Origin of the sequence: Luteibacter sp. RCC_6_2 (assembly GCF_041360655.1) — a bacterium.
Classification (GTDB): domain Bacteria; phylum Pseudomonadota; class Gammaproteobacteria; order Xanthomonadales; family Rhodanobacteraceae; genus Luteibacter.
The window spans coordinates 1-57,671 of sequence record NZ_JBFUPQ010000019.1; the positions used below are offsets into that span (position 1 = coordinate 1).

The following is a 57,671-nucleotide window of genomic DNA, read 5'->3' on the forward strand; positions in this document are numbered from 1 at the left end:
TCCATCGGCTTGCCGCACTCCGCTCTCACCTCCAAGCCTAGCCCTTCGGAAAGACACAAGCCGACCTTGTCGGCGATGGGTGCTTGCCTCAGTCTGGCCCGCTGCCGCGGGATCGCCGACAAGGTCGGCTCCCACAAAGGTCGGCTCCGACTAGGGGGGCGGCTCCCACCCGACATGGGCTCCCGGTTAACCTTGGTGTTTCCCTACCCCACCCTGACGGAGATCCGCCCCATGGGCCGTACCCTGATCCTCGACACCTCCCGCCCGCACGAAAGCATGGACGCCTACCTGGCCGAACCCTCGGGCACGCCCAAGGGCGGCATCGTGGTGATCCAGGAGATCTTCGGCGTGAACGCGCACATCCGTAGCGTTGCCGACCGCTTCGCGGCGGAGGGTTACGTCGCCATCGCGCCCGCCCTGTTCGACCCGGTGCAGAAAGGCGTGGAACTGGGCTACGACCAGGAAGGCATGCAGAAAGGCAGCAAGCTGATCGCCGAACTGGGCCTGCTCCGGCCGATGCAGGACACCGACATCGCCGCCCGTCTCATCGCCGACCAATACAAGGTGAAGGTGGGTACGGTCGGCTATTGCTGGGGCGGCACGGTGGCCGTGCTGGCCGCCCTGCGCCTCGGCCTGCCCTCGTCGAGCTATTACGGTTCGAGGAACGTCCCCTTCTTGCCCGAACCGGCCAAGGCCAACGTGATCTTCCATTTCGGTGAGCGCGACCATTCGATTCCGCCGGAGATGGTGGAAAAGCACCGCGAACTGAAGCCGGAAATGGATACCTGGGTCTATCCGGCCGACCACGGCTTCAATTGCGATGCCCGCGCCAGCTACGACGAACCGAGCGCGAAGCTCGCCTGGGAGCGGACCCTGGCCTTCTTCGCCCGCGAACTCAAGTGAGCCGGGATTTCGCACTGGACCCGCGCCTCGCGGGCGACACCCTGCCCGTGGGCGACCTGCCCCTGTGCAGGTTGCTGCTGATGCGCGACAGCCGCTACGCCTGGCTGGTACTGGTGCCGCGCCGGAGCGGGATGGTGGAGGTGGCCGATCTTCCGCCGGATGAACGCGCGGCGTTGTGGCGCGAAGTGGACGCCGCCGGCGACGCCCTGCGCACGGTGGCGCCTTGCGACAAGCTCAACATCGGCGCGCTGGGCAACATCGTCCGCCAGCTTCACGTCCACGTGGTGGCCCGGGTGGAAGGCGATGCGGCATGGCCGGGACCCGTCTGGGGGCATGGCGCGTCCGAAGCCTATGCCGACGGCGAGGCCGAGCGGCGGGTGGAAGCGCTCAGGGCGCGACTGGGGCTTTCGTAGCCAGAGCCGGCGACGGCTACCTGTCCCACAGACAGCAGAAAGGCCCCGTCACTCCCACCGAAGCGGGAGTGACGGGGCCTTTCGATGCCACGCAGGAGCGGCTTACTGCTGCGTCTGCGGGTCGTAAGCGCCGCTGGAGGCTTCCTTACCCTGCATGCGATCCGGCAAGGCGGCCTTGTGCGGGGTATCTTCCAGCTGACGGGCCTTTTCCTCGACGGCGTTCAGGCGAACCAGCTCGCCCTTCTTGTCGTAGTACACCGCGAAACCGTAATCCAGCTGCATGCGGGCCAGGAATCCGAGGTGGTTGTCGCGGATCTTGGAGTCGTCGCTGGGCAGCACGAGCACCGTCTTCGGCAGCTTGCCCTGGTCCTTCAGGTAGGCGAAGTGGCTACCGGTGTCGGCGGCGGAAAGTACCGCGCCGTCGACGATGAACTGGCCGCTCTTGTACGCCTTGATGGTGTAGTCGAACTGACCCTGCTCGGTCGAGACGTGGTCGGCCTTCGAGGCGCCGCGATGGCAGCCGGCCAGCACCAGCATGCTGGCAAGGAGGAGCGCCGCGGTGGCGCGGGCCATCAGGGTGGGAACTCGGATCATGCGGTGTCTCCGTGGATCGGTATGGCGTGGAATGGGCGAGTCTACCGCGCGCCGATGTCGCGCGCGGATGCGACGTGAAGGCCGCGTTCAGGTGCTTGGCAGGGTGACGCCGCGCTGGCCCTGGTACTTGCCGCCGCGGTCGGCGTAGGACACTTCGCACTCCTCGTCGGATTCGAGGAAGAGCATCTGCGCCACGCCCTCGTTGGCGTAGATTTTTGCGGGCAGCGGCGTGGTGTTCGAGAACTCCAGGGTCACGTGGCCCTCCCACTCGGGTTCGAGCGGGGTCACGTTCACGATGATGCCGCAGCGCGCGTAGGTGCTTTTACCGAGGCAGATGGTGAGGACCTGGCGCGGGATGCGGAAATACTCGACGGTGCGCGCCAACGCGAACGAGTTCGGCGGAATGATGCAGACATCGGACTTCACGTCGACGAAGCTGCGCTCGTCGAAGGCTTTCGGATCGACGATCGTGGAGTTGATGTTGGTGAACACCTTGAACTCGTCGGCGCAACGCACGTCGTAGCCGTAGCTGGACGTGCCGTAGGACACCAGCCGGTGGCCGTCGCGCTCCTTGACCTGGCCAGGGGCGAACGGCTCGATCATGCCGTGCTGCTCGGCCATGCGGCGGATCCACTTGTCGGACTTGATGCTCACGTACTGTCTCCCTCGCTGGAGCCGGAAAGGTATAGGAACGTCGCCGTGCACGCCACTTGGCGTGCGGCGTCAGGTGTTCTGGATGACGATCTTCGGGAACGAAATGGCCTTGTTGCGCGCCTGCAACGACAGCTTCGCCGCCGTGGTACGGGCGATGGCGCGATAGCGCGCGGCAAGGTCGGAATCGGGGATGGCCGCCACGGTGGGCTTGCCGTCGTCCGCCTGCTGACGGATACGGATGTCCAGCGGCAGTTCGCCGAGGAAGGCGATGCCGGCTTCCTGCGCCATGCGCGCGCCGCCGCCGTGGCCGAAGATATGTTCCTCGTGCCCGCAGTTCGAGCAGATATGGGTGGCCATGTTTTCCACCACGCCGAGGACGGGCACCTCCACCTTGCGGAACATGCCCAGCGCCTTGCGTGCATCGAGCAGGGCGATGTCCTGCGGCGTGGTGACGATCACCGCGCCGGACACCGGCACTTTCTGCGAAAGCGTGAGCTGGATGTCGCCGGTACCCGGCGGCAGGTCGATGATGAGGTAGTCGAGTTCTTCCCAGCGCGTGTCGGTCAGCAGCTGCATGAGCGCCTGGGTGACCATCGGGCCACGCCAGATCATCGGCGTGTCTTCTTCGATCAGCACGCCGATCGACATTGCCTGGAGGCCATGGGCGCGCATCGGCACGATGCTCTTGCCGTCGGGCGACGACGGCTTGCCGCTGAGGCCGAGCATGCGCGGCTGGCTCGGCCCGTAGATGTCGGCATCGAGGATGCCGACCGTGGCGCCTTCGGTGGCGAGGGCCAGGGCGAGGTTCACCGATACCGTGGACTTGCCCACGCCGCCCTTGCCGGAGGCGACGGCGATGATGTTCTTCACCCCTGGCAACGGCGCCAGCTGGCCCTGAACCTTGTGCGGGTGCACGCGCCAGCTGACCGACACGGCCGCCGAGGCGATGGCCGGGTCGGCCTGCAGGGCGTCCCTGGCGTCATGCGCCGCCTGCTCCAGGTAGCCGGTGGCCGGATAGCCCAGTTGGATATCCACCGACACTCGGTCGCCGTCCACGCCGACGGCGCGCAGGGACGCGCCCAGGGGTTGACCGGAATGGGGATCGATGACGCGGTCGAGGATGCCGCGGACGAGGGTTTCGCTGGGCTGGGTCATGGGGACACGTGAGGAAAATCGAAGATCAGCCATTATGCCAGCGTGGGCGCCGCCTCGGTCTGGCGCGATGCAGCTTGACGGGCGTCCCGGCGGTCGTCAGGCTCCGGCCGTACCTGACCGTATGGGGAGCCCCCGAGCCTATGAAGCCTCTGATCCGCACCGCCTTCGCCCTCGCCTTTGCCGCGAGCGCCCTCCCCGCCCTGGCCGCCAACGACTCGCCCGTGGGCAAGTGGAAGACGATCGACGACAAGACCAAGGAAGTGAAATCCATCGTCGAGATCACCGAGAACGGCGGCTTGCTCGAGGGCAAGGTGCTCCAGGTGCTCAAGTCCGAGCATGGCCCTCACCCGCTCTGCACCGAGTGCGATGGCGAACGCAAGAACAAGCCCATCGAAGGCATGACCATCATGTGGGGCCTGAAGAAGGACGGCGACGAGTGGTCCGGCGGCCAGATTCTCGACCCGGCCAAGGGCAAGATCTACAAGGTCACGCTCAAGCTCGAAGACGGAGGGAAGACCCTCGACGTGCACGGGTACGTGGGGTTCTCGCTGATCGGGCGCAGCCAGGAGTGGGTGCGGGCCGAATAAGCCTCGGCGGATCACCAACGGCAGGAGCGCGCCATGCGCTCCTGCCGCCCGCGTCGGTTTACGACGTGACGCGTGACCAGAAGTCCTTGACGCCGTCGATGAAGGTGTTCGAACGCGGCGTATGCTTTGCCGCTTCGTCACCCACGAACGTGGCTTCCAGCTGGGTGAGCAGGTCGCGCTGCTCCTTCGTGAGGCGGACCGGCGTCTCCACCACCACGGTGCAGATGAGGTCGCCGGTACGCCCACCGCGAACCGACTTGACGCCGCGTCCGCGCAGGCGGAATTGCTGGCCCGTCTGTGTTTCAGGCGGCACGTTCACCGGAACTTCGCCTTCGAGTGTCGGCACGGCCAGCTCGGTGCCGAGCGCGGCCTGCGCGAAACGGATGGGCACTTCGCAGTAGAGGTCGGAACCGTCGCGCTGGAAGATCTTGTGCTCGCGCACGCGCACTTCCACGTAGAGGTCGCCCGCCGGCGACCCAGCGGGACCGGCCTCACCCTGCCCCGTCAGGCGGATGCGATCGCCATTGTCCACGCCCGCGGGAATGCGCACCGATAGCGTGCGTTCTTCCTCGAGGCGGCCTTCGCCGTGGCACTTCTTGCAGGGCTTGTCGATCTTCTGGCCGGAACCATGGCAGGTCGGACAGGCTTGCTGGATGGAGAAGATGCCGTTCTGCATGCGCACGCGGCCATGGCCGGCGCAGGTGGAACAGGTGGAGACCTTGCCGTCTTCCGAGCCGGTGCCATTGCAGTGATGGCAGTTGACCTGGGTGGGTACCTCGATCTTCTTCTCGACGCCGAACACGGCTTCCTCGAGATCGAGATCCATCATGTAGCGAAGGTCGGCGCCACGGCGTGTGCGCTGGCGTCCGCCGCCACCGCCGAAAATGTCACCGAAGATGTCGCCGAAGATGTCGCCCACGTCGCCGAAACCGGCGCCGTTGCCACGACCGAAGCCACCGCCCTCGAAGGCGGCATGGCCGTACTGATCGTACGCCGCGCGCTTCTGCGCATCGGACAGCACGTCGTAGGCTTCCTTGGCTTCCTTGAATTTCTCGAGCGCTTCCGGTTCCGGATTGCGGTCGGGGTGATACTTCATCGCGACGCGACGAAAGGTCTTCTTGAGGTCGCCCTCGCTCACGGTGCGTTCCACACCGAGGATTTCGTAGTAGTCGCGCTTGCTGCTCATTGCACGCTTGCTTTCCCTGGACGAACGAACGCGCCGGCGGGAAACCCTTCGGCGCGATCGATCCGGTTGACCCTTGCCCTGCCGCGGACGCTGGAGCCGCGGCAGGGCATCGCTTTACTCAGGACGACTTACTTCTTGTCGTCCTTGACCTCGGTGAACTCGGCGTCGACCACGTCGTCCGGCTGGGCCGAACCGCCGCCCGGCGCGGACTGCTGCGCGGTGTCCTGCGTGCCGCCGGACTGGGCCGCCGCCGCGAGCGCCTGCGCCACCTGTTCGAGGTTGGCGATCTTCGCCTCGATCGCGGCCTTGTCGTCGCTGTCCTTGAGCTTCTCCAGCTCGGACACCGCGGTGTCGATACCGGCGAGCTGCTCGGCCGGGATCTTGCCACCGTGTTCCTTCAGCTGGCTGCGCGTGGCGTGCACGAGCTGATCGGCCTTGTTGCGCACCTGCACGAGCTCGTGGAACTTCTTGTCATCCTCGCGGTTGGCTTCCGCGTCGGCGACCATGCGCTGGATCTCTTCGTCCGAGAGGCCCGAGCCGGCCTTGATCTCGATTTTCTGTTCCTTGCCGGTGTCCTTGTCCTTCGCCGACACGTGCAGGATGCCGTTGGCGTCGATGTCGAAGGTGACCTCGATCTGCGGCGTGCCACGCGGTGCCGGGCGAATGCCCTGCAGGTCGAACTTGCCCAGCGACTTGTTCGCGTTCGCGCGCTCGCGCTCGCCCTGGAGGACGTGCACGGTGACGGCGGTCTGGTTGTCGTCGGCGGTCGAGAAGGTCTGCGATGCCTTGGTCGGCACCGTGGTGTTCTTCTCGATGAGCTTGGTCATCACGCCGCCCATCGTCTCGATGCCGAGCGACAGCGGGGTGACGTCGAGCAGGAGCACGTCCTTCACCGAGCCGCCCAGCACGCCGCCCTGGATCGCGGCACCGACGGCCACGGCTTCATCCGGATTGACGTCCTTGCGCGGCTCCTTGCCGAAGAAGTCCTTCACCGCTTCCTGCACCTTCGGCATGCGGGTCTGGCCACCGACGAGGATCACCTCGTGGATGTCGGACACACGCAGGCCGGCGTCGTTGAGCGCGGTGCGGCAGGGATCGATCGTGCCCTTGACCAGGTCTTCCACCAGCGACTCCAGCTTGGCGCGGGTCAGCTTGATGTTGAGGTGCTTCGGGCCCGAGGCGTCGGCGGTAACGTACGGCAGGTTGACGTCGGTCTGGTGGGCCGAGGAAAGCTCGATCTTCGCGCGCTCGGCGGCGTCCTTCAGGCGCTGCAGCGCGAGCTGGTCCTGGCGCAGGTCGATGCCCTGCTCCTTCTTGAACTCGTCGACGAGGTAGTCGATGACGCGGTTGTCGAAGTCTTCGCCACCCAGGAAGGTGTTGCCGTTGGTCGCCAGCACTTCGAACTGCTTCTCGCCGTCGACGTTCGCGATCTCGATGATCGAGACGTCGAACGTACCGCCGCCGAGGTCGTACACGGCGATCTTGCGATCGCGCGCGTCGGTCTTGTCGAGGCCATAGGCCAGGGCGGCCGCGGTCGGCTCGTTGATGATGCGCTTGACGTCGAGGCCGGCGATGCGGCCGGCGTCCTTCGTGGCCTGGCGCTGGCTGTCGTTGAAGTACGCCGGCACGGTGATGACCGCTTCGGTGACCGACTCACCGAGGAAATCCTCGGCGGTCTTCTTCATCTTCATCAGCACCTTCGAGGAAATCTCCTGCGGCGCCATCTTCTTGCCGTCGGCGGTCTGCACCCAGGCGTCGCCGTTATCGTGCGCGACGATACCGTACGGCACGATCTTGATGTCCTTCTGCACTTCGGCGTCGGTGAACTTGCGGCCGATGAGGCGCTTCACCGCGTAGAAGGTGTTCTTGGGATTGGTGACGCTCTGGCGCTTGGCCGGCGCGCCGACCAGGACCTCGTTGTCCTTGGTGAACGCGACGATGGACGGCGTGGTGCGATCGCCCTCCGCGTTCTCGATGACGCGCGCGGTCGAACCCTCCATCACTGCGACGCAGGAGTTGGTCGTACCGAGGTCGATGCCGATGATCTTGGCCATTGAAGTTGCTCCGAAATGCTAAGCGGCCCCCGCGGCCGCGACTGTGTTGGAAAATGGGGCCCAGCCCCATCGATTCAATACTTTGGGTTCAGTTGTCGCGCACCACGGCGACCAGCGCCGGACGCAGCAGACGGTCGTTGAGGATGAAACCCTTCTGGACCACCGCGACCACGGTTCCCGGCGGATGCTCGTTCGAATCGACCGAACTGATCGCCTGGTGGTGTTCCGGGTTGAACGGCTTGTGCAACGGATCGACCACCGTGAGGCCATTGCCCTGGGTGACCTTTTCCAACTGCTTCAGCGTGAGCTCGAGGCCTTCGCGCAAGGTCTTCGCGTCGGCCGATTCGTTGGCCAGGCCGAGCACCAGGCCGTCGTACACCGGCAGCAGGTCGCCGAGCAACTTCTCGTTGGCGAAGCGGCGGGCCTGGTCCAGGTCGCGCTGCAGGCGACGGCGCTGGTTCTCGATCTCCGCCCGCTCGCGCAGCACCGTCTCGCGTGCCTGGCCCAACTCGGCTTCGAGCGAGGCCAGTTTCGCGGTCAACGCGTCGAAATCGGCGTTGACGCCCTCGTTGTCGGCCGCGCCGCCGTCCTGTACGGGATCCGGCACGTGGGGATCGTTGTTCTGCATGGTTACTCCAAACGTCAGCTTACCGACCCGCTCCATGGAGGGGCCGAACATTTGCGGGAAATAGTAAACCCGCCTCCCGTGGCGGTTTATGAGGTCGCCGCGGCGCGATTCAAGGCGTCGCTGAGCAGTCCGGCGGTGGCCTGGACCACCGGGATGACCCGCTCATATGCCATACGCGTCGGTCCAATAACTCCGATCGCGCCAAGCATGCGGCCGCTCGTGCCGTAGGTGGCGGTGACGATGCTGCATCCGTCGAGGGCCGAGAATCCGGACTCCTCGCCGATGAACAAGCGCACGCCCGGGGCCTTGACGCACATTTCCATGAGCTGAAGCAGGTCGCGCTTCTGCTGGAAGGCGTCGAAGAGATCGCGGAGCCGGTCGATGTCGGCCAGTTCCGAATAACCCATCAGGTTGGTCTGGCCGCTGACGAGGACATCGTCGGCGTCCTCGTCGGTGGCGAACGAGGCGGTGGCCAGTTCCACCACGCTGGACAGCAGGCGGTTGATCTCGCCGCCCGCCTCGCGCAGTTCCGTCGCCAGGTGCGCACGGATATCGGCCAGGCGGAACCCGGCGAACTGCGCATTCAGGTAGTTCGCCGCGTGCTCCAGGTCGGAGGCTTCCAGCGGGCGGGCCAGCTGGACGACGCGGTTCTGCACCTGGTTGTCCGAGAACACCAGGATCACCAGCACGCGGGCGTCCGGCAGGTTGACGAAATCGATATGGCGTAGCGGGAAATCGCCCTGGCGCGGCACGGTGACCACCCCGGCGAAATGGGTCATCGCCGAGAGCAGGTTCGAGACATTGCCGAGCAGGTCGCGGGTGGTCGTCTGGTGTGGCGGCAGGCCGCCTTGCAGCCGGGCCATCTCGTCGCGCGGCAGCGGCTTGAGTTCGAGCAGGCTGTCGACGAACAGGCGCAACCCGCGCGGCGTGGGGATACGCCCCGCCGAGGTGTGCGGCGAGGCCACCAGGCCGGCTTCCTCGAGGTCGGCCATGATGTTGCGGATCGTCGCCGGGCTGACTTCCAGGCCGGAGGACCGCGCCAGCGTGCGTGAGCCGACCGGCTCGCCATCGGACAGGTATTGGGAAATCAGGGTCCGCAGCAGCCGGCGCGCGCGAGCATCGATGTCGTGACCGGAAAACGGATTCATGCGCCTGACTGGGTTGGAAAGGGGTCGGATCGTCGGGCTATCAATAAGGTCTAGCCGCTCCGCTTGCAAGTCTCGGCTTCTGCGACGCGGCTGCCGCTACAATCGGCGCGATTCCCTTCGCCACTCCGGTGCCCATGCTCACCTCGCTCTACGTCCGCCAGTTCGCCGTCGTCGAAGAAGCCGAGGTCGCCTTCGGCCCGGGCCTCACCGTGGTCAGCGGCGAGACCGGTGCCGGCAAGTCCCTGCTGGTGGACGCGCTGATGCTCCTGGCCGGCGCCCGCGCCGACAGCGGCATGGTCCGTGCCGGCAGCGACCGTGCCGAACTGGCCGCGGAATTCGATCTCGCCGGCCTGCCCGAGGCCCTGGACTGGTTGCGCCAGGAAGAACTCGACGACGGGCAGACCTGCCAGCTCCGCCGGGTGATCCGTACCGAGGGCAGCTCGCGTGGCTGGATCAACGGCCGTCCGGCCAGCCTCGCCCAGATGTCGGCGCTGGCCGCGCTGATCGTGGAGATCCACGGCCAGCACGAGCACCAGGCCCTGCTCTCGCGCCAGCACCAGATGGCCCTGCTCGACGCGTATGCCGGCAACGAGGCGCTCCTGGCCCAGGTCCGCGAGACGGCCAAGGCGTGGCGCGAGGCCGTGGCGCGTATCCGCACGCTCTCCGGTGGCGACGACCGCGAACACCAGATCGGACTGCTGAGCCACGAACTGGAGGAACTCGACCGCTGGGCGCTCGCTCCGGCCGCACTCGAAGACCTCGAAGCCCAGCACCGCCGGCTCGCCAACGCGGGCCGTCTCGCCGAAGGCGCCAACGGCGTCGTCGAGATGCTGGACGGGGAAAGCGAATTCGCGATCGGCCGCGCCCTGCTCCGCGCGCACGCGGAACTCTCGCGCCTGGCCGAACTCGACGCCACGCTCGCACCGACGCTGGACCTGCTGGACAGCGCGCAGATCCAGGTGGGCGAAGCTGTCGATGGCCTCAGCCGCTACGCACAAGATGTCGAGCTAGACCCCGAGCGGTTGGCCGAGGTAGACACCCACCTCACCCATCTGCACGACCTCTCACGCCGCTACCGCCTGCCGATCGCCGAACTCACGGCCAAGGCCGACGATGTCCGCGAGCGCCTGGCCGAACTCGAAGGCGCCGGCGATGCGCTCGATCGCCTCGGCCGCGAGCGCGACCGCCTGCACCAGACCTACGACACCGCCGCCGCCGCCCTGTCGAAGGCACGCGCCGAGGCCGCGGGAAGGCTCGGCGGCACCGTCGCCGGCTTGATGGGCGAACTGGGCATGGCCGGTGGACGACTGGAAGTCTCGCTGGAGCCCGCCGAGGGCGACGAGCCCGATCCGCAAGGGCGTGAACGTTGCGAACTGCTGGTCAGCGCCAACCCGGGGCAACCGCCGCGACCGCTACGCAAGGTCGCTTCCGGTGGTGAACTCGCCCGCATCAGCCTCGCCATCGAGGTCGCCACGCTGGGCAACGACAATATCGGCTGCATGATCTTCGACGAGGTGGACACCGGCATCGGCGGCGCGGTGGCTGAGGTGGTCGGGCAGAAGCTGCGTGCACTCGGTGAACGCGTGCAGGTGCTGTGTGTAACGCACCTGCCGCAGGTGGCCGCCCAAGGTCACTCGCATTTGCAGGTGGCGAAGGAGAGCGATGGCGAGGCGACGCGTACGCGCATCCATGCGCTGGATGCCGCCGGGCGGCGTGACGAGCTCAGCCGCATGCTCGGGGGGGTGGAGATCACCAAGGAGACGCGGGCGCATGCGAAGAAGATGTTGGATCGTGCGCAGGGGTGAGGGGGTGGGTCAGGGTTGGGGAATCGCCACTTAAGTGGCTTCCTACCGGGTTATGGCTTCCTACCGGGCTGTGGCTTCCTACCTCGCTGTGGCTTCTACGCGGTCATGGTTTCCCACCGGAGGGCTCCGGTGGGATTGACGGGGGTCAGGTGCGGATCAGCCCGCGCTCTTGGGCCATGCGGTAGAGGTCCAGTTCCGAGCCGGCGTTGAGCTTGTTCATCACCGCGGCGCGGTGGATGTAGATCGTCTTCTGCCCGATGCCGAGTTCCGCGGCCACTTGCTTGGGCGCGCGGCCAGCCGCCAATAGCAGGAAGACCTCCCGCTCGCGGGCGGTCAGGCGATTGAACGGGTCCAGGTCGGTGGTCGGCCGGCCCGAGCGGCGCTCGCGCAGGTCCGAACTCAGGTACTGGTCGCCGCCGAGCACCGAGCGCACCGCGGCCACCAGTTCCTCGGGCGCCACGCCCTTGGTCACATAACCGCGGGCACCACGACGCAGTGCCTCGGATACGTAGGGTTCGCCGTCGTGCATGCTCAGCACCACGATCTTCATCCCGGGCGCGATGCTGCCCAGGTGCTCGATCAGCGGCAGCCCGCTGCCATCCGGCAGGGACAGGTCCACCGCCACCAGGTCCGGCCGATGTTGGGTGACCGCGTCCACCGCCTCATCGGCGTTGCGGGCTTCGGCGACGACATCGAGGTCGGGTTCCAGCTCGATGAGGCGCTTGAAACCCTCACGGACGATGGCATGGTCATCTACAAGGACGATTCTGGGCATGGGCAGAATGTAGCAGGCTCTCCCGACGCGTGCGTATGGCTCGATCCGCGGCGTCGGCTCCGCGCATCGGCCGTGTAACATTCCGCCAATGCGACTACTCGGTCTTTCACGCTTCGCCGGCCCCCTGTTCGCGCTCGCGTACGCCGCGGCGTGGGTGATGCTGTGGCCGACCGAGCAGCCCTACTGGGTGCTGCCCTTCGGCCTCCGCTTCGGCGCGCTGCTGTTGATGCGCACGCGTCACTGGTTCTGGATACTCGGGGCCGAGATCGCCGCCAGCGCCTTTTGCGAATGGCGCAGCGGCCTGCCGATCGGCGGCGCGGGCTTCGTCCTGGGCGATGCTCCCGAACCGCTGATGGTGGCCGCCTGCCTGTGGCTGCTGCGCCGCGCGCACCTGCATGCCAGCCTCAACACGCCCGAGGACGTCGCCCGCCTGCTGCTCTCGGCCATGGTCACGGCCACGGTGGCCACCGCCGGCAACGCCGCGATGATGGCTTCCATGCATCCCGCCGCCCCGGTGGAGATGCTGGGTACCACCTTCGGCAGCGACCTGCTCGGCAACTACCTGGGCGTGCTGCTGGTGGTGCCGGTCATGATCCTGGCGTTCCGCGAGCGGCCCACGCAAGCGGCCATGGGCGAACTGTTGCTCGACGGCCTGCTGGTGATGCTTCCCTCGCTGGCCATCCTGATCACGCTCGCGGAATACTCGCCACAACCGCAGTTCGCCCGGGTCCTCTCCCTGGCGCCGGTGCTGTTCTTCGCATTCCGCCACGGTTGGCGCGGCGCCGGCCTGGCCATGCTGATCACCAGCGTGGGGCTGAATGTCACCGAGGACATGATCGGCCGCGGAGCGCCCACGGCGGCCGCTCACCTGTTCCTGGCCGTGGCGGGCACGGGCACGTTGATGCTCGGTGCGGCGACCGATGCGCTGCGCCGCAGCAGCGAGCGCGTGGCCCAGCAGAACACCCATCTGGCCGCCGCCAACCAGCGCCTGGACCAGCTTGCGCGGCAGCTGCGCGACGCCGCGCGCGGCAATCTCCAGGCGGAGGAAAACCTGCGCCGTCACATGGCCGCGGAACTGCACGACGAGCTCGGCCAGAACCTCACCGCGATCCAAACCCACCTGAAGCTGGCCCAGGCCCGCCTCGGCAGTGCCGGTCTCGAAGACATCGGCATGTCGATCAACGGCATCCTCGGCCATATGCGCCGGGCCCTGCACAAGATGCTCGACAGCCTGCGCCCCTCGGTCCTGGACGAGTTCGGCCTGTTGCGCGCCTTGGACGAAGGCCCGGTGCGCGACATGCTTACCGCCGCGGGCATCCACTACATGACCGACCTGCGGGGCGACCCCCGCCTGCTCGACGACGACACCCTGACGGCCATCTACCGTGTCGTCCAGGAGAGCGCGACCAACGTGGTCCGGCACTCCGGCGCTCGTGAGATGAAGCTGCGCCTGCGTATCGGCCTGCGCGACAGCGGCCCCGTGGCGATCCTCGACATCCGTGACGACGGGGCCGGCCTGCCCTCCACCCCACGCCCCGTCCGCACCGATGGCGGGGGTCGCGGATTGCAGGGAATGAGCGACCGGATCACCGCCCTCGGCGGCCTCTTCCGCATCCGTCCGGAACCTGTAGGACTTCACCTTCGCGTGCTGCTTCGCAGCACAAGTATCGGAAGCAACATAGGAAATTTTCCGATACCGGGTGGGTGAACGCTTCGTTACGATCCCATTATCGATGTGGGGGAGCCGCCGTCGAGAGACGGTGAGCCCAGGTCGGTCGTGGGGACGATCGACCTGATGAGGCGACAGGATGTCGGCCTCGCCGGTGCGACATGGAGAACGGGATCCAGCGAGCAACTCGCGATCCACGAACCTTGAAGACACCGGATCAAGCCGTCGGTGGACAGGAGTCCACCGGCGGCGTTTTTTTGGGCCCGCCCCTGGTGGAAGCCACCCTGCTGGAAGCCACCCTGGTGGGAGCCGACTTGTCGGCGATCCCGCGGCAGCGGGCCAGTTCGAGGCGAGCACCCATTCGACAAGGTCGGCTCCCACCAGGGCATTCCCTGGCGACCCGCTCCCAGACCTACGCCAAGAACCAAAAAAGGCCCCGCAGGGCCTTCTTCCGTTCGGGCAGCTGGAATCAGCGCTTCTTCTTGGGCCGGACGTAGAGCACCAGGCTGTGGTCCTCGATGACGTAACCGTGGCGCTCGGCGATCTCGTGCTGGAGGCGCTCGATCTCCTCGCTGATGAACTCGATCACTTTTCCGCTGTCCACGTCGATCATGTGGTCGTGATGCTTGCCGCGGTCCAGCTCGTACACCGCCTGCCCGCCCTCGAAGTTGTGCTTCATGACGATGCCGGCAGCTTCGAACTGGGTCAGGACACGGTACACCGTGGCAAGCCCGATGTCCTCCTGGTGCGCAAGCAGGCGCTTGTAGATGTCTTCGGCGGTGAGGTGGCGTTCCTCCGCCTCTTCGAAGATCTGCAAGATCCGCATGCGCGGATGCGTGACTTTAAGGCCCGCCTTGCGGAGCTCTTTGGTTTCCTGGTCCATGTCAGACCCCTCGCGGTGCCGTAAGGCGCTTAGTGTATCATCACAGGCTTCACGATCCGGACGTTACTACGCATGCATAAGCTCATCCGCACGCTGGGTTTGGCCATGATGGCGACCGCCATCGCGGGCTGTGGCCTGCTCTATACCCCCGACGTGCAGCAGGGCAACCTGCTCGACAAGAAAAACGTCGACCAGCTGCAGCCCGGCATGACCAAGCGCCAGGTCCTCGTCCTCCTGGGCACCCCCTCGGTCATCTCGCCGTTCGACCAGGACCGCTGGGACTACGTGTCCACGTTCTCGCACCGTGGCCGTCCAATGGTGACCCGCACGCTGACCCTGTCCTTCAACAACGACACGCTGGTGCGTACCGAGGGTGACTTCTTCTCCCAGGATGCCCAGCAGCTGCTGAAGGATTCCGAGAAGTACAAGGCGAACCCGACCGGTGGCGCCGACGGCGACAAGAACACCGATGGCAAGAAGGAATCCAGCGACGGCGGCTTCGGTGTCGGCGTCAACGGCTCGTCCGACGACAGCCCGGCCAGCAAGCGCCAGTAACGTTCCGGGTCAAGCGCCGCGCATCGCGCGGCGCCTCCTGGCCTCCATCGGGTCGAGGGTGAGCGGCCGGTAGAGTTCCACGCGGTCGCCCTCTTCCAGCACCTGTCCGGGGGGCACTTTCTTCGCGTAGATGCCGAGCCGGGACGGGTCCGGCGCCACTCCCTCTGGCAGTTCCGCCCTGGCCCGTTCCACGGCCTCCCAGGCGGTCGTCCCCGACGGCACGCGCAGGGTAAGAACCACCTGCCCTTCGGGCCCGGCGTAGGCGACCTCGATGGCGATCTCAGCCATACTGCCGGCGCGCCTCGTCGCAGAAGTCGTCGACCATCCGGTTCGCCAGTTGCTGGAAGCCCATCTTCAGCACGCCGCCACCCAGGCCGGCGTAGTCGAAATCCAGGGCGAGCGCGATCTTGCAGCCGGCGTCGCCCAAGGCCTGGAAGGTGAACACGCCATCGAGCGAGCGGAATGGCCCCTCCACGAATTTCATGGACAGGCGCTCCGGCCGCTCCATGGTGTTCCGGGTGGTGAAATGCTGCTTCATGCCGGCGAACTTGAGATCCAACCGGGCCACCAGCACATCGTCGTCCCGCTCCACCACCGTGGCGGCGTCACACCAGCCGAAGCGCTTTGGGTATGCTTCCACATCGTTGACCAGGTCGAACATCTGCGCGGGCGTGAACGGCACGATCGCACTGCGGCGGATTTCAATCACGTGAAGACCTCGTCTTATTCGCCGGCTCATGGACCCGCCGGACTTGTATCAGGGACCCGATAGACCGATTTTAGCGGACATGGCAAAAGCGAAACCGAAGGACACGGAAAAGGAAGGCCGCGGCACGATCGCGCTGAACAAGCGCGCGCGCCACGAATATCACATCGACCAGCGCTTCGAAGCCGGGATGGAACTGCAGGGCTGGGAACTCAAGTCCCTGCGTGCCGGCCGGATCAACTTCGGCGAGGGCTGCTACGCGATCATCCAGCACGGCGAGGTCTTCCTCGTCGGCGCCCAGATCCCGCCACTCATCAGCGCCTCCACCCACGTGGTGGCGAACGACCGGCGCACGCGCAAGTTGCTGCTCCACCGCGAGGAGATCGACCGCCTGATCGGCGCCGTCGAGCGCAAGGGCTATACCCTGGTCCCCACCGCGATGTACTGGAAGAACAACAAGGTGAAGTGCGAGATCGGCCTGGCCAAGGGCAAGCAGGAGCACGACAAGCGCAACACCGACAAGGAACGCGAGTGGGCGATCGACAAGCAGCGCGTGATGCGCTCGCACAACAAGATGGGCTGACCTGAACAGGCGGGCGGCGCCCATTGTGGGTGCCCCTCCCCGCCCATATACTGCTGGATGTAGTCACATTACGTTTTCCCCGGGGGTGTACTGGTTTCGACGGGGGTAGTGCGATCTACTGGTGCATGCCGAGGGGGCAGCTTTCCTCGTTAAACCAGCCGCAAAACATATAGTTGCCAATGACAACTACTACGGTGACAACTCGGTGGCTCTCGCCGCCTAAGCTGTCCGGCCCCTAAAAAAGGCCAAACCCCCGAACCGATCTTGTGCTCATGCTCGTCGGTGTAGGGTCACTATCATGAGACCGCCGAAAGACCCTCCGTCTGTGGGTCTGACGCTAGATCAATCAGATATGTCCGCCGGTGCGCTTAGCACGCCGTGCTGTCGGCGGACGAGACTTAACGGTGAGCTAAGCATGTAGATCTGGAGATTAAACGCCTTCGGACGCGGGTTCGACTCCCGCCACCTCCACCAAGTACTGAAAAAGCCCCTTGTCCTGCAAGGGGCTTTTTCTTGCCGGTCTCGCCAGAGTCACGGAAATCTAGATGCGTGGCAGCGCCTTGATGTCGACACCCATTGCCCTGACGGCCTGGAAGTCGACCTCACTTCCGGATAACCACTCCAACCGGAGATTCTTCCCGTCAACCCATGTCATCCGGACTGCGTCCTGAACTGGCTGTGGAAGTCTGTCGTGGGATAGGACGAGGATGTCGACACCCTCCTCTTGTCCCTTCTGGGCCAGTTTGACCTCGGTCGAAACCCACGCATTTCCCGGCCCGCTTTGCTGGACCGTTTCAGCATGCACCTTGTACCGGCCATCGGGGGATACGGCGTCTGCCTGCCAAATGATGGCTTGATCGCTCTCACAGCCGCACATCGAAAGGAGAACTCCTATGAGGAGAACCCGAACAACGGCACATCGTGACTTGGAGATAGGAGTTTCTGTCAAATATCCCGACTGACGAGCCGATGGCGTATCAACGCCTTTCGAGCGCCCGTGTTTACTGTCGATGCTCGGTGGGACCACCGCTGCAAGGATTTCCTGCGAGCTTGCTGTAGGTAGCATTGCGCTGGGTGCGTGTCGAGGTGAAGGTCAGGCTGCCCTGACCGTCGGGCTTGAGGATGAATCCAATCGGTCCTTTCCCGGGCAAGATCAATCGGGTGTAGATCTCCCCATCAAACACATGTGCCGTTCCCCGAACGTTCATTCGGCAATCGATGCCCTGCATGATGTATGTCCCATCCGCTTCAATACCGAAGGTATCGGGCGGCAACGGGTCTTCGTTGTAGGAGACTTTCCAGTAGCCGACCATCCAGGGCTCGATTCGCGCTGGTGGAGTGGCTGATCGAGTATGCGCGACACCGGCCTCGGAGCCCGCAAGGAGTACCAGGAAGAAGCACGACAGGTTTATCAAACGCCACTTCATTTCATTCATCCTTTTCAAGGCGCCTTGTCCATCCACGAATTAATCAGCACGCCGTTCGTGATGACTCTCGCTAGTCACTGAATGATCGCGATGCCTTCGTTGTCCTTGTCGGGCCGCTCATTTCCCATGTTCGACACGGTCCAATTCCTTCAACGGATTCTCCCTGACACGGCATACGCTGCGTCCTCACCCACCCCAATAAAACGCCTCGGTAATCTCCCGACGACCAAGCAAGAACGCATCAGCCACCAGCCGCAACGGCGCCGTATCCACATCGGAACCACGCGAACGGACAAGAGCAGCAAAGCGCGAATACATCCCCGCATACTCCCGGTCTTCCCCACCCACTTCCTGCCCAGGCAAGGTCAGCACGGCGCCACCCTTGGCAAGCGCCAACCTACCCTGATCGGTCTCGACCACGATATCCCAACTCTGTGGTCCGGTCTGGCGCCAATCCAGATCCATCGACATCGGCACGCCGTCTCCGTCGATGAACTGCAGGTCGGCCGCGATGGGCGCCGCGCGATTCGCGGGAATCGACAAGGTCGCGGACCGCAGGATGAATGCGCGCGGAAGTATGTACGTGGCGATCGACAACGCGTTGATGCCCGGATCGAAGACGCCCAGGCCACCAGCTTCCCAGATCCACTCTTGCCCCGGGTGCCAGACGCGAACATCTTCCCGCCAGCTGATGGAAACGCTCTCGATCTTTCGCCCGGCAAGCCAGGCGCGCGCCGGCTCCACGCCGGCGGCGTATCGGGAATGCCAGCCCGCGAACAGCGTCAGGCCGCTCGCATCCGCCCGCTGTGCGAGGGCCGCGACTTCAGCCAGCGTTGCGCCCGGTGGCTTTTCGAGGAAGACATGGACGTTGTTCTTCAGGGCCTGCCTGGCCAGCGTGTAGCGAACCTGCGGCGGCGTGCAGAGGACGACCGCATCAACGGCCGGCCCATTCCGGAACAATGCATCGAGGCTGTCGAAGCGAGGAACTCCTTCGACACCTGATGCAGCAGGATCGACCACCGCTGCGAGTTGAAAATCATCATTGCTCGCGATCGCGGGAAGGTGCTGGTCACGGGCGATCTTGCCCAGGCCGACCACCGCGATACGAATGGGAGGCACGGTCAAAGTGCCTTCACCGCGAATGTCTGTGCGGGCGCCTGCGCCAGTGCATTACGCAGCGGCAAGGCGAACGGCGCGGCTTCTATCTCGAACACGTCGCCAACCTGGGTAGTCACGCCATCGGAAAACGACAACGTCGCCGTTCCGAAGAAATGCACGTGGACATCACCCGGCTGCCGGAACAACTCGTACTTGAAATGATGCGCCTCGAGATTCGCGAAGCTATGCGACATGTTCTCTTGCCCGGACAGGAATGGCTTTTCCCACACGACCGCACCGTTCCGATGGATGCGGCTCTTGCCTTCGATTTCAGCAGGAAGTGGGCCGACGAGCAATTCGGCACCCAGGGCCGCCTGGCGTAATTTCGAATGCGCGAGCCAGAGGTAGTTGTGCCGCTCCGTGACATGGTCGCTGAACTCGTTCGCGAGGCACACGCCGAGACGAAACGGCGTGCCGTCGTCGCCGATGAGGTAGATGCCTGCGAGTTCCGGCTCCTCTCCACCGTCCTTTGCGAACGCGGGTGACGCGAGTGCTTCGCCCGGTCCGACCAGGCCATGCCCGTTGCCCTTGTAGAACCATTCCGGCTGGCTGCCGACCTCCCCTTCCGCGGGTTTGCCGCCCGCGACACCTTCGAGGAAGATCCGCATCGAGTCCGTCTGCTTCTCGGCGGCGGCCGCCTCACGATGCATCTTGTCCCGCCCTTCCGCGGAGCCCAGATGGGTGAGTCCCGTGCCGGTCATGAACAAGTGCGCCGGGTCCGGGTGATCGATGGGGGCGAGCAAGCGGCCCGCGGCCAATTCCTCGACGATATCCACCGGCGCCCCGGTGCCACATGCGGCGATAGCGCCCGCAAGGTCGGTGCCCATGGCGATAGCCTTGCGGGCCAGGGCTCGAACGCTATCGACGCCGGGCACGAAGGCGGCGGCGTTGCCCCGCGCGGCGATCACCGACCGCACGCCGTCCGCGGCACGATGTTGCAGGAGACGCAAAGTCATGAAGTCGCTCTCTCTATCTCAGAAGACAGGGTTCAGGCGGCCGGAACACCGTTGACCAGCCGCGGCAAGTCGGTACCGTCGCGCAACACGGCGGGCAGCAAGGCAGCCGGGAAATTCTGATACGACACCGGGCGCAGGAAACGATCGATGGCGAGGCTGCCGACCGATGTCGAACGCCCATCGGACGTCGCGGGGAACGGTCCGCCATGCACCATGGCGTGGGTGACTTCGACGCCGGTCGGCCAACCGTTGACGACGATGCGTCCGCATTTCCGTTCCAGCAACGGAACCAGCCGCGCCGCCAGTGCGGTATCGCCATCGTCCATCTGCAGCGTCATCGTCAGCTGTCCCTCGCATGCGGCGACGACCGCATGGAGTTCGGCTTCGTCGGCGCAGCGAACCAGCAAGGACGATGCGCCGAAGACTTCATGCGCCAGCGCCTTGTCGGCAAGGAAGGCCTTGCCGCTGGTCGAGAAGAATGCGGCACGCCCGGCATTTGCGCTTTCAGCGGCGGGACCCTGCGCCAGGGCCGTCACGTCGTCGTGTTTCTGGAGCGCCTCGACCGATGTCTCGTAGGCATGATGGATCGCCGGGGTCAGCATGGTCTGCGGACGCGCCTCGGACACCACGCGACTGGCGGCGGAGACGAAGGCGTCGAGGCCTTCTCCTTCGATCGCCAGGAGCAAACCGGGATTGGTGCAGAACTGTCCGGCGCCCATCGTCAACGAACCCACGAAGGCGGCACCAATGGCTTCCCCGCGTGCGCGCAGCGCTTCCGGCAACAGCAGCACCGGATTGACGCTCGACATCTCCGCGAAGACCGGAATGGGGATCTCTCGCGCCTGTGCCAGCTTGACGAGCGCCAGGCCTCCGGCACGCGAGCCGGTGAATCCCACCGCGGCGATCGCCGGGTCGGTGACCAGGGCCGCACCCAGCTCGATGCCCGGGCCGGTGAGGTTCGCAAACACACCGGATGGCAACCCGCTGGCCTTCACCGCCTTGTGGATGGCGTCCGCGACCATGACTCCCGTCGCGGGATGCGCGGGATGCCCCTTGACGACGACGGGGCAGCCAGCGGCGAGGGCCGATGCCGTATCGCCACCGGCCGTGGAAAACGCCAGCGGGAAATTCGACGCACCGAACACGGCGACCGGCCCCAGGGGAATCCTGTGTAGCCGCAAATCGGCGCGCGCGGAGGGTGGATCGCCCGCCGGTACGGGATCGATGCGCAACCCCATCCAGTCGCCACGCCTGAGCACGCCGGCGAACAACCTCAGCTGGCCGACGGTGCGGCCGCGTTCGCCCTCGAGGCGCGCGCGCGGCAGTCCGCTTTCGCGCATGGCGGTGACGATGAGCTCGTCGCCCAGGGCGAGGATTTCCTCGCCGATGCGTTCCAGGAAGGCCGCCCGGTCACCGGCATCTGTCGTACGATAAACATCGAAGGCCGCCTCGGCGGCCGCACAGGCGGATCTAACCTGGGTAATGCCATCCGACGTGAACGCAGGGCCGAAAGGCTGCCCGGTCGCCGCATCCATCGAGCGGAAAGTACCTTGCATCCCGCCTGCCTTCTCATCGTTCGACATGTGCTGCACCACGATAATTACTCAGACAATTAGGTTAAGGCGGTTATGCTGGTTTTGCAATGCCAAGCGGTCGATGGCCGGGAAGGAATGAGCACGTGAGCAAGACGAAGTCGCCGGCGGTACCGATCGAACGCGAACGCGAAGCTCGCAGCACCGGTCGACGCCTGTACGGCGCCATTGCCAACAAGCTGGGCGCCGCGATCCTCTCGGGTGAATACCAGCCGGGCGACGTACTTTCGGGCGAAGTGGTTTTTTCCGAGCAACTCGACGTTTCACGAACGGCCTACCGCGAAGCGATCCAGGCACTGGCCGCCAAGGGCCTCGTCGAAAGCCGGCCGAAGACCGGCACGCGCGTGTTACCCCGAAGCCGCTGGAACCTGCTCGATCCCGAGGTGCTGGGTTGGGCGTTCACCGGGCAGCCCGACATGGGCTTCATTCGCAGCCTGTTCGAGCTCCGCGCCATCGTGGAACCCGCCGCTGCGGCGCTGGCCGCGGAACGACGCGACGACGAAGCGCTCGAGACCATGCGTGACGCCCTCGCCCGCATGACCCACCACACCCTCGCCACCGAGGCCGGACGCATAGCCGATCGTGACTTCCACAGCGCGATCCTGCATGCCACCGCCAACGATGCGCTCATCGTGTTGAATGCGAGCATTTGCGCCGCCGTCAGCTGGACGACGCAGTTCAAGCAACGCCAGCGCACCCTGCCTCGCAATCCCATCCCGGATCATCGCCGTGTGCTCGTCGCCATCGCGGATCGCGACCCGGCCGCCGCCAACGAGGCGATGCGCGTGCTCGTGGAACTGGCACTGGAAGACACGCGGCAGGCGATGCAGCCGTAGCCGCATCGCCACCCGCTCCGCCGTCGGGTCTAGCGACCTCCGACGCGACGCTTGTTGTAGACGTCGAACGCGACCGCCGCCAACAGCACCAGTCCCTTGATGAGCGACTGGTATTCCGTACCGACGCCAAGGATCGACATGCCGTTGTTGAGCAGGCCGATGATGAGGCCACCGATGATCGCGCCGGTGACGGTACCGATACCTCCGGTCACGGCGGCGCCACCGATGAACACGGCGGCGATCGCATCGAGTTCAAAACCCGTGCCGGCGCTAGGGCTCGCCAGGTTCAGCTGGGCTGTGAAAACCAGCCCGGCGAGCGCGGAGATGACACCCATGTTCACGAACAGCAGGAAGGTGACGCGCTTGGTCTTCACGCCCGAAAGCGCCGCGGCGTTGAGGTTGCCGCCGATCGCATAGACATGGCGCCCGAAGACCGAGCGCGCCATGACCGCCGCGTACGCGACGATCAGCACGCCGAGGATCACCAGGACGATCGGCGTGCCGTTGTAGCTGGCCAGCAGGAACGCCATGCAACCGATCAGGAAGACCGAGAAGGCCAGCTTGAGGATGAAATACCAGAGCGGCTCGGACTCCAGCCCATAGGTATGGCGCACCATCCGCTGACGCAGCGAGCCATAGAGCAGCACGATGGCGGCGATGCCGCCCAGCACGAGCGTGAGCGGTTCGTACCCGCTGGTGCCGAATGCAGGAAGGAACCCGGAACCCATCCGGCGAAACGCTTCCGGGAACGGTGAAATCTGCTGGTTCTGCAACGCGATCTGCGCCGCTCCGCGAAAGAGCAACATGCCCGCCAAGGTGACGATGAACGCGGGAATCCGGAAATAAGCGATCCAGAAGCCCTGCCATGCGCCGACGACGCCACCGATGACCAGGCAGAGCACGATCGCCGCCGGCCAGGGAATGTGCCACTGCGTGATCATGACGCCGGCCATCGCCCCCACGAAGGCCACGAGCGAACCGACCGACAGGTCGATATGGCCCGCGATGATCACCATGACCATGCCGATCGCGAGAATCAGGATGTAGCTGTTCTGGATGACCAGGTTGGATACGTTGATCGGCCGGAGCGTGATGCCGCCAGTCGCGAACTGGAAGAACAGCACGATCACGATCAGCGCGCTGAACAGGCCGACCTGGCGAAGCTGCCCCGCGAGGTATTTCAGCGCCGTCTTCGTCGCGCTGGGCGGTGGCGTCAATTCATTGGAGGTTGTCACTGGCGCCCCGCTCCCGTTCTCTGGTCATGTGCTGCATAAGAATTTCGGCGGTCGCTTCGGATCGCGGGATATCCGCCGTGATGCGTCCCTCGGCGAGGGTGTAGATACGATCGCAGACGCCCAGGAGCTCGGGGAGTTCCGACGAAATCATGATGATGCCTTTGCCCTCGTCGGCGAGCCGGTTGATGATGGCGTAGATCTCGTACTTGGCGCCCACGTCGATGCCACGGGTCGGCTCGTCGAGGATCAGCACATCCGGGTCGGCGTACATCCACTTGGACAACACGACCTTCTGCTGGTTACCGCCCGACAGCTTACCGGTGATCGAAGATACGCTCGGCGCCTTGATCTTGAGGGATTTGAGGTACTCGCCCGCCACGGTGGCCTCTTTGTGCCCATCGACGAACCCGAACAGACCCGCCAGCTTGCCCAGGGCCGAGCCCGATGTATTCCGGGTGATGTCGTCGATGAGGTTCAACCCATAGCGCTTGCGATCCTCCGTGGCGTACGCCACGCCGTTCCTGATCGCCTTCGGCACGGTGCTCATGTCGATCTCGACACCGCGCTTGTACACCTTGCCGCTGATCTTCACGCCGTAGCTCTTCCCGAACACGCTCATCGCGAGTTCGGTTCGCCCCGCTCCCATCAACCCGGCGATGCCGACGATTTCGCCGGCACGCACGCGGATGCCGGCATCGGTGATGATCTGCCGGGTGACGTCGATCGGGTGGAAGACATTCCAGTTTTCGATGCGCAAGAGCTCTTCACCGATGTTCGGCGTGTGCTCCGGATACCGGCTTTCCAGTTCGCGCCCGACCATGCCCTTGATGATCCGTTCTTCGGAGACGTGATCCGCCTGCATGTCGAGCGTCTCGATCGTGCGGCCGTCGCGGATGATCGTCACTTCGTTGGCGATCGCCTCGATTTCGTTGAGCTTGTGGCTGATGATGATCGACGTGATGCCCTGCGCCTGGAGTTGCTTGATCAACCCAAGCAGGTGCGCGGAATCGGCGTCGTTCAGGGCCGCGGTGGGCTCGTCGAGAATGAGCAGCTTCACCCGCTTGGACAGCGCCTTGGCAATTTCCACCAGCTGTTGCTGGCCGACGCCGAGGTCGGTGATCTTGGTGACCGGATTGTTTTTCAGTCCTACCCGTTCGAGCAGCTTCGCCGCTTCCAGGTTGGTCTTGTTCCAGTCGATCCACCCATGCGACTGCTGCTCGTTGCCGAGGAAGATGTTCTCGGCGATGGAAAGATACGGACTGAGCGCGAGCTCCTGGTGGATGATGACGATACCGGCTGCCTCGGAGTCGTTGATGCTCCTGAAGTCGACCGGCTTGCCTTCGAAGACGATCTGTCCGTCGAACGTCCCAGCGGGATACACCCCGCTGAGAACCTTCATGAGCGTCGACTTGCCGGCACCGTTCTCGCCACAGATGGCGTGGACATGGCCGCGCTTGACCCCGAGCGAAACATCCTGCAATGCCTTGACACCAGGAAACGTCTTCGTGATGCCCTGCATCTCGAGAATATGATCGGTCACGTGCCCTCCAGCGCGACTTACTGCAGCTGCGCCGGGGTGTAGTAACCGCTATCGATGAGCACTTCCTTGTAATTCGCCTTGGTAACCACGGTCGGCTGGAACAGGTACGTCGGGACGACCACGACCTTGTTGTTGTAGGTCTTGTCGTCGTTCGTTTCCGGCTTCTTGCCGGTCAGCAGGTCGTTGGCCATCACGGCCGCCTGGTCGGCGAGCTTGCGCGTGTCCTTGTAGATCGTGGAGTACTGCTGGCCCGCGATGATCGACTTGACCGACGCCGCTTCCGCGTCCTGTCCGGTGATGATCGGCAGCGGTTTCGCGGCACCGCCGTAGCCCGCGCCCTGCAAGGCGGAGATGATGCCGATCGACATGCCGTCGTACGGCGAGAGAACGCCATCGACGTTCGCGCCGTCCGAATAGGACTTGGCGACCAGGTTCTGCATGCGGGCCTTCGCCGTCGCCGGGTCCCACTGCAAGGTGGCCACCTGGGTGAAGCCGGTCTGGCCGCTCTTGATGACGATCGAGCCGTCGTCGATGTACGGCTTGAGCGTGTCCATCGCGCCGTTGTAGAAGAACGTGGCGTTGTTGTCGTCCGGGCTGCCCGCGAACAGCTCGACGTTCAACGGCCCCTTCTTGTCGGTCTTCTTGCCGGTCGCATCGAGGAAGCCGAGGCCGGTAAGCAGGCTGTTGGCCTGGTCGACGCCGACCTTATAGTTGTCGAACGACACGTAGTAATCGACGTTCTTGCTTCCGGTAAGCAGGCGATCGTAGGAAATGATCTTGATGCCGGCTTTTGCCGCCGCGTCGAGCTGGTCGCTGAGCGAGCCACCGTCGATCGAGGCGATGACCAGCACCTTGGCGCCCTTGGTGATCATGTTGCTGACCTGGAGCACCTGCTGCGGGATCTTGTTGTCCGCGTACTCGAGATCGACCTTGTACCCGAGCTTCTCCAGATCCTCCTTGACGGCGTTTCCATCCTTGATCCAGCGCTCGGAAACCTTGGTGGGCATGGCGACACCGACCAGGGCGCCCTTGTTGTCCGATGAAGAAGCGGCGGTGTCACCGTTGCCGCGCCCGCCCGAACAGGCCGCGAGCGAGAAGGCGAAGCCGACGGCTGCGAGGCCGATATACAGGTTGCGTGCGTTCACTTTGGAATACCTTTCGGTTGAGTGCTGGAAGTTACCCGTCTTTCCGAAAACGTCTTTACCGCCGCGTCTCTCATCGATTATCTTGTCTGAGTAATAGACTATCGGCGCACAGATCGCGCGTCAACGACCGCCGCCCGACTGTACCCCTGGTGCCGAACCGCTTCCTGCCCGCCTTCAGAGCACTCCTTCTCGCCATGACACAGACCACCTCCCCGCTTCGTTCGCGCGCCTGGTTCGACAATCCCGAAAACATCGACATGACCGCGCTGTACCTGGAACGGTATCTCAACTTCGGCCTGTCGTTGGAAGAGTTGCGCTCGGGCAAACCGATCATCGGCATCGCCCAGACCGGCAGCGACCTTTCGCCCTGCAACCGCCATCACGTCGTGCTCGCCGAACGCGTGCGCGAGGGCATTCGCGAAGCGGGCGGCATCGCGCTGGAGTTCCCGGTACATCCGATCCAGGAAACGGGAAAGCGCCCCACCGCCGGCCTCGATCGCAACCTGGCGTACCTGTCCCTGGTCGAAGTGCTGCATGGTTATCCCATCGACGGCGTCGTGCTGACGATCGGTTGCGACAAGACCACGCCAGCCTGCCTCATGGCGGCCGCCACGGTGAACATCCCGGCCATCGCGCTTTCGGTCGGTCCCATGCTCAATGGCTGGCACAAGGGCGAGCGCACGGGCTCGGGAACGATCGTCTGGAAAGCGCGCGAGCTGTTGGCCACGGGCGCCATCAACGAAGAAGGCTTCATCAAGCTGGTCGCCTCGTCCGCGCCATCGACAGGCTATTGCAACACGATGGGAACGGCGACGACGATGAACAGCCTCGCCGAAGCCCTCGGCATGCAGCTGCCCGGCGCCGCCGCGATCCCCGCGCCGTACCGCGATCGCCAGGAAGTCGCCTATTTCACCGGCAAGCGCATCGTCGAGATGGTGTCGGAAGATCTCAAACCATCCGACATCCTCACCCGCGAGGCGTTCCTCAACGCCATCGTGGTCAACTCGGCCATCGGCGGATCGACCAACGCTCCCATCCACCTCGCAGCCATCGCCCGCCACATGGGCGTGGAACTGACGATCGACGACTGGCAGACGCATGGCCACAAGGTACCGCTGATGGTCAACCTGCAACCGGCGGGGGAATACCTCGGTGAAGATTTCTATCACGCCGGCGGCGTACCGGCGGTGGTGGGCGAGCTGCTCAGGCAGGGCCTGATCCACGAGGACGCGATGACGGCCAACGGCAAGTCGATCGGCGAAAATTGCCGCGATGCGGCCATCGAGGATGAACGCGTCATTCGTCCGTTCACCAACCCACTGAAGGAAGACGCGGGATTCATCGTGTTGCGCGGCAACCTGTTCGACAGCGCCATCATGAAAACCAGCGTCATCAGCCCGGAATTTCGCGCACGCTACCTCAGCCGTCCCGACGATCCCGAAGCGTTCGAAGGTCCGGCGGTCGTCTTCGATGGCCCGGAGGATTACCACCACCGCATCGACGACCCCTCGCTCGGCATCACCACCGACACGTTGCTCTTCATGCGCGGTGCGGGTCCCGTGGGCTACCCGGGTTCCGCGGAAGTGGTGAACATGCGGCCGCCGGCCTATCTCATCCGCGAAGGCGTGCACGCGCTACCTTGCATTGGCGACGGGCGGCAATCAGGCACGTCGGGTTCGCCCTCCATTCTCAACGCGAGCCCCGAGGCCGCGGTGATGGGTGGACTGGCGTTGATCCGCACCGGCGATCGCGTCCGCATCGACCTCGGCAGGGGCACGGCCGACGTATTGATCAGCGACGAGGAATTGGCCGAGCGCCGCCGCGCACTGGCCGAGGCGGGCGGCTACCGCTACCCCGCATCGCAGACGCCATGGCAGGAGATTCAACGCGCGATCGTCGGGCAGTTGGAAACGGGCGCCATTCTGGAAGGTGCCGAGAAGTACCAGCAGATCGCGCAGACGAAGGGGCTTCCGCGGGATAGCCATTGAGGACCAGGCGAGCGCTAGCCGGCCGACATACCCTTGGTGTTCGGCCGGCTCCGCGAAACTTCCACCAGATAAGCACGCGACATGACGGGCAGCTGCGCTCGCAGTATCGCCAGTGACGCTGCCGAGCCATCTTTCTCCAGCACGGCTTGCACCGTGCCGACGAGCATGGAACGCAACGCGAAAGTCACGGTCTCCACGTCATCGAACACGGCATCCGATGCCGTCGCCAACAGGCGCGCGATAGCCTGATCGGTCCGGCCGACGACGTCGGCAACGAGACCGGCGGTATCCAGTTCGGCGGCGACCACGTACAGGGCTCGCGATCCAGGAAGATGGCGCAGCTTCGCATCGAGGTACGCACTGCACAGGCCGTCCGACATATCCCGCAGGGACGCTCCCTCGTATCGCGCGCACGCCGCCTGCACGGCGAGCACGACGTCTCCCAGGTACTGATCGAGCACCGCGTACAGCAAGGCCTGCTTGTGCGGGAAGTACTGGTACATCGTCCCCACGGAGACCCCGGCCCGCTGCGCAACGCGCGTCGTCGTGAGCCGGGCGATGCCATCGGAGAGCAAAACCTGAAACGTCGCCTCGAAAATCGCCGCCACGGTCGCCGCCGAGCGGGCCTGACGCGGGGATTTACGGGGCTTCAGGGAGTCGGAAGGCACGACGGTCATATGCGAATGTAAAAACCGAAGGATGATTCATAAATTAACTCATAGCGCCAACCACCACCACTCCACAAGGAAACGCCATGAGTAACGCAGACCGTCGCATCTCCCTCGTCACCGGTGCCAACAAGGGCATCGGCCTCGAAGTCGCCCGCCAGCTCGGCAAGGCTGGCCACCGAATCCTGCTCGGCGCGCGTGACGAAGCGCGTGGCCGTGAAGCGGCGAAAACCCTCCAGGCCGAGGGCATCGACGTCCGCTTCGTGGCCGTGGATCTCACGAACGCTGCCTCGCTGACGGCCGCCGCCGCCGACATCGAGGCCAATGAAGGCCGCGTCGATGTACTCGTCAACAATGCCGCCATCGCGTTGCAGAACGACGGCCTGCCGGGAACGGCCGACCTGGACGCGGTGCGCCAGACGTTCGAGACCAACTTCTTCGGCACTGTCGCCGTTACACAGGCGCTGTTGCCGCTGCTGAAGAAATCCGCCTCCGGCCGCATCGTCAACGTCTCCAGCGGTCTCGGTTCTATCACCCTCAACAACGATCCCACCTGGGATTTCGCAGCGGTCAAATTCCTTGGCTACAATGGTTCGAAGGCCGCGCTGAACATGTTCACGGTACTGCTGGCAGCCGAACTGAAGGACCACGGGATCAAGGTGAACGCCGCCGACCCCGGCTACACCGCTACCGATCTCAATGGTCATAGTGGCCACCAGACGATTCCCGAAGGCGCCGCTGAAGCCATCCGCCTCGCCCTGCTCCCGGATGACGGCCCGACCGGTGGGTTCTTCAACTCCGACGGTGCGGAGCCCTGGTAACGGGCACGGAGGCTTCACCGCCTCTGTCAATATCAATAGAAAGGTCCCGACTGAAAACGGCCGGGGCTTTTTTCCTGCGCCGCGTTCAAGCTCCTCGCGATGTGGCCGATATGAAGGCTCTGTGCCGCCCACTCTGTCGACAGGGGGCATAGATCCCTCTCCATGAGCAAGAAGGCGGATGAATCAGATCGCGAAACGCGTACTAGGCGTGCTCGGGACCCTTGGAGGCATCGCCGCCACCTATCACGTCGCAAAGATCACGGGCCAGTTCGATCGCGGCGAGCCGGCTGTCGCCGTCGCCCGGGACAACTTACAGCCTGGTGAAACGTCTCACGTCTTCGTTGCCGTCGATCCACGTATCGACCAACAACAGGACGTTGTCTATTTCCCTGTTCACCTGATGGTCCGCAACGACGGCGACAAGCTGTTGAACAACCTGCTGCTTGGCCTCGCTTACGAAAAGCGTTCGAACTACACCGCCATCGATGTCGAATCGTTCATGGTGGTTCACGGTGCGCAAACCCGTGACGGATCGACGCATGAGCACAACTCCGACGACACCACCGACTACTCCAACTTCACGCTCAAGACGCTTAACCCGAAAGACGAATTCACCTTTTCGGAAGGCGCGCAGTTCTATCAGGACATATCGCCGACGTCGTTCTTCGAAATGGCCATGCTCAGATCCGAAGTGAAGGTGGCGCTGACGGCCGACAATGAAAAGCGCCTCGACTATACCGTCAGTTATCGTGGTGTCCGTGCATCCAGCTGCGATGAACTCGTCAAGCGATACGAAATCCAGTACGCCAAGTATTCCGTCATATCGATGCGTGACAAGGCCTCCTTCTTTTCATACCTGTGGCATCTGCTCCGAGACACCGACACCACGATCGATTACCTGGTCTGCCCTACCTACGAATCTACCGTGGTCGACGGCAAGACCTTCTGGATACCTGTGAAGGACGACCGCGCGGTGACGCAGGTCTCGTTCAAGCCCTATCTCTGGTCGCTTCTGTTCGATCAATAAAGGCCCACGGCATCGAGCCGTGGGCTCGTCTTCAGGCGGTGAATATCAGGCGGCGTCGCTATGCAGCTGACGCACGGTTTCCGTACCACGGTTGATCTCGATGCGGCGAGGCTTCATGGCCTCGGGAATCTCACGCTTCAGATCGATCGAGAGCAGGCCGTTGGCAAGGCGCGCGCCGGTCACCCGCACATGCTCGGCCAGTTCGAATCGCCGGTTGAAGGCCCGGGTGGCGATGCCGCGATGCAGGTATTCGCCCTCGGCTTCGGCCTTGTGCTCACCGCTGACGATGAGCATATTCGACTGGGTCGAGATGTTCAGCTCATCCTCCGTGAAACCCGCCACCGCCATGGTGATGCGGTACGCATCCTCGTCGAGCTTGACGGAATCGAACGGTGGGTAGTTGTCTCCCTGCTGCGAGCGCGAGGCGGACTCGAGCAGTTCGAATACGCGATCGAAGCCGATGCTCGAACGCAGGAGGGGGGAGTAATCGAGAAGGGTACGCATGGCCATATCCTCATAGACAAGCAACATGGATGGACAGGCTGGCCCCGAAGCGGCCAGCGATGCGTAGCTAGGGATGCCTCGCTCCTTTTCAAGCCGCCGCGTTCATCAGTTATTTAGCCACTCCGCCTTCACGCGGTGGCCGGAATGCTTCGTTCATTTCACCGGAGCACCGACATGAAGGATTCATTCTTCAAGCGCAACGGCCTGAGCATCGCCGTCGGCCTCATGATGCTGGCGGCGTGGGGCGCACAGGCCATCACGGGTCATGCGGCCCATAACCAAGAACTCGGTGAACACGGCCTCTCCGGTATCGGCCTCGGTGCCTATCTGCTGAGCGGCGACTTCTGGTCGGCCACTTGCGAGAACTGGGAGTCCGAGTTCCTGCAGATGGGCCTGTACGTGCTGCTCACCGTCTGGCTGCGCCAGAAGGGGTCAGCCGAATCGCGTCCCATGGACGAGAAGGAAGAGGAAAACGAGCCGACTCCCGAACATCTGCAACCCAAGGCATGGCGCCGGGGCGGCGTGGTGCGCTGGCTCTACGCGAATTCGCTCTCCATCGCCTTCCTTTGCCTGTTCGCCATGAGCTTCGCCGGCCACTTGTTCGGTAGCTGGCGGAAATCCATCGACGAGGCACTGGTACACCACCAGCCACCCGAGCGGTTGGCCGCCTATATCGTCGACCCCTCGTTCTGGTTCGAGTCTTTCCAGAACTGGCAGAGCGAATTCCTGGCGGTGTTCTCCCTCGTCGTCCTGTCGATTTTTCTTCGCCAGAAGGACTCGCCACAGTCAAAACCCGTGGATGCTCCACACAGCAAGACGGGCGGCTGATTCGTAATCATCCGGCGAATTTTTCTTCGATAGACGACGTGAATAACGGGATTATCTTGCGACGTGAATATCTCGTGAAATTCTCACTTATTTCAGAGATTTAGATGATTTACACCGCCTTATCCGCAAACGCATACATAAATACACATCGCAAGTATTGACGACTTCTGAACGATAGTTTTATGTTCGCCCTGCCGCTACCGGATAACCGGATGGCTTTGGCTTGTTTTCCATCGTTTGCAACATTCGGAAAGAGTTTCGAATAGCGCGTGGAAATGCTTTCCGAGTGAGACCTTCGGCAACCGCCGATGCGCTACTTGTGGCCCGCTGGGGGCCAACTCTGGGGAGAGCAGTAAATGAATTCACGTGACCTACGGCAGGCGCAAGTCCTGCGTCGTTCCGCACTGGCCTTGGCGCTTGCGGTTGGCCTCGGCGGCACGGGTGCCGTCCTCGCTCAGGCCACCACGGGCGCGATCTTCGGCCAGGCCAATCCAGGCAGCACGATCCAGGTATCCGGTACGACCGGTGTGACCCGCGAGGTCACGGTCGGTACCGACGGCCGGTACCGCATCGGTAACCTTCCGCTCGGCAGCTATACGGTCAATGTCATGCAGAACGGCCAGGTGGTCGATTCCCGCAAGAATGTCGGCCTGACCGTGGGCGCGGGATCGGAAGTGTCGTTCACCGGCGCACCCGCCGCCACCGGCGCCCAGGCGCTGGAATCGGTCACCGTGACGGCGAATGCGCTACCGCCGATCGATGTCTCCGCGGTGGATTCGCGCACGGTGGTCACCTCCGAGCAACTCGCCCGCCTGCCGCTCGGCCGCAACGCGGAAGCCATCGCCCTGCTCGCCCCGGGCGTGAATCCAGGCGCGGGTTTCTTCGGGCGCACCGTCTCGTTCGGCGGCTCCGGCGTATCCGAGAACGCGTACTACATCAACGGCTACAACACGGCCGACCCGCTGCGTAACCTGGGTGGCGTAGGCCTTCCCTATGGCGCGATCGACCAGCAGGAAATCTATACCGGCGGCTACAGCGCGATGTATGGCCGTTCCGAGGGTGGCGTCATCAGTCAGGTCGGCAAGCGTGGCACGAACGAATGGCATTTCGGCGCGCAGATTCTGTGGGAGCCGAAGTTCGCTCGCTCGCAACTGGGTAACCAGTACTTCCCCAGTGCGAACCTGCCCGCGGGCTACGAGTACTCCGACCCTTCGCTGGCCGGCCAGCTCTACCGCAATCGCGTGGGCGACAAACAATGGACGCGTACCGTCAGCGCGTACGCCGGCGGCCCGCTGATCAAGGACAAGCTGTACCTGTTCGTCGCCGCGGAGACGGAGAAGACGGAAGGCACCAACACCAATCCGTTCACCACGTCGCCTAATGCGACCAACCACTACAAGTGGGACCTGCCGAAGTACTATGCGAAGCTGGACTGGAACATCAACGACAGCAACATCCTCGAACTGACCGGGATCAGCTCGGCGGACGAACGCAGCGGCAAGTACTCCACCTTCGACTACGACACACGCGAACACCTGGGCTTCCAGGGACGCTATCCCGACAGCACGAAGACGTCGTCGAACTACGGCATCGCCAAGTACACCAGTTACATCACCGATGACCTGACGTTCTCGGCCACGTACGGCAAGAGCAAGACGACCGACGTCCAGCGCAATCCGGGCGACCTCGGTCTGCCCTTCATCAGCCGTCCCGACCTGCAGGACCCGGCGATCACTGGCGGACAGTCGTTCACCAACACCACGGCCACCACGCAGAAGATCGCACCGGGCGCGAACAGCAAAACCCACGGCCTACGCGCGGACCTCGAGTGGCAGGTCGGCGATCATCGCGTGACCGGCGGTATCGACAACATGAAATACACCGCGCAGGACGAAGGCGTGACGACGACGGGTCCTGGCTATTTCTGGACCTACGGTCATGTGAACGATCCCACCGTCCCACTCGTCCCGGGCCTGGGCGTCGGTCCGACCGGCGGAGACGGCTATTACAGCCGTCGCACGATCTTCATCACGACCACGAGCATGGAAGTCGATCAGAAGGCTTACTACCTGGAAGACAAGTGGCAGATCACCGACAAGTTCCTGTTCACCATCGGTGTACGCAACGACCGGTTCAAGAATTACAACGACCAGGGCCGTACCTACGTCAACAGCGGCAACCAGTGGGCACCGCGAATCGGCGCTTCATGGGACGTCTTCGGCGATTCCTCGCTGAAGATCTACGGCAATCTCGGCCGTTACTACCTTGCCCTACCGAACAGCGTGGCCATTCGCGGCGCTTCCGCATCGACCTTCACCAACGAGTACTTCACGTATACCGGCATCGATCCGAACGGCGAACCGACGGGACTGACCCCGATCGGCCCGGGTCCGGTGTCATCGAACGGCGAGTACGGTCAACCGAACGATCCTAAGTCGATCACCGCGACCGACCTCAAGTCGCAGTACCAGGATGAAGCCATCCTCGGCTTCGACAAGACGCTGGGCCCCGACTGGGTCACGGGCGCCAAGGTCATGGTCCGCAAGCTGCGCGCGGCGATCGATGACGTCTGCGACACCGCACGCATCGCCGACAAGTTGGCGGCGACCGGTGTCGATCCGGACAGCGTCACCATTCCGGGCTGCGTGATCTTCAACCCGGGCCGCTCGAACGAGTTCAGCCTCGCCAACGTCGATGGCAGCGGACGGACCGAAGTGAAGATGTCCAAGGACGACTGGGGCTTCACCACCGGCGCCAAGCGCAAGTACTACTCACTCGACCTGTACCTGGAGCATCCGTTCGATGGCAAATGGTTCGGCCGCGCCATTTACACCTTCTCGAAGAGCTATGGCAATACGGAAGGTCAGGTGAAGTCGGATATCGGCCAGAACGATATCTCGAAGACGCAGGATTGGGACGCCGCCGCGCTGATGGTGCATAGCAATGGCCTGTTGGCCAACGATCGAAAGCACCAGTTCAAAGCCTACGGCTCCTATCAGGTGACCCCGGAATGGCTGCTTTCCGGCTCGCTGCGCCTCACCTCGGGCGCACCGAAGTCCTGCCTGGGCTTCTTCGGCCCGAACGATGACGACCCGATCAGCTATGGCTCGTCGTACCACTCCTGCGCCGGCAAGCTCTATGCACCGGGCGAGCAGCGCATGCCCTGGTTCAAGCAGCTCGATCTGTCGGTCGAATACCGTCCGGCGTTCGCCGACCACAAGCTGGCCTTCGGCCTGCAGGTCTTCAACGTCACCAACGAGCGCAAGCCGCTCCTCAACGACTATGTCTATGAGGACGATCGCTTCACGGTGTCGAACACCTACGGTGCGGGGCTGTACTACCAGACGCCTCGTTATGCCCGCCTGACCGCGAGCTACGATTTCTGAGTTGGAGAATCATTACGGCATCACAACAAAAACCGGGCCAGGGAGGGCCCCTCATTGCAAACTCCCCTCGCCGCCGTTCACAACGGTGGCGTTTTTTTTAAGGACCGATATATGCGTTCGTTCGGCAAAGCGTACGTCCCCCGTTTCGCGCTGGCGCTCTTCGTCTTCCTGCCTTTGTGCGCATCCGCGCAGCACAAGGCGGGCGACATCGCCGTCGAGCGGCACGCGGTACATGACGAGAAGGCTCAGTCGGTGGAGTACGAAATCGGCACGCTTTACGTGCCCGAGAACAGGCACAAGCCGGACAGCCGGCTCATCGGCGTCGGCTTCGCACGGATCAAGGGCCCGGCGTCGACGCGTCCCGGCACGCCGCCGGTCTTCTGGCTCCCCGGGGGACCGGGCCTGACCGTGCTCGGCGCCTTCAGCGATACCGACGCATCGTCGAAAGCGCGGCTGCGCTCCTGGCTCACCTTCGGCCAGGTCGGCGACCTCGTCGTCATCGAACAACGTGGCTACACCACTCGCGGCGACATGCTGACCATTGCCTCGAAACCCCTGCCCGACGATCGTCCCGGCTCCATACGCGATGAAGTGGCCTCCATGCGGGCGGATGCCAAGGCCGCCATCGCGGCCTACCCCGACAAGGATCTCTCCGGCTACGACATCGGCGAGTTCGCCGGCGATATCGACGACCTCCGCCGTGCGCTCGGCTATGAAAAGATCAGCCTCTTCGGTGGCAGCTTCGGTTCGCAATGGGCGCTGGCGGTCATGCGGCTGCATCCAGGCATCGTCAGCCGCGCCGTGATCTCCAGCGTGGAACCCTTGAACAATGGTTACGACATGCCTTCGCACGTCTACGCCTCGCTGCAACGCATCGCCTACGATGCCGACCGTGCACCGTCCCTGGCACCCTACCTCCCGAAGGGTGGCCTCATGGCGGCCGTGAAGGCGCTCCACGAGCGCTTCGCCGGCGGCCCCGTCACCGTGACGTTCAAGGAGGACAACGGAACGTCACGGCGCATCGTGCTCGGCCCGCAGGATCTCCAGCAGGCCCTCCTGTCGCATACACAGGAAAGCGCGGAATGGCCGGCCTTCATCCTTTCGCTCTATCACCGGCACTACGAGGCCTGGGCTCGCGAGGTCGCCAGCGATCGCAAGCCGGAACCGCGGATCTTGATAGGACCGCTGGCGGATAGCAGCCTCGGCGTCAGCGCGGAACGCGAACACCTCCTGCGCACCGACCCCGCGCTGGACATGCTGGGAGCATGGAACTTCGAAGGAAATATCGCCTCGGCCGCCGACTGGCCGACGGTGGACATGGGCGACGAGGTACGAAAGCCTGTCGTGACCGACATACCCGTGGTCTTCATACACGGCGACTGGGATACCTCGACCCCCATGGAGAACACCCTGGGCCTGCTTCCCTATTTCCCCAAGGGGCACGCCATCCTGGTTCACCGGGGTTCGCACGACGGAGCGTTCTATCAGCTGCGCAACGAACCGGCGGCGAAGCAAGCCGTGTACGGGTTCCTCGCCACGGGTGAAACATCCGGACTGCCCCTGGAGGTCACCCTTCCGGTTCCGGACTTCGAGGTACCTTCCTTCGCGCCGCCGACATCGGCTTCGGTACCACCTGCCCGGTCTTCCTGATCGCGGCCATTCGCTTGCGGCGGCCCGGGCCGATCAGGTCGGGCTCTGCCGGTCGTTCTCGGCTTCGATCTGCTGCAGGTCGAGGTCGCGCTCCATGTAGTGCAGCAATTCGTCGTGGATCTGTCCGGACCGGTGCAGGCGCAGCAGTTCCGCGCGACCCGCGGCGATGGCCGCCAGCACCACGTCGTAGTGCGCCGCGCGGCCCCCTTCATTCGCATGCGGGGCCTTGCTGTAGCGTTCGGCGACCGTCACGCGATACGTGTATTGCTCGAGCAGGCGGGGATGGATCAAACGCCCTTCGTCATCGTAGGCACGCGCTTTCACCGCCGCGAGCTGGGCGGAATCAATGAACACGGAAGCCTGCGATTCCGTCAGGTGCGTGCTTTCCGCCTTCTCGCCGGCATCGAGCCGAAGCCAGCGGATGACGGGGGCGATCGTCCCGCCCTGCACCACCACCGTGACCAGGATCACGGCGAAGGCCGCCGCGATGGTCAGGTCGCGGCCGGGCACGGCTTCGGGCAGCGACAAGGCGATCGCCAGCGTCACCACGCCACGCATGCCCGCCCAACTGAGCAGGAACGAGGCCTTCGCCGAGGCCGGCACGGGCTTGCGTCCCACCATGCGTGCCAGCGGCACGCGCAGGTATTCGGTGCCGTAGATCCAGAGAAACCGCGACAGGATGACCGCGGCGAGCACGGCGAGGATGGGCATGCCCAAGGTCGACAACGCTTCGCCTACGCCGCCCATGCGAGCGACGACACCGCGCAGCGAGAACCCGATGAGGATGAAGACCAACGCCTCGAGCAGGAAGATCATCACTTCCCAGAAAGCGAAGCTGTTGACCCGCACACGCGCCGAGAAGACGTCGTGCTGGTACCAGCCGAAGATGATGCCGCAGCTGACCACCGACATCACGCCGGATACATGCAAGGATTCGCCGCCGATATACGCGGCCCACGGCGACAGGCAGGCGGCCGTGATGGCGAGGAAGAGATGGTCGATCCGGCGCAGCACGAAGACCAGGGCGTAGCCGAGCACCACGCCCACGACGATGCCACCCAGCGCCAGGGCGGCGAAACTGAGCACCGCTTCATGGGTGCTGAAAGCGCCCGTGAGCGCGGCCGCCGTGGCGAAGCGGAACAGCACGAGTCCCGTGGCGTCGTTGAGCAGGCTCTCCCCTTCGAGTAGGACCATGAGCCTACGCGGCAGACGCACCTTGCCCAGCACCGCCTTCGCCGCCACGGCATCGGGCGGCGACACCACGGCACCGAGCGCGAAGCACGCCGCCCACGGCAGGGACGGCAGCACCCAGTGGACGGTGACGCCCACCGCGAACGTGGTGAACACCACGGCGCCTATCGCCAGCCAGAGGATGCCGCCGAGGTATTTGCGGAATTCCGACCATACCGTATAGAAGGCGCCGTCCATGAGCAGCGGGGGCAGGAAGATCGTCAGCACCAGCTCCGGATCGAAGCTCACCTCCGGGATACCGGGGAGGAAAGCGATGCCTATGCCACCGGCCAGCAGGGCCGCCGCGGTCGGCAGGCGCAGGCGCCGGGCGATCAACTCGAGCACGAGGATCGCGACAAGAAGGATCAATACGAACTTGAATGTTTCGGTCGAGGCCATGCGCCCTCCAGGCATATCGGAGGCATCTTATCCGTATCGCGCGGCCTCCCGATTGGAGCGGTTGTACGCACACCCCCTGCCGGAAGTCATGCATTTACCTGCCGGGGACATTTTGCCAGACTCGATGAACCGCCCCTGAAAAACAGGCCTGCCTGATGCGATCGATGCGCCCTGCCCTCCACCACGTCAGGACCGCGTTGTCGGTCGGCGTGGCTTCCGTTTGCCTCGCCCTCGTGGCCGGCCCCGTCGCCGCGCAGCAGACCGTGCTGACGCCCGAGCAGAAGGCGACCATCGCCAAGCGCAACGACATCGAGCGGCAACTCGAGGCCATCGCCGTGGTCGACCGCAAGGTGATGGTGAAGATGCGCGACGGCAAGCGCATGGCGGCCGACGTGTACCGGCCGAAGGACGCCTCGGGCAAGGTGCCCACCATCTTCGTGCGCACGCCGTACAACTTCAATTTCTGGGACGTGAAGCTCGGTGCGCCGCGCGACATGAGCCGCCAGCTCGCGGCGGTGAAGCGTGGCTACGCCTACGTCGACATGAACGAGCGCGGCCACTATTTCTCCGAGGGCAACTACGAAATCCTCGGCGCGCCGCTCAGCGACGGCGTCGACGCCATTCGCTGGATGACCTCGCAGCCCTGGTCGAACGGCAAGGTGGGTACCACCGGATGCTCGTCCACCGCCGAGTGGCAGATGGCCGTCGTCGCGCAGAACACGCCGGGCCTCGCCACGTTCAACGTGCAGGGCTTCGGTGCCGGCGTGGGCCGCGTCGGCCCTTACTACGAGCAGGGCAACTGGTACCGCGGTGGTGCCGTGCAGATGCTCTTCATCGACTGGCTCTACAAGGAACAGAACCAGGTACGGCCGATGTTCCCGGCCAACCTGTCGCAGGCCGACCTCATCCGTGCCTCGAAGATGTTCGACCTCGATTCGCAGCCGCCGGAGCCCGATTGGGACAAGGCGTTCTGGGTACTGCCCGAGAAGGACATCATGAAGTCCATCGACGGTCCCAAGGGCATCTTCGCCGATGCGATGGACGTGCCGACCGGTGGCAACATGATCGCGCGCACGCCCAACAGCCCCGCCTGGTACAAGGGCGGCCTGTGGCACGACGACATGAAGATCGACAAGCCCGGCCTGTGGTTCATGAGCTGGTTCGATGTGTCGGTATCACCCAACCTCGCGGCCTACAACCATGTGCGCGCCACCGCGTCGAAGGACATCGCGGACCAGCAGTACGCGATCATCGCGCCGGTGCTGCACTGCGCCTATACGCGTGCGACCGAGCACACCGTGATCGGCGACCTCGACGTGGGTGACGCGCGCTTCGATTACGAAGGACTGGTCTTCGGCTGGTTCGACAAGTTCCTCAAGGGCGTGGACAGCCCCATCGTCGACAAGCAGCCCAAGGTCATGTACTACGTGATGGGCGAGAACAAATGGCGCGATTCGCCGACGTGGCCTCCCGCGGGCGCCACCACGCGCGAACTCTTCCTCACCAGCGGCGGCAAGGCCAACACGCTGTATGGCGATGGCAAGCTCGTCGATGCGGCAGGCGGTACGGACCATCCCGACCAGTTCCTCTACGACCCGGCCAACCCGGTCACCACGCTCGGTGGCGGTGGGTGCTGCCAGGGCACGGCGGTGAAGTTCGGCTCGTTCGACCAGAACCCGCAGCTCGCCCGCAACGACATCCTCGTCTACGACTCGGAGCCCTTCAAGGATGGTACCGAGGTGAGCGGACCGATCACGGTCACGCTGTACGTGTCGTCGGACGCGAAGGACACCGATTTCACCTTCAAGGTGATGGACGTCTATCCCGACGGCCGCGCCTTCAACCTCACCGAGAACATCCAGCGCATGCGTTACCGCGAGGGATACGACAAGCCGCCGGTGTGGATGAAGGACGGCGAGGTCTACAAGGTGACCTTCCAGCCGATCGACACCAGCAACTTCTTCTTCGCCGGCCATAAGCTCCGGGTAGCCGTGTCGAGCAGCAACTTCCCACGCTTCGACCGCAACCTCAACACGGGTGGCAACAACTACGACGAAGCCAAGGGCGTGATCGCGCACAATGCCGTGCACCACGACGCCGCCCATCCGTCGAAGATCACCTTCACGGTGGTGCCGCGAAGCAACCCGTAACCCGGATCAGACCGGCTTGCACCCGGCGGAGACTTTCTCCGCCGTGGTCGTCACGCACAGTGCGAAGCCCGCGGGCAGCCGGTCGACCAGTCGTTCCTCCGATACCGCCAGCGAGAAGGCCTTCACTTCGGCCGCACCATCGAACACGGTGTAGTAGCAGCGCCCCGCGCTGCTCGCCTGGCAGGCGAAGCGCGCGCGGCCCATGCGCACTTCCGTGCGGCTATCCAGGGTGACCACGCCGTTTTCCTGGGACGTGGCCACGATCGTGCGGTTCTGCGCGTCGGTGCAGCCGGCGAGGTTCATGAAGCAATAGACGATGGCAAGGAACAGGCGCATGGAAGTCTCCTTCGTCACATGGCGCGGAAGATGGCCATGAACGGCTGGCTCACGCTCAGGGTTTCGGGACGGCCGCGTAGCCGCAGGCAACCCTTGCCGGTGTCCTCGCGTTCCACGGAGGCGACCTGGCGCAGGTTGACGATCGTCGAACGGTGGATCTGCCGGAAGATCTTCGGGTCGAGTTGGCGGAGCAGGTCCCGGATGGGCCTCGTCAGCAGGGCGTCGCCCTCGGCGGTCGCCACCAGCGTGTATTTGTTGTCCGCGCGGAAATAGATCACGTCCTCGACGAGGATCAGGCGTGTCGCGCGTCCCGTGCTGGCGGTGAGCCACGTCAGCGGCTCGTCGGCCGGACGGTCGAAATGCGCGCCGATGTCGCGAGCGATCCGCGCCGTCCGCTCCACATGCCGCGCCGCATCGGCGAGGCGACCACGCAGGCGGGCCACGGTCTGCACCAGCCGGTCCGAGGTGACCGGCTTGAGCAGGTAATCGACGGCACCCCGTTCGAAGGCATCGACGGCGTACTGGTCATACGCGGTGATGAAGACGATCAAGGTGTCCGGGCTCGTCTCGGCAGCCGCGGCGGCCACTTCCATCCCGGTGAGCCCAGGCATGCGGATGTCGAGGAAGGCTATCTCGGGCCGGTGCGCCGCGATGGCTTCCAGCGCGGCTCCGCCATCCTCGGCGATTTCCAGCACGTCCAGTTCAGGCCAGGCGATGGCGAGCTCGCGCTGCAAGGCGGCGGCGAGCAGCTTCTCGTCTTCGGCGACGATGCACCTAGGCATGTTCGACCACTCCCGTCACCGGCAACGTGATGGTCGCGGCGACACCATGGGGAAAATTGTTGCCGATCGAGAATGCCGCGGCGCTGCCATACATGAGGCGAAGGCGCTCGCGCAGGTTCTTCAGGCCGATACCCGTGCCCGCACCGTCGCTACGGAAGCCCATGCCATCGTCGGCGACCGTCAGGGACAGGCCCGAGCCGTCCACGCCCGCGCGGATCCAGATGCCACCACCACCCGGCTTCGGTTCGAGCCCATGCTTGATCGCGTTCTCGACCAGGGTCTGCAACATCATCGAAGGCATGGGCACTTTCAACGCATCCGCCGGCACGTCCGTATGCACGGCCAGGCGCTCACCCATGCGCAGGCGCATGATCTCCAGCCACGCGGTGGAACGTTCCAGTTCCTCCCCCAGCGTGGACAGCGAACCATCCGTGCGCGGCAACGAGCGGCGCAGGTAATCGATGAGGTGGCCGAGCATCCGGTCGGCGCGCGCGGGATCGGTGCGAACGAGCTCCTGCGCACTGGCCAGGGTGTTGTAGAGGAAGTGCGGTTCCACCTGCGCCTGCAGGAGGCCGAGCTGCGCGGCGGTCAACTCCTTCTCCATCGCGGTCTGGCGTACATCGGCACGCTCGCGATTGCGGCGTTCGGACAAGCGCTGCGTGGTGGCCCGTACCAGCGTTTCCACGCATTCCAGCGACGCGCCGCCATCGGGATTGAACCAGTCGGTCCATGCGCCGCTGTCCGGCTCGCAAACGAACATCACGCTGCTCGACCCGTCCGTCGGCGTGATCGTGGCGGATATCTTCGTGTGGCGGTCGAGCGATGCCTGCCATTGCCGCCTCGCACGACCGCGAAGTTGCTCGTTGGCCTGCTGGCGGATGATCGCGCGCAACTGGAGCCCACCGCGTGTGCCGCTCACATCGTGCACGTTCGGCAGTTCCCGGATCACCTCGTCGACGATGGCGAAGGCCTCGTCGGCGGGATAAGGCACTTCCACGCGGCGGCGTTGCCGGTTGGATACGGTCTCCGCATCGACGCGGCCCGCGATCACCCGGACGCGGTAAAGATGGGTAACGCCGCGAGCCAGCGCCACGAGCAGGCCGACGAACCACGCCAGCGTGAATATCCATGGAAATTCACCGCGATTCCAGCCGGTTCCGGACCATACGACCAGTAGCACGCATAGTGCCGCCACCCACGCCGCGATGAGGCGTCCGAGGAACTTCAGGCTTGCCATCACATGTACTCCCACCCTGCATTGGCGTGGAGCATACGACGCGCTTCGCCCCGCCCGGCGCCGATTCCGACGAAACGCCGCATGCGCCGACGAAACGTCTTCCTTGCGCGGCGCAGCATGACCTGGGCCGCCCGATGGGCCATTCTCGGGAAACGGCTTTCGCGGTGGGGACCGCAAGCCACGACAAAGGGGTTACTGCATGGCCTTGTTGCTCGTCGTTTTCGCTGTCGTCGTACTTGCGATCTTCCTCGGCATCCGCACCTTGCCGAAGCATCATCCCGCCAACTGGCTGCTGGGCGTCGTCGGTGGGGCCTGCCTGGTCCTTGCCTGGTATGCGATCTTCCGTCCCATGTTGCTGGCTTCGGGCGGCGGCGATCCCTCGCTGGTCACGCTCGGCCTCACCGCCGCCGGCATCGTCTCGTGCGTGCTGGGCGTGGTCTGCCTCGGGGTCTGCGTGTGGCGCGATCCCGCCCGCTTCTGGATGCTCTCCATCGTCTTCATCGGCGTGATCGGCGCGACCCAGTTCACCGCCCTCGGCTGACGACCTACGGGACCACCCCGAAGTCGGTGGGCACGTGCACGCCGCGCCGTGCGATCTTCTCGGTCATGATCGTGTGCCGCATCATCAGCCCCGATACCAGGTAGGCGGTGGTGCAGGCGGCGAGCAAGGGCAACAAGGCGTGTGGCTGCATCGTGGTCTCGAAGACGAACACCGCCGAGGTCATCAGCGCACGCGAAGCACCGGCGAACAAGGCCGCCATGCCGATCAGGGCGGCCATGTGCGGGTCCACGTGCAGCGGCGGCCACGCGGCCAGCGCCCATCCACAGACACCGCCCAGCGCTCCACCGATGGTGAACAGAGGCGCCAGCGTGCCGCCCGACGTGCCGCTGCCGAGCGCCACCGACCATGAAAGGAGCTTGGCCACGGCCAACAGCGCCATCGCCATGATGCCGAGGTGGCCGGAAATGACGTCGGTGATGTTCTCGTAGCCCACGCCGAGCGTCCCGGGCATCACGTAGCCGACCGCGCCGACCACCAGCCCACCCAGCGCCGGCCACCACATCCAGTGGATGGGCAGCTTTTCGAAGGCGTCTTCGATACCGTAGGCGAGGCGCGTGATGAAAACCCCGGCGACACCCATCAACATCCCGAGCAGCGCGTAGACCACCAGCGCTTGCGGCGCGACGGCGGCGAGCGCGGGCATGGGAAAGACCGGACCCGGGCCTTCCAGCGCGAAACGCACGCCCGTACCGGTCGCCGCCGCCAGTGCCACCGGCAGCAGCGAGCGCGCCCGGCGTTCGAACAGCAGCAATTCGATGCTCAACAGGACGGCCGACACCGGTGCGCTGAAGATCGCCGCCATGCCGGCCGCGGCACCGGCGGCCAGCAGCGTCTTGCGTTCGTCGGCCGTCACGGGAAGGCGCTGGCCCAGCAGCGAGCCCAGCGCTCCTCCCGTGGCGATGATCGGCCCCTCCGCACCGAATGGACCGCCGGTTCCGATCGCGACCGCCGACGACAGCGGCTTGAGCCAGGTCATGCGGGCGGGGATGCGGCTCTCGTTCGTCAGCACTTGCTCCATGGCCTCGGGAATGCCGTGCCCGCGGATGGCGCGCGATCCCCAACGGGCCATCGCACCGACCACCAGGCCGCCGATGACGGGCACCACGATCACCCACGCGCCGAGATGATGGCCGGCCGGCCGGCCGAACGCGGTGCTCCATGTCTGGTGGAACGCGAGGTTCGTGATCAAGCCGATCAGCATGGTCAACAGCTTCGCGACGACACCCACGACCAACCCGAGCAGGATGGCGAGGGCGCCGATGTACAGCACGCGCGTGCCGAGCAACGGAAGGCGCGTCGGCATGTGGGCGTCGACCAGCGACTGGTCCAGCGACGGGGCGAGCGGAATCGCCGCACGATCGTGCGGTGTGTGAAGAGGATCGGTCATGGGGGCTACGCGGTGGGGAACGGCGTGCAAAGACTAGCGGGATCCCGGCGCAGTGGCTGGCTGGCAGATGAACGGCCGCTCAGGCCGGAGCGGTCGACCCGTCGAGGGAGGCCCCGGCATGGCGGTAGTCGAACACCGCCAACGTCGCGGCACCCGCGACCACTTCCAACGATGCGTGGCCGCCGAACGGGAGCGTCCACTTGTCAGGACCGTGTCCGAAGGAAAGGCCGCGCAACATCGGCAGGCCACAGGCACGGGCGAAACGCTCGAGTGCATGGTCGATGTCATAGCCGTTGTCGTACTCGCTGATGCGCTGGCCACCGAGCCCGCCGATGAGGATCGCGCGCTGGCGGTCGAGTACTCCCGCCAGCTTCAGTTCGTACAACATGCGTTCGACCCGGTAGGCCTGCTCGCCGGTTTCCTCCACGTAGAGGATGCCGCCGTCGATCCTGGGCAGGTAAGGCGTGCCGATCAGGCTGCACAGCGCGGAGAGGTTGCCACCCCAGAGCGTGCCTTCGACGAGCATGTCGTGCTGCTCCTCGCCACAGGCCCAGCTCATTTCCGTTCGCGGCGACAGCACCGTATGCCAGAAATGCCGCCAGGTGTTTTCGCGCAGGTAACCCTGGCCGAAGTCGCGCACGAGCATGGGCCCGTGCAACGTACCGATCGCACTGCGGGCATAGAGCGCGCACTGGAGCACGGTGAAATCGCCGTGCCCCACCAGCACGCAGGATTCGTCGAGGAAACGGGCGGCAAGGCCGTCATAGTCCAGCCGCTCGAGCAAGGCGATCGCGCCATAGCCACCGCAGATGGCCATGACGAGATCGGGCAAGGGCCGGTCGGTTCTCGCCAGCTGGTTGATGTCCGCGGCGCGCTCGGCGTCACCGCCGGCGAACCGCAGCATCACGCGATCGGCCACGTCGCCGCCATGGACGGTATGTCCGGCGGCTTGCAGCCGCTCAATGCCCCGCGCGCAGGCGGCACGGTCGTCCGCGTATCCGGAGGGGGCAATGAGCCGTATATCGAGTCGTGTCGGCATGTCTGGCAGTGAATGATTCGGCCTAGCAATACCTCGACCGCCCCGAGAAGGCAATCGAAAGGTGCCAGACGACCTCACCATTCCATGCCGGCGCCAACGCTGAAACCCGCATCGCCACGCGAATTCGCCGACCCGCTGAGCTTGTAAACCCAGCCTCCCCCGTCCGTGACCGTGGAGATGCCCACGGCGATGCCCGACTCGCCACGGAAGGTGCCTCCCGCCACCGCAGCCATGTTGCGCCCGGGTGTCGTGGCTTGCGGAAGCCCTGCCATGGCCATCGCCGAGGCGACGCCCGCACTGGCCCGGTTGTTCGTACGCTCGATGTCGCGGTCGATCGCGCCCACCCGTTCATCGGTATAGCGGCGCGACCAGTCGGCCACCTGGTCCAGCTGGCCCACGTTCGCCGCATCCGTGGCGGCGGTGCCGGGTGCCACGTTGTGCACGGCGGTTGGCGCACCGGGCGAGCCGAGGGTGACATTGCCGCGGTCGACGCTGCCGTCCGGCCGCGTGTCATAACCTACGCTGCCCTCGCGCACGGCATTCATCTGCGCCACGTTGGCCGCGTCCGTGCCGGCGGTACCCGCCGCGACGTTGGTCACCTGGCGCGTCGCGCCCGCCGCACCCACCGACACGGTATTCGCGCGATCGGCGACCGAGCCCGCACCGATCGCCACCGAATTGGCAGCCGTGGCCTGGGCGCCGTTGCCGAGCGTCGCGCTATCGGTTCCGCTGGCGGTCGACCCGGCGCCCACGGCGATGGTGTTGCCGCCACTGGCCGAAGCCGCTGGCAAGTTGTTGGAGTTGTTCACGGCGAGGCCGATGCCGCCCCCATGGGTACCGCCGCCCTGCAAGGCCTGGATACTCGTGTACAAGGCGAGATTGCTGTAGACGTTCGAGGCGTTCTGGGTCCAGTCCCACAACTGCCCGCCGTTGATCGCCTGGGCGCTGCCCTGCGCGACGTTACCCGCCGCGAGGTTGCCGATCACCGCGGCGGGACCGCCCGCATTGAGCGTGACACTCGTATGGGAGACGTCGTCGTACTGCACGGCCGATGCGCCGATGCTGCCGGCGAAGTCGGCCACCGCACGCAACTGGCGAACGTTCACGGCATCGGTATCGGCGCTGCCGCCGGCTACGTTCGCGATCTGCCGCTCCGCTCCCACGCTGCCCACCGACACCACGCCCTGCACGGGCACCGCGACACCGCTGAATGCCTCGTTGCCACCGCCGAGGCGATCGGCCACCGAGTCGCTGCCGATGGCAACGCCACCCTGGACGGAAGCCGACGCCCGCGCACCCAGCGCCACCGCACCGGTGCCACTGGCATTGGCCTGGGCGCCCGCCGCCATGGCGTCGTCGCCGGAAGCTTGAGCCGCGCCACCCAGGGCGATGCTCTCATTGCCTGTCGCGTCGGCCGCCACGGCGCTTGATTGGACGTCCAGGTACGGCGACAGTCCGGCCGCGATGGCATTTACCCGGCCGTTCAAGGCGAAGACCGAGTCGTCGAGGGACGTGAACGCATCGCTGGCATTGGCGAACGCGGCCGACGAGACGTTGCCGCCCGCGTCCACCGGGCGCAACGCATACGCGGGCGCGGTGAAGATCGCGGTGACGGGGTCGAATGCCGCGCCGCCGCCCAGATAGCCCGCCAGGGATTGGGTGATCGATCCGAGCTGGGCGCCGTTGACGGCATCCGAACTCGCCGGAGCGAGGCTGCCCGCGGCGACATTGTGCACGGCGACGGCGGTGCCGGAGCCGTCACCGACCAGCGTGAGCGAGTTGAGAGGATTGCCCGCGCCGTCGTTATCGTAAAGCACCGCCAACCGGCTGAGATCGGTCAGGCCGGTGGATACCGCACGCAGCTGCGCCACGTTCGCCACGTCGGTATCCAGGGTGCCTGCCGCCACGCCCGTGACCTTGCGACCGCCGAGGTTCACCTCACCCGTCGAGCTTTGCGGAGCGGTCAGGCCAAAAGCCGTGTAACCGGTTTCGGCGCCGACGCTGGTGGCCGACCCGTTGCCGATGGCGATGCTGTCGGCGTGCGACGCGGTCGCCCCGTTACCGATGGCGATGGCATTGTTCGACGACGCCGTGGTGGCGCCGCCGATGGCGATGGATTCCGCGCCCGTGGCCGAAGGCAAGACGCCGGTGGAATTGATCGCGACGTAATCCACGCCATTGGTATAGAACGTATTGAGCCGGAGGTTGAGGTTACCGATGGAGGTACCGAGATCGGTGAAGGTGCTGGTCACGTCGGCATGCGTACCGACGGTCACCGCTCCCGCCGCATCGACGTGTGTGACGTTGAACGTCGGCGCGGTGAACACGCCCGTGGGACCGGCGGCCGTGGTGCCACCCAGGTAGGTCGCCACCGCCTGGTTGGTCGTATTGAGTTGCGTGCCGTTGACGGCGTCCAGGCTGCCGGCGGCGAGCGATCCCGCCGCGAGGTTGTGCACGCCCACCGCGCCCGTGCCCGAACCGACCAGGGTCACCGAGTTCGTCGGCAAGCCACCGCCGTCGGGGTCGTAGGTCACCGCGAGCGGATCGAGCGCGGAGACTTGCGAGATCGCACCCTGGAGTTGCAACACGTTCACGGCATCGTAGCCGTCGGTGCCCGCGGCAACGTGGGTAAGTTGGCGTTCGTTGCCCGTGCTGCCGATGGACACGGCGCCGACGGATGTTTGTGGCGCGGCAAGTCCGAACGCGACGTAACCCGCGGCGGCCGCGCGATCGGCCACCGACGCGTTGCCGAGCGCCACGCTGTTCACCTGCGAGGAGCTGGCGTTCGCGCCGACGATCGTCTGCGCATTGGCCGTGCCCGAGGCGCTGTCGCCGATCACCACGGAATTGCCCTTGCGCGTGGCGAAATCGTTGGTCGGCACGCCGGTCGGGTCGTTCGGATCGTTGCGCCCCGAGCCCGGGAACACGGTATTGGCATCTTCCGCCGGGAGGGTGTGGCTCGCACCACGGCCGATCACGACTTCCTGCGAACCGTTGGCCGTGGCCTTGTCGCCGACGATCACCTGGTTGTCCTGGGCGGGATTCACCGCCCAGCAACGCACCAGCGGAATACCCAGCAGGCTGGCGCAGTCGGAGGACCACGCCGGCGCGCCACTCGGCAGCAGGATGCCGCCGCCACCGGCGAAGAAGCCGTCGGTGCCCCGGTTGATGTTGGTGATATAGCTTGCCGACGTGACACCGCCAAGCAGGGTCAGGTGCTGGTTCTGCCCCATGAGGGTGCCGTTGATCGCCGTGGAGGCAGGCGTGAGATTGACCAGGCTGAGGCCACCGATGCCGATGGTCTGGAAGGTACCGGTCACATTGACGGCGGCGAGGTTCAGCGCACCGCTGCTCAGGTATTGCGCGTTGGGATTGAGCAAGGAGGTGAGCGTGGGTGACAAGGCGCCACCGACATTGCCGACCAGGCCACCGGTTCCCAGGATGAGACCGGCGGGATTGGGTTCGGCCGGCAATGGATAGCGGGGATCGCCCGGCGCGATCGCCATGGGTGACACGATCGGGCCCGTGGTGGCGTATGGGGTCGAGGTGAACGCCGCGCGCATCGAAGGCGAGGTCGCGAGGATGCCTTGCATCGCGATGGTGGCCGCGGTGTCGTCCTCGTCCTCTTTCGTGATGTCGGCCGTCGTATCGGCCGTCGTCGTGGACGCCGTGCTGGACGTGGGTGTAACGGTGGGTGCTTCTCCGGTCGACGTGCTTGCAACGGGTACCGGTGGTGGCGTCGATGCGCCGCTCGCTTGCACCTCTTGGCCCAGGGCGTCGGCCACGAAGAATGAGGTGACCAACATCATCGACGCATGCGCCGCCACGCGCCGGTACAGGCGCGCGCACCGCGCGGCGCGCCCCGACAGATCGAGGATCCGAAGATTCATGTTTCTCCCCTGACGAACGGTCGACCGCGTCGTGCGCGGACGGTTCGATTAGAGGAGCACCCAAGGTATGGGGCTGATCAATTGCGGCAACGGCGTAGTGGAATGCGGCAATGCGCTAATCGGAAACGGCACCTCCTTGTGCCGCGACGCATCACCAACCGTCGTATTCCTCGACCGCGGTGAGGTCTTCCGTCGGGGAGCTGCGAGTGAGCGTTTCACGCGGTTGTTCACCGAACACACTGCGGTACTTTTCCGCGAAACGCGACAGGTCCCACATGCCGCAACTGAGCGCGACCGATTTCACTGAACGGCGGCCGGCTTCCGCCGTCACCAGGCTGCGATGCGCCGTGCACAGGCGAAGCATCGCCAGGTAGCGATTGGGCGGAATGCCCAAGAGGTCGTCGAAGGCATAACGCAACCCGCGCTCACTCGCACCGGCCGCCTGGCAGAGCTCCTGCGAATAGATATCGCGACGCAGGTTGGCCCGCATGAAGCGTTCGGCCCTGCGCACCACCTGGTAATGGGCACGCCTGCCACGCGACGCCACCGGCCGCTCCTCGGGCGAGGAGGCCAGGGCGACGCGGATATGCTCGTCCAGCAGATCCTCGATGGGACCCATGACCGGATCTCCCCCCTCTTTCACCTGCGTCGCGATCTGCCGGTACGCGCGCTTGAGATGACCGGAATGCACCGAGAAGAGGCGCAGGCGCTGTGCGGCCATGTCGACATCGGCGTGGTCGGACGCCAGGAAGCGCGAGCGAAAGCGTGCGTACGGAGCCACCACCATGGTGAAGCGCGTACCGCGTTCGAACATGAAGTCGGTGGGAGTCCCTCGCAACAAGGTGACCGCCATGTCCGACTCGACGGTGATGCCCTGGCACCAGCTGCGCTCGCCGGCTTCATGCAGGTAGACGAGCATGCAGGCGTCTTCGGGAACCGTCAGCGAGCCGCGAACGTCGAAGTCGATATGCGCCGTGAGGTAGGTCACGCCATCCTGCATCTTCGATGCGATGCATGCGCGAGGTCGCGCAGGGCTCAAGGTCAACAAGTCCACTTCGCAAAGACCCAGCGAAGCACCCAGTGTCACCAGATCGTAGTCTTCCAGACCAAGCACATCGGAAGGACGGCTCATGCGATTACCTCCCTGCGGATTGACCTCGTCGTCGTCATCTTCATCGACGGGAACGGACTCCATTGCGGATACCGTTTCCCGGCAACGCCCCTGTCGTTGTCCGTATTTTTCCGGACACACCCCATGACACACATCTTCCACCCCCGCGTCATACCGCAAGCACTGGACCCGCGGTCTTGCTCCATGCGCCGAACCACTCCCTTCCGAATGAAACCATCGGCGCTGCCTATAACTAACGGTGTATGGGAGCAAATGCCAGTACTTTGTGAATTTGCCGATTCAGCGTATCGACCTTACAAACCCCTGGAAGACTTGGCAGAACTAGTGCTTGGGACAGGGTGGGCAGCCGGGGCTCCGCTGCGGCTACACTCGGTGCCGTGTTTCCAGTCCCTAAGGGAAAGCCCCGACGATGCGACGCCTCGTTCTCGCCTGCCTGACCGCCCTCACCCTGGCCGCCTGCCAGTCCCACGATGAAGACAAGACCGCCCAGGCGCCCGCGCCCGCGCCGGCCGGTCCCTCCACCGCACCACCGCCGCCGTTGCCCGCCGTGGCCAACGAGCATCACGAGTTCAGTCCCGAGATCACCGGCGGCGATTTCTCCGCACATTTGCGCGTCATCTCCTCGGACGAGTACGAAGGGCGCAAACCCGGCACGCTGGGTGAGCGGCTCACTACGAACTATCTCATCGAGCAGTTCAAGCGGATGGGCCTGGAGCCGGGCAACAAGGGCGACTGGATACAGAGCGTCCCCGCGGTCTCCACCGCGTTGAATGGCCAGGATTCACTCACGCTCAACGTGGCCGAAGGCGGCGGCAACGAAGGCTTTGCCTTCGGCAAGGACATGGTCGCAGGCACGCTTCAGGCGAAGGCCGATGTCGACCTGAAGGACTCCGACATCGTCTTCGTGGGTTATGGCGTGGACGCGCCCGAAGCGCAGTGGAACGACTTCGACGGCATCGACGTGAAGGGCAAGACGCTGGTGATCCTGGTCAACGATCCCGGCTGGGACGGCAAGGACCCGAGCCTGTTCAAGGGCCGTGAAATGACCTACTACGGCCGCTGGACCTACAAGTACGAGGAAGCCGCCCGGCAAGGCGCCGCCGCGGCCTTCATCGTGCACCAGACCGAACCGGCCGCGTACGGCTGGAACGTGGTGCAAAGCGGCTGGACCATGCCCCGGCTCGACCTCCCCGAGAGCGAAGATCCGGCACCACGCCTGCCCGTCGCGGGCTGGCTTACCCATGAGGCGGCGCAGCGGTTGTTCGCCAAGGCCGGCAAGAACTTCGACGAACTCGCGAAACAGGCGGACGTGCGCGGCTTCAAGGCCGTGCCACTGGACGCGAAGGCCTCGATCCACCTGCAAAGCACCATCTCCCATTCGCTCAGCAACAACGTCATCGGCATGATCAAGGGCAGCGAGAAGCCCGACGAGGCGATCGTCTACAGCGCGCACTGGGACCACCTCGGCCGCGACCCCGCGCTCAAGGGTCACCAGATCTACAACGGCGCGATCGACAACGGGACCGGCATCGCGGCGCTGCTCGAGATCGCCGGCAAGTTCGCCCAGGACAAGCCGAAGCGCACGGTGGTCTTCGCCGCCGTGACGATGGAGGAATCCGGCCTGCTCGGGTCGAAATACTACGTGGCGCATCCGCCCTTCCCGCTGGCGAAGACCGTCGCGGACATCAACATGGACGCCCTGCCGATCACCGGCCCGACCCGGGACATGGAAGTGGTGGGGCTAGGCCAGGGCGACCTGGAAGATACCTTCGCCGAGGTTCTCAAGGCCGACGGCCGCGTCGTCAGCGGCGACGCGTCGCCCGAAAAAGGCCATTACTTCCGTTCCGATCACTTCAATTTCGCCAAGGCCGGCGTGCCCGCGCTCTCCGCCGGTGGCGGCATCGACATGGTGAATGGCGGAAAGGCCGCCGGCGAGGCCGCCGAGACCGACTACGTGAAGAACCACTACCACCAGCCCACCGACGTCTACGACATGCGCTGGAACTTCGATGGCGTGACACAGAACGTGAAGGCGTTCTACGCCCTCGGCGAAAAGCTGGCCAACAGCGAGATGTGGCCAGCCTGGAAGGACGGTAGCGAGTTCAAGGCGGTACGCGAAAAATCACTGGCGGCAAGCTCGAAGAAGAAGTAACCCGTGAAGCCGCTTCCCCTATGGAGCGGCTCGATGGTGGGAAGCCTTGGGTGGGAGGCCTGGGTGGGAAGCCGCCTTGGCGGCGATGGGTGCTAGCCGCAACCCAACCCGCTGCCGCGGGATCGCCGCTTAAGCGGCTTCCCACCCGGTTCCAGCAGCCCTGCCCTTTGCCGCACTCAACCCTTTGCCGTCCCCAGCCCCGTTCCTTCCTCAGTAATTGACCTGCAGCTGCACCCGCAGCAGCTGCCCGTCGATCTTGCGATACGGCGCGGCGCTGACGTCGGTGCGGCGCATGTTCGCATAGGCCACCGCCAGCTCGATCGCGTTCGACGGCTGCCACTCGACGCCGGCCTCGAGTTCGTCGACTTCCATCCGTGGCGCGTTCGTGTCGAACTTGGCCGCGCCGCGATAGGTCTGCCATTTCGCATACGGCATCAGCGAGCCGAAGCCGCCGTCGAACTTGTACATGACCTGCGCGTAGCCGCCACGCAGCGACTTCGTACGCACCATGCGCCGGGCGATGTCGAGCTCCGGCCCCTTGCCCACGGTCCACTCGGCCTGGAACCCGAACGGCTGCGGGTAATACACGACATGCGCGGCCACGCGGCGATCCGTCGATCCCGCCTCCGGCGCATCCACGCCGGGCGTGAACGTGCGGCCATCGATCGTCGCCGAACCCGTGCTCACCTTGTAGCGACCCGAATACGCATCCGCGCCGACCTCGAGATATTGCCCGTTGGCGAACTTGAACGGATAAGAGAAGTGGACGACGGAATGCAGCTGGTCGTTGCGATCCGGGCGGTTCGCGCCCTGCCCGTTATAGACGCCGAAACCGATCACGCCATAGTCGCCCGAACCCTTGAGGCCGGACTTTTGCAGATAGGCGAAGCGCTCCTTCGCGACCGCCGGCGACCAGTAGGCGAACACGCCGAGGTCGCGCTCGTCGCGCACGCCGGAATTCATCGCGTCGGCACGGTCGAGGGCAAGACGGTTCTGGCTCGATTGCAGGTCCTCCCAACCGTACGGGACCTTGGATTGACCCGCGCGAATGCGCCAGGTCTTGTCCTTGGTGAGCCAGAGGTCGGCGTACGCGTCACGCAGCTGGGCGAAGTTGGTGGTGCTCGAGCCCGACGGGGTACTGGCGAGGTCGGGCTGAATGTAGATCGACATGTTGTCGGTGACATCGCCGCTGATGACGACGCGCGCACGACGGATGCCGAAGCCTTGTTCGCGGCCGATGAAGCGATCGCCCGGCGACTTGAGGTCCTTGGCGTCTTCGCCGAGTTCCTGGTTGTAGCGCATCTGCACATAACCGCGGATGCCGATCTTCTCGTACCAGGCCTTGGCCGACGACGACGCGGGTTTGGCCGCGGCGATGGCGGGAGACGAGGAAGTTGCCGTGCCGGAGGAGGCTGCCGGGGTGGCCGTTCCCGTCGTCGCCACGCTCGCCGCCGGGGCTGCCTCGTCGCTCGCCTGCACGAACCGGCCCAGGCGCTGACGGCCCGGACCCGGCTCCGCGAAGATCTGCCGCGTGTTCGTGTCGACGTACAACTCGACGGCCGCCTGAGGGGCGCCCTCGGCGGCCGCGGTACCGCACATCGTCCAGAAGGCGGCGGCCAGGGGAAGTCTCTTCATCGCGCTCATGCTCCGAATGGATTGAGAAAAACCTCAAACGTCGCCGATAACGTGCCTAAAAGCGACAAACAGCGTTACCCGCGTCGATCCGGCGCACGTTAGCGTCCGCGCATTTCACTTACGTGACACCCGCCGCTCCGTGTGGCAGCGGGCCGTTACCGCAGCGCAACACTTTCGTCATGACGGTGACACAGGGGATAATTCCCGCCAGACGCGCCCTCGCCAGGGGACGACGGCCCAGCCGTCGTCGGCGAGGCACTCTCACCCAGTCCTATCCAGGCGGAAACCACAACATGTCTCTCGCAAGCTCGCGCCGCATGCCGCGACGTCTCGTCATTGCCTTGTCCATCGCCACGGCGCTCACCGCTGGCGCGGCCATCGCCCAGGACGCCTCGTCCAACACGCCGCCGTCCAGCGCCCCGACCAAGACGGCCACCCTGCAGACCATCAACGTGACCGCGGAAAAGCGCACGGAAGACCTGCAGAAGGTGCCCATCTCCATGACCGTGGTGACTGCCGAGAAGCTCGAGTCCTTCGGCCAGGCGGGTGACGGCGTGCTGCAACTGGCTTCGCGCGCACCCAGCGTGTATGCCGAGACGTCTTATGGCCGCGAGTTCCCGCGCTTCTACATCCGCGGCCTCGGCAACAGCGATTTCGATCTCAACGCATCGCAGCCGGTGTCGATGGTCTACGACGACATCGTGCAGGAAAACCCCATCCTAAAGGGCTTCCCGCTGTTCGACCTCGAGCAGGTCGAGGTGCTGCGCGGCCCGCAGGGCACCTTGTTCGGCCGCAACTCGCCGGCCGGCGTGATCAAGTTCGAATCGCGCAAGCCCACGCAGGAAACCGAAGGCTACGCGCGTGTCTCCTACGGTTCGTACGGTACGGCCAATGCCGAAGCCGCGATCGGCGGCAAGATCAGCTCGAGCTGGTCGGGTCGCATTTCCGCCCTCGCCCAGCATCGCGACGGCTGGATCGACAACGACTACACGGGCAAGAAGGACGACCTGGGCGGTTACAACGATCGCGCCATCCGCCTGCAGGCGCTCTACAAGGCCACGGAAGACTTCGACGCGTTGATCAACGTGCACGGCCGCTGGCTCGACGGCAGCGCGATGGTCAACCGCGCCAACTCGATCACCCTGGGTGGCGACCAGTTCGTCCCCGGTTTCGACCGCGATTCCGTCTCGCAGGACGGCCGCAACAAGCAGCACCTGTTCACCTGGGGCAGCAACCTGCACCTGAACTGGCACTTCGGCGACCTCAACTTCGCCTCGATCACGGGCCTGGAACGCGCGACCACGTACAGCCTCGGCGACGTCGACGGTGGCTACGACGCGTCCGGCACGCCGGCGAAGGCCAGCTTCACCAACCGCATCACCCCGTTCTATTCCGAGACCGCCGACGCGCTGCCGAAGGACCGCCAGATCACCCAGGAATTCCGCCTGTCCAACGACAGCGCCGAACGCCTGAAGTGGCAGGTGGGCACGTATTACTTCGACGAAGACATCGCGATCACCAACTTCTCGTACGACACGCTCAACAACCATGTACTGAACGGCTGGGTCGACCAGAGCCAGCGCACGAAGGCCTGGGCGGTGTTCGGTTCGGCGGACTTCCAGTTCACCGACGAGTTCGACGTACGCGCCGGCGCGCGTTGGTCACACGACAAGCGTGACTTCAAGGCCGAGCGCTTCCTCGGCTTCACCGGCCCGGTGGGCCCGCTCACCTCCGATCCGACCGACGCCCGCTGGAGCGGCGACCTGACCGGCACCTGGCAGCTGTCGAAGAACGCGAACGTCTACGCGCGCATCGCCAATGGTTTCCGCGCACCGAGCGTGCAGGGTCGCATCAACTTCGCCAACAGCATCTCCACGGCGAAGCCGGAGACCATCACCTCGTACGAGATCGGCTTCAAGTCGACCACCGACGACAACAAGCTGCGTTTCAACGCGGACATCTACAAGTACAACATGCACAACCAGCAGCTCACCGCCGTGGGTGGTGCGACCAATGTCACGCAGCTGATCAACGCGAAGAAGACCGAAGGCTACGGCGCCGAGTTCGACCTCGAGGCCTACCTGACGCCGCAGTTCTACATGACCGCCGGCGGCAGCTACAACCACACCGAACTGAAGGATCGCAACCTCGCGGTGGCACCGTGCGGCGGCGGTTGCACCGTGCTCGATCCGCTCAACGCCACGGGCAATGCGTTGATCGACGGCAATGCGCTGCCCAACGCGCCGAAGTGGATCGGCACCTGGACCGCGCGCTACGGCATCCCGTATGGCGAGAGCGGCGAGTTCTTCGTCTACACCGACTGGAACTACCGCAGCGAAGTGAACTTCTTCCTGTACAACTCGCAGGAGTTCCGCAGCAAGCCGTTCCTCGAAGGCGGCATCCGCATCGGCTACAACTGGGAATTCGGCAAGCGCGAGATCGCCCTGTACGGCCGCAACATCACCAACAAGAAGGTGATCACCGGCGGCATCGACTTCAACAACCGCACGGCGTTCGTGAATGATCCTCGCGTGGTGGGCGTGGAGTTCCGCGCGGAGTTGTAAGCGGGTTTCGCGGTGGATGGATTAGCGGCCGGCTCCTTCGGGGGCCGGCCGTTTTCGTTTCCGGCCGCGATGCCGCCTAAACCTTTCCCGCCAAACCCGCATCAGAACGGGTGCCAC

General features: G+C 64.8%; 47 protein-coding genes and 1 other RNA gene. 19 read left to right on the forward strand and 29 right to left on the reverse strand.

The window, feature by feature from the left end:
- Window positions 1–231: 231 nt before the first annotated feature.
- Both AB6730_RS17315 and AB6730_RS17320 read left to right on the forward strand, forming a co-directional pair.
- Window positions 232–903 carry a dienelactone hydrolase family protein gene (locus tag AB6730_RS17315; RefSeq protein ID WP_371024850.1) on the forward strand — a complete coding sequence of 224 codons (672 nt, stop codon included), beginning with the start codon at window positions 232–234 and terminating at the stop codon, window positions 901–903.
- Window positions 900–1,316 (forward strand): HIT domain-containing protein, encoded by a 417-nt coding sequence (locus tag AB6730_RS17320; RefSeq protein ID WP_371024851.1) that lies wholly within the window; start codon window positions 900–902, stop codon window positions 1,314–1,316. Before AB6730_RS17315 ends, AB6730_RS17320 begins: the two co-directional genes overlap by 4 nt.
- A 102-nt stretch (window positions 1,317–1,418) precedes the next feature.
- On the opposite strand, the gene AB6730_RS17325 is transcribed toward AB6730_RS17320, so the two are convergent.
- The 3 genes from AB6730_RS17325 to apbC all read right to left on the reverse strand — a co-directional run bounded on the left by AB6730_RS17325 (window position 1,419) and on the right by apbC (window position 3,719).
- Window positions 1,419–1,910 (reverse strand): hypothetical protein, encoded by a 492-nt coding sequence (locus tag AB6730_RS17325; RefSeq protein WP_371024852.1) that lies wholly within the window; start codon window positions 1,908–1,910, stop codon window positions 1,419–1,421.
- A gap of 87 nt (window positions 1,911–1,997) precedes the next feature.
- Window positions 1,998–2,564 (reverse strand): dCTP deaminase, encoded by a 567-nt coding sequence (gene dcd, locus AB6730_RS17330; RefSeq protein WP_036114141.1) that lies wholly within the window; start codon window positions 2,562–2,564, stop codon window positions 1,998–2,000.
- Window positions 2,565–2,633: 69 nt separating this feature from the next.
- Window positions 2,634–3,719, reverse strand: coding sequence for an iron-sulfur cluster carrier protein ApbC (gene apbC / locus AB6730_RS17335; protein WP_371024853.1), 1,086 nt, complete (start codon window positions 3,717–3,719; stop codon window positions 2,634–2,636).
- 140 nt (window positions 3,720–3,859) lie between these two features.
- Between apbC and AB6730_RS17340 the strand changes: the two genes are divergently transcribed.
- Window positions 3,860–4,306: a DUF2147 domain-containing protein gene (locus AB6730_RS17340; protein ID WP_306847545.1), complete on the forward strand. Its 447-nt coding sequence runs from the start codon at window positions 3,860–3,862 to the stop codon at window positions 4,304–4,306.
- A gap of 58 nt (window positions 4,307–4,364) precedes the next feature.
- On the opposite strand, the gene dnaJ is transcribed toward AB6730_RS17340, so the two are convergent.
- The 4 genes from dnaJ to hrcA form a co-directional block, all read right to left on the reverse strand.
- Window positions 4,365–5,492, reverse strand: coding sequence for a molecular chaperone DnaJ (gene dnaJ / locus AB6730_RS17345; RefSeq protein WP_371024854.1), 1,128 nt, complete (start codon window positions 5,490–5,492; stop codon window positions 4,365–4,367).
- Window positions 5,493–5,620: 128 nt separating this feature from the next.
- Window positions 5,621–7,546 carry a molecular chaperone DnaK gene (gene dnaK / locus AB6730_RS17350; RefSeq protein ID WP_371024855.1) on the reverse strand — a complete coding sequence of 642 codons (1,926 nt, stop codon included), beginning with the start codon at window positions 7,544–7,546 and terminating at the stop codon, window positions 5,621–5,623.
- 88 nt (window positions 7,547–7,634) lie between these two features.
- A complete protein-coding gene (grpE, locus tag AB6730_RS17355; protein WP_371024856.1) occupies window positions 7,635–8,174 on the reverse strand; it encodes a nucleotide exchange factor GrpE in 540 nt (179 codons plus the stop codon).
- A gap of 86 nt (window positions 8,175–8,260) precedes the next feature.
- Window positions 8,261–9,322, reverse strand: a complete 1,062-nt coding sequence (hrcA, locus tag AB6730_RS17360; RefSeq protein ID WP_371024857.1) for a heat-inducible transcriptional repressor HrcA — start codon at window positions 9,320–9,322, stop codon at window positions 8,261–8,263.
- Between the two features lie 134 nt (window positions 9,323–9,456).
- On the opposite strand from hrcA, the gene recN reads away from it, so the two are divergent.
- A complete protein-coding gene (gene recN, locus AB6730_RS17365; RefSeq protein WP_371024858.1) occupies window positions 9,457–11,127 on the forward strand; it encodes a DNA repair protein RecN in 1,671 nt (556 codons plus the stop codon).
- 145 nt (window positions 11,128–11,272) lie between these two features.
- On the opposite strand, the gene AB6730_RS17370 is transcribed toward recN, so the two are convergent.
- Window positions 11,273–11,902, reverse strand: a complete 630-nt coding sequence (locus AB6730_RS17370; RefSeq protein ID WP_371024859.1) for a response regulator — start codon at window positions 11,900–11,902, stop codon at window positions 11,273–11,275.
- A gap of 88 nt (window positions 11,903–11,990) precedes the next feature.
- Between AB6730_RS17370 and AB6730_RS17375 the strand changes: the two genes are divergently transcribed.
- Entirely contained in the window at window positions 11,991–13,610 is a 1,620-nt protein-coding gene (locus tag AB6730_RS17375) for an MASE1 domain-containing protein (RefSeq protein ID WP_371024860.1), read from the forward strand.
- Between the two features lie 430 nt (window positions 13,611–14,040).
- On the opposite strand, the gene fur is transcribed toward AB6730_RS17375, so the two are convergent.
- A complete protein-coding gene (gene fur / locus AB6730_RS17380; RefSeq protein WP_306847561.1) occupies window positions 14,041–14,454 on the reverse strand; it encodes a ferric iron uptake transcriptional regulator in 414 nt (137 codons plus the stop codon).
- A gap of 72 nt (window positions 14,455–14,526) precedes the next feature.
- Between fur and AB6730_RS17385 the strand changes: the two genes are divergently transcribed.
- Complete coding sequence (locus tag AB6730_RS17385) at window positions 14,527–15,009, forward strand: outer membrane protein assembly factor BamE (RefSeq protein WP_371024861.1); 483 nt, start codon at window positions 14,527–14,529, stop codon at window positions 15,007–15,009.
- Window positions 15,010–15,018: 9 nt separating this feature from the next.
- Here the strand turns inward: AB6730_RS17385 and AB6730_RS17390 are convergent, their stop codons facing one another.
- A complete protein-coding gene (locus AB6730_RS17390; RefSeq protein WP_371024862.1) occupies window positions 15,019–15,297 on the reverse strand; it encodes an RnfH family protein in 279 nt (92 codons plus the stop codon).
- Window positions 15,290–15,718, reverse strand: a complete 429-nt coding sequence (locus AB6730_RS17395; protein ID WP_306847566.1) for a type II toxin-antitoxin system RatA family toxin — start codon at window positions 15,716–15,718, stop codon at window positions 15,290–15,292. The genes AB6730_RS17390 and AB6730_RS17395 overlap by 8 nt, the downstream gene beginning before the upstream one ends.
- A gap of 79 nt (window positions 15,719–15,797) precedes the next feature.
- Between AB6730_RS17395 and smpB the strand changes: the two genes are divergently transcribed.
- Window positions 15,798–16,298 (forward strand): SsrA-binding protein SmpB, encoded by a 501-nt coding sequence (gene smpB, locus AB6730_RS17400; protein ID WP_306847568.1) that lies wholly within the window; start codon window positions 15,798–15,800, stop codon window positions 16,296–16,298.
- An 81-nt stretch (window positions 16,299–16,379) separates the two neighbouring features.
- Window positions 16,380–16,772, forward strand: a transfer-messenger RNA (tmRNA) gene (ssrA, locus tag AB6730_RS17405).
- 527 nt (window positions 16,773–17,299) lie between these two features.
- Here the strand turns inward: ssrA and AB6730_RS17410 are convergent.
- From AB6730_RS17410 to AB6730_RS17425, 4 genes are all read right to left on the reverse strand, one after another.
- Window positions 17,300–17,725 (reverse strand): hypothetical protein, encoded by a 426-nt coding sequence (locus AB6730_RS17410; protein WP_371024863.1) that lies wholly within the window; start codon window positions 17,723–17,725, stop codon window positions 17,300–17,302.
- Between the two features lie 186 nt (window positions 17,726–17,911).
- Entirely contained in the window at window positions 17,912–18,844 is a 933-nt protein-coding gene (locus tag AB6730_RS17415; RefSeq protein ID WP_371024864.1) for a Gfo/Idh/MocA family protein, read from the reverse strand.
- Window positions 18,845–18,846: 2 nt separating this feature from the next.
- Window positions 18,847–19,839, reverse strand: a complete 993-nt coding sequence (gene araD1, locus AB6730_RS17420; protein ID WP_371024865.1) for an AraD1 family protein — start codon at window positions 19,837–19,839, stop codon at window positions 18,847–18,849.
- A gap of 32 nt (window positions 19,840–19,871) precedes the next feature.
- Window positions 19,872–21,422, reverse strand: a complete 1,551-nt coding sequence (locus tag AB6730_RS17425; protein ID WP_371024866.1) for an aldehyde dehydrogenase (NADP(+)) — start codon at window positions 21,420–21,422, stop codon at window positions 19,872–19,874.
- Between the two features lie 95 nt (window positions 21,423–21,517).
- On the opposite strand from AB6730_RS17425, the gene AB6730_RS17430 reads away from it, so the two are divergent.
- On the forward strand, window positions 21,518–22,267 hold the full coding sequence (locus AB6730_RS17430) for a FadR/GntR family transcriptional regulator (protein ID WP_371024867.1): 750 nt from the start codon (window positions 21,518–21,520) through the stop codon (window positions 22,265–22,267).
- 29 nt (window positions 22,268–22,296) lie between these two features.
- Here the strand turns inward: AB6730_RS17430 and mmsB are convergent, their stop codons facing one another.
- From mmsB to chvE, 3 genes are read right to left on the reverse strand one after another with little or no spacing between them, the layout of a single operon-like run.
- Window positions 22,297–23,502 (reverse strand): multiple monosaccharide ABC transporter permease, encoded by a 1,206-nt coding sequence (gene mmsB / locus AB6730_RS17435; RefSeq protein ID WP_371024868.1) that lies wholly within the window; start codon window positions 23,500–23,502, stop codon window positions 22,297–22,299.
- A complete protein-coding gene (gene mmsA, locus AB6730_RS17440; RefSeq protein ID WP_371024869.1) occupies window positions 23,486–25,042 on the reverse strand; it encodes a multiple monosaccharide ABC transporter ATP-binding protein in 1,557 nt (518 codons plus the stop codon). The genes mmsB and mmsA overlap by 17 nt, the downstream gene beginning before the upstream one ends.
- 17 nt (window positions 25,043–25,059) lie before the next feature.
- Window positions 25,060–26,187, reverse strand: coding sequence for a multiple monosaccharide ABC transporter substrate-binding protein (gene chvE / locus AB6730_RS17445; RefSeq protein WP_371024870.1), 1,128 nt, complete (start codon window positions 26,185–26,187; stop codon window positions 25,060–25,062).
- A gap of 194 nt (window positions 26,188–26,381) precedes the next feature.
- Here chvE and AB6730_RS17450 point away from each other — a divergent pair, with 194 nt between their 5' ends.
- Window positions 26,382–28,175 (forward strand): IlvD/Edd family dehydratase, encoded by a 1,794-nt coding sequence (locus AB6730_RS17450; protein WP_371024871.1) that lies wholly within the window; start codon window positions 26,382–26,384, stop codon window positions 28,173–28,175.
- Between the two features lie 14 nt (window positions 28,176–28,189).
- Here the strand turns inward: AB6730_RS17450 and AB6730_RS17455 are convergent, their stop codons facing one another.
- Window positions 28,190–28,852 (reverse strand): TetR/AcrR family transcriptional regulator, encoded by a 663-nt coding sequence (locus AB6730_RS17455; protein ID WP_371024872.1) that lies wholly within the window; start codon window positions 28,850–28,852, stop codon window positions 28,190–28,192.
- A gap of 77 nt (window positions 28,853–28,929) precedes the next feature.
- On the opposite strand from AB6730_RS17455, the gene AB6730_RS17460 reads away from it, so the two are divergent.
- Both AB6730_RS17460 and AB6730_RS17465 read left to right on the forward strand, forming a co-directional pair.
- Window positions 28,930–29,664: an SDR family oxidoreductase gene (locus AB6730_RS17460; RefSeq protein ID WP_371024873.1), complete on the forward strand. Its 735-nt coding sequence runs from the start codon at window positions 28,930–28,932 to the stop codon at window positions 29,662–29,664.
- Between the two features lie 178 nt (window positions 29,665–29,842).
- Window positions 29,843–30,691, forward strand: coding sequence for a hypothetical protein (locus AB6730_RS17465; protein ID WP_371024874.1), 849 nt, complete (start codon window positions 29,843–29,845; stop codon window positions 30,689–30,691).
- 45 nt (window positions 30,692–30,736) lie between these two features.
- Here the strand turns inward: AB6730_RS17465 and AB6730_RS17470 are convergent, their stop codons facing one another.
- Window positions 30,737–31,195 (reverse strand): Hsp20 family protein, encoded by a 459-nt coding sequence (locus tag AB6730_RS17470; protein ID WP_371024875.1) that lies wholly within the window; start codon window positions 31,193–31,195, stop codon window positions 30,737–30,739.
- A gap of 174 nt (window positions 31,196–31,369) precedes the next feature.
- Here AB6730_RS17470 and AB6730_RS17475 point away from each other — a divergent pair, with 174 nt between their 5' ends.
- The 3 genes from AB6730_RS17475 to AB6730_RS17485 all read left to right on the forward strand — a co-directional run bounded on the left by AB6730_RS17475 (window position 31,370) and on the right by AB6730_RS17485 (window position 37,059).
- Window positions 31,370–32,023, forward strand: a complete 654-nt coding sequence (locus AB6730_RS17475; RefSeq protein WP_371024876.1) for a DUF6766 family protein — start codon at window positions 31,370–31,372, stop codon at window positions 32,021–32,023.
- Window positions 32,024–32,379: 356 nt separating this feature from the next.
- Complete coding sequence (locus AB6730_RS17480) at window positions 32,380–35,409, forward strand: TonB-dependent receptor domain-containing protein (protein WP_371024877.1); 3,030 nt, start codon at window positions 32,380–32,382, stop codon at window positions 35,407–35,409.
- Window positions 35,410–35,520: 111 nt separating this feature from the next.
- Complete coding sequence (locus AB6730_RS17485) at window positions 35,521–37,059, forward strand: alpha/beta hydrolase (RefSeq protein WP_371024878.1); 1,539 nt, start codon at window positions 35,521–35,523, stop codon at window positions 37,057–37,059.
- 33 nt (window positions 37,060–37,092) lie between these two features.
- On the opposite strand, the gene AB6730_RS17490 is transcribed toward AB6730_RS17485, so the two are convergent.
- On the reverse strand, window positions 37,093–38,688 hold the full coding sequence (locus tag AB6730_RS17490; RefSeq protein ID WP_371024879.1) for a Na+/H+ antiporter: 1,596 nt from the start codon (window positions 38,686–38,688) through the stop codon (window positions 37,093–37,095).
- Window positions 38,689–38,852: 164 nt separating this feature from the next.
- Here AB6730_RS17490 and AB6730_RS17495 point away from each other — a divergent pair, with 164 nt between their 5' ends.
- The gene (locus tag AB6730_RS17495) at window positions 38,853–40,838 is read left to right on the forward strand and encodes a CocE/NonD family hydrolase (protein ID WP_371024880.1); all 1,986 of its coding nucleotides are present in this window, start codon (window positions 38,853–38,855) and stop codon (window positions 40,836–40,838) included.
- A 6-nt stretch (window positions 40,839–40,844) separates the two neighbouring features.
- On the opposite strand, the gene AB6730_RS17500 is transcribed toward AB6730_RS17495, so the two are convergent.
- Genes AB6730_RS17500 through AB6730_RS17510 form a run of 3 tightly spaced genes read right to left on the reverse strand, consistent with a single transcriptional unit; the run spans window position 40,845 to window position 43,193 of the window.
- The gene (locus AB6730_RS17500) at window positions 40,845–41,174 is read right to left on the reverse strand and encodes a hypothetical protein (RefSeq protein ID WP_371024881.1); all 330 of its coding nucleotides are present in this window, start codon (window positions 41,172–41,174) and stop codon (window positions 40,845–40,847) included.
- 14 nt (window positions 41,175–41,188) lie between these two features.
- Window positions 41,189–41,956 carry a LytR/AlgR family response regulator transcription factor gene (locus AB6730_RS17505; RefSeq protein WP_371024882.1) on the reverse strand — a complete coding sequence of 256 codons (768 nt, stop codon included), beginning with the start codon at window positions 41,954–41,956 and terminating at the stop codon, window positions 41,189–41,191.
- Entirely contained in the window at window positions 41,949–43,193 is a 1,245-nt protein-coding gene (locus AB6730_RS17510) for a sensor histidine kinase (RefSeq protein WP_371024883.1), read from the reverse strand. Before AB6730_RS17510 ends, AB6730_RS17505 begins: the two co-directional genes overlap by 8 nt.
- Window positions 43,194–43,392: 199 nt before the next feature.
- Between AB6730_RS17510 and AB6730_RS17515 the strand changes: the two genes are divergently transcribed.
- On the forward strand, window positions 43,393–43,734 hold the full coding sequence (locus AB6730_RS17515) for a hypothetical protein (protein WP_371024884.1): 342 nt from the start codon (window positions 43,393–43,395) through the stop codon (window positions 43,732–43,734).
- 4 nt (window positions 43,735–43,738) lie between these two features.
- Here AB6730_RS17515 and AB6730_RS17520 read toward each other — a convergent pair whose 3' ends face one another.
- From AB6730_RS17520 to AB6730_RS17535, 4 genes are all read right to left on the reverse strand, one after another.
- Entirely contained in the window at window positions 43,739–45,142 is a 1,404-nt protein-coding gene (locus AB6730_RS17520; RefSeq protein ID WP_371024885.1) for a chloride channel protein, read from the reverse strand.
- Window positions 45,143–45,221: 79 nt separating this feature from the next.
- Window positions 45,222–46,181: an LD-carboxypeptidase gene (locus tag AB6730_RS17525; RefSeq protein ID WP_371024886.1), complete on the reverse strand. Its 960-nt coding sequence runs from the start codon at window positions 46,179–46,181 to the stop codon at window positions 45,222–45,224.
- Between the two features lie 74 nt (window positions 46,182–46,255).
- Complete coding sequence (locus AB6730_RS17530) at window positions 46,256–50,071, reverse strand: YadA-like family protein (protein ID WP_371024887.1); 3,816 nt, start codon at window positions 50,069–50,071, stop codon at window positions 46,256–46,258.
- Between the two features lie 151 nt (window positions 50,072–50,222).
- Complete coding sequence (locus tag AB6730_RS17535) at window positions 50,223–51,266, reverse strand: helix-turn-helix domain-containing protein (RefSeq protein ID WP_371024888.1); 1,044 nt, start codon at window positions 51,264–51,266, stop codon at window positions 50,223–50,225.
- Between the two features lie 346 nt (window positions 51,267–51,612).
- On the opposite strand from AB6730_RS17535, the gene AB6730_RS17540 reads away from it, so the two are divergent.
- The gene (locus AB6730_RS17540) at window positions 51,613–53,355 is read left to right on the forward strand and encodes a M28 family metallopeptidase (protein ID WP_371024889.1); all 1,743 of its coding nucleotides are present in this window, start codon (window positions 51,613–51,615) and stop codon (window positions 53,353–53,355) included.
- A 210-nt stretch (window positions 53,356–53,565) separates the two neighbouring features.
- Here AB6730_RS17540 and AB6730_RS17545 read toward each other — a convergent pair whose 3' ends face one another.
- Window positions 53,566–54,990 carry a porin gene (locus AB6730_RS17545; protein WP_371024890.1) on the reverse strand — a complete coding sequence of 475 codons (1,425 nt, stop codon included), beginning with the start codon at window positions 54,988–54,990 and terminating at the stop codon, window positions 53,566–53,568.
- Between the two features lie 293 nt (window positions 54,991–55,283).
- Between AB6730_RS17545 and AB6730_RS17550 the strand changes: the two genes are divergently transcribed.
- Complete coding sequence (locus tag AB6730_RS17550) at window positions 55,284–57,554, forward strand: TonB-dependent receptor (protein WP_371024891.1); 2,271 nt, start codon at window positions 55,284–55,286, stop codon at window positions 57,552–57,554.
- The last annotated feature ends 117 nt before the right edge of the window (window positions 57,555–57,671 follow it).

Bases quoted from the DNA above. Each gene is read 5' to 3' on its own strand.
- AB6730_RS17315 (WP_371024850.1), top strand. From the start codon at position 232: ATGGGCCGTACCCTGATCCTCGACACCTCCCGCCCGCACGAAAGCATG.
- AB6730_RS17325 (WP_371024852.1), bottom strand. From the start codon at position 1,910: ATGATCCGAGTTCCCACCCTGATGGCCCGCGCCACCGCGGCGCTCCTC.
- apbC (WP_371024853.1), bottom strand. From the start codon at position 3,719: ATGACCCAGCCCAGCGAAACCCTCGTCCGCGGCATCCTCGACCGCGTC.
- AB6730_RS17340 (WP_306847545.1), top strand. From the start codon at position 3,860: ATGAAGCCTCTGATCCGCACCGCCTTCGCCCTCGCCTTTGCCGCGAGC.
- dnaJ (WP_371024854.1), bottom strand. From the start codon at position 5,492: ATGAGCAGCAAGCGCGACTACTACGAAATCCTCGGTGTGGAACGCACC.
- dnaK (WP_371024855.1), bottom strand. From the start codon at position 7,546: ATGGCCAAGATCATCGGCATCGACCTCGGTACGACCAACTCCTGCGTC.
- grpE (WP_371024856.1), bottom strand. From the start codon at position 8,174: ATGCAGAACAACGATCCCCACGTGCCGGATCCCGTACAGGACGGCGGC.
- hrcA (WP_371024857.1), bottom strand. From the start codon at position 9,322: ATGAATCCGTTTTCCGGTCACGACATCGATGCTCGCGCGCGCCGGCTG.
- recN (WP_371024858.1), top strand. From the start codon at position 9,457: ATGCTCACCTCGCTCTACGTCCGCCAGTTCGCCGTCGTCGAAGAAGCC.
- AB6730_RS17370 (WP_371024859.1), bottom strand. From the start codon at position 11,902: ATGCCCAGAATCGTCCTTGTAGATGACCATGCCATCGTCCGTGAGGGT.
- AB6730_RS17375 (WP_371024860.1), top strand. From the start codon at position 11,991: ATGCGACTACTCGGTCTTTCACGCTTCGCCGGCCCCCTGTTCGCGCTC.
- fur (WP_306847561.1), bottom strand. From the start codon at position 14,454: ATGGACCAGGAAACCAAAGAGCTCCGCAAGGCGGGCCTTAAAGTCACG.
- AB6730_RS17385 (WP_371024861.1), top strand. From the start codon at position 14,527: ATGCATAAGCTCATCCGCACGCTGGGTTTGGCCATGATGGCGACCGCC.
- AB6730_RS17390 (WP_371024862.1), bottom strand. From the start codon at position 15,297: ATGGCTGAGATCGCCATCGAGGTCGCCTACGCCGGGCCCGAAGGGCAG.
- smpB (WP_306847568.1), top strand. From the start codon at position 15,798: ATGGCAAAAGCGAAACCGAAGGACACGGAAAAGGAAGGCCGCGGCACG.
- AB6730_RS17410 (WP_371024863.1), bottom strand. From the start codon at position 17,725: ATGAAGTGGCGTTTGATAAACCTGTCGTGCTTCTTCCTGGTACTCCTT.
- araD1 (WP_371024865.1), bottom strand. From the start codon at position 19,839: ATGACTTTGCGTCTCCTGCAACATCGTGCCGCGGACGGCGTGCGGTCG.
- AB6730_RS17425 (WP_371024866.1), bottom strand. From the start codon at position 21,422: ATGTCGAACGATGAGAAGGCAGGCGGGATGCAAGGTACTTTCCGCTCG.
- AB6730_RS17450 (WP_371024871.1), top strand. From the start codon at position 26,382: ATGACACAGACCACCTCCCCGCTTCGTTCGCGCGCCTGGTTCGACAAT.
- AB6730_RS17455 (WP_371024872.1), bottom strand. From the start codon at position 28,852: ATGACCGTCGTGCCTTCCGACTCCCTGAAGCCCCGTAAATCCCCGCGT.
- AB6730_RS17460 (WP_371024873.1), top strand. From the start codon at position 28,930: ATGAGTAACGCAGACCGTCGCATCTCCCTCGTCACCGGTGCCAACAAG.
- AB6730_RS17465 (WP_371024874.1), top strand. From the start codon at position 29,843: ATGAATCAGATCGCGAAACGCGTACTAGGCGTGCTCGGGACCCTTGGA.
- AB6730_RS17470 (WP_371024875.1), bottom strand. From the start codon at position 31,195: ATGCGTACCCTTCTCGATTACTCCCCCCTCCTGCGTTCGAGCATCGGC.
- AB6730_RS17475 (WP_371024876.1), top strand. From the start codon at position 31,370: ATGAAGGATTCATTCTTCAAGCGCAACGGCCTGAGCATCGCCGTCGGC.
- AB6730_RS17480 (WP_371024877.1), top strand. From the start codon at position 32,380: ATGAATTCACGTGACCTACGGCAGGCGCAAGTCCTGCGTCGTTCCGCA.
- AB6730_RS17485 (WP_371024878.1), top strand. From the start codon at position 35,521: ATGCGTTCGTTCGGCAAAGCGTACGTCCCCCGTTTCGCGCTGGCGCTC.
- AB6730_RS17490 (WP_371024879.1), bottom strand. From the start codon at position 38,688: ATGGCCTCGACCGAAACATTCAAGTTCGTATTGATCCTTCTTGTCGCG.
- AB6730_RS17495 (WP_371024880.1), top strand. From the start codon at position 38,853: ATGCGCCCTGCCCTCCACCACGTCAGGACCGCGTTGTCGGTCGGCGTG.
- AB6730_RS17500 (WP_371024881.1), bottom strand. From the start codon at position 41,174: ATGCGCCTGTTCCTTGCCATCGTCTATTGCTTCATGAACCTCGCCGGC.
- AB6730_RS17505 (WP_371024882.1), bottom strand. From the start codon at position 41,956: ATGCCTAGGTGCATCGTCGCCGAAGACGAGAAGCTGCTCGCCGCCGCC.
- AB6730_RS17510 (WP_371024883.1), bottom strand. From the start codon at position 43,193: ATGGCAAGCCTGAAGTTCCTCGGACGCCTCATCGCGGCGTGGGTGGCG.
- AB6730_RS17515 (WP_371024884.1), top strand. From the start codon at position 43,393: ATGGCCTTGTTGCTCGTCGTTTTCGCTGTCGTCGTACTTGCGATCTTC.
- AB6730_RS17520 (WP_371024885.1), bottom strand. From the start codon at position 45,142: ATGACCGATCCTCTTCACACACCGCACGATCGTGCGGCGATTCCGCTC.
- AB6730_RS17525 (WP_371024886.1), bottom strand. From the start codon at position 46,181: ATGCCGACACGACTCGATATACGGCTCATTGCCCCCTCCGGATACGCG.
- AB6730_RS17530 (WP_371024887.1), bottom strand. From the start codon at position 50,071: ATGAATCTTCGGATCCTCGATCTGTCGGGGCGCGCCGCGCGGTGCGCG.
- AB6730_RS17535 (WP_371024888.1), bottom strand. From the start codon at position 51,266: ATGGAGTCCGTTCCCGTCGATGAAGATGACGACGACGAGGTCAATCCG.
- AB6730_RS17540 (WP_371024889.1), top strand. From the start codon at position 51,613: ATGCGACGCCTCGTTCTCGCCTGCCTGACCGCCCTCACCCTGGCCGCC.
- AB6730_RS17545 (WP_371024890.1), bottom strand. From the start codon at position 54,990: ATGAAGAGACTTCCCCTGGCCGCCGCCTTCTGGACGATGTGCGGTACC.
- AB6730_RS17550 (WP_371024891.1), top strand. From the start codon at position 55,284: ATGTCTCTCGCAAGCTCGCGCCGCATGCCGCGACGTCTCGTCATTGCC.